General features: G+C 61.3%; 54 protein-coding genes and 1 pseudogene (2 of these 55 only partly in view). 36 read left to right on the top strand and 19 right to left on the bottom strand.

Going from position 1 to position 55,477, the window contains the following annotated elements:
* The 3 genes in view from FGE05_RS04290 to FGE05_RS04280 are tightly spaced (at most 2 nt apart) and all read left to right on the top strand, a layout consistent with a single transcriptional unit that may run on beyond the window.
* Positions 1 to 631: the 3' portion of a cupin domain-containing protein gene (locus FGE05_RS04290; RefSeq protein WP_139641838.1), read on the top strand. Its footprint begins 38 nt before the window's first position; 631 of the gene's 669 nt are visible here — the last part of the coding sequence; the start codon falls outside the window, past its left edge; the stop codon is at positions 629 to 631.
* A 2-nt stretch (positions 632 to 633) separates the two neighbouring features.
* Positions 634 to 1,782 (top strand): FAD-dependent oxidoreductase, encoded by a 1,149-nt coding sequence (locus FGE05_RS04285; protein WP_139641836.1) that lies wholly within the window; start codon positions 634 to 636, stop codon positions 1,780 to 1,782.
* On the top strand, positions 1,779 to 2,558 hold the full coding sequence (locus FGE05_RS04280) for a helix-turn-helix domain-containing protein (protein ID WP_139641834.1): 780 nt from the start codon (positions 1,779 to 1,781) through the stop codon (positions 2,556 to 2,558). The genes FGE05_RS04285 and FGE05_RS04280 overlap by 4 nt, the downstream gene beginning before the upstream one ends.
* A 75-nt stretch (positions 2,559 to 2,633) precedes the next feature.
* Here the strand turns inward: FGE05_RS04280 and FGE05_RS04275 are convergent, their stop codons facing one another.
* Positions 2,634 to 3,668, bottom strand: coding sequence for an alcohol dehydrogenase (locus tag FGE05_RS04275; RefSeq protein WP_139641832.1), 1,035 nt, complete (start codon positions 3,666 to 3,668; stop codon positions 2,634 to 2,636).
* A gap of 209 nt (positions 3,669 to 3,877) precedes the next feature.
* Here FGE05_RS04275 and FGE05_RS04270 point away from each other — a divergent pair, with 209 nt between their 5' ends.
* Positions 3,878 to 4,804 carry an AEC family transporter gene (locus tag FGE05_RS04270; RefSeq protein WP_139641830.1) on the top strand — a complete coding sequence of 309 codons (927 nt, stop codon included), beginning with the start codon at positions 3,878 to 3,880 and terminating at the stop codon, positions 4,802 to 4,804.
* Positions 4,805 to 4,814: 10 nt separating this feature from the next.
* On the opposite strand, the gene FGE05_RS04265 is transcribed toward FGE05_RS04270, so the two are convergent.
* A complete protein-coding gene (locus FGE05_RS04265; protein ID WP_176562975.1) occupies positions 4,815 to 7,178 on the bottom strand; it encodes a DNA polymerase II in 2,364 nt (787 codons plus the stop codon).
* 219 nt (positions 7,179 to 7,397) lie between these two features.
* Here FGE05_RS04265 and FGE05_RS04260 point away from each other — a divergent pair, with 219 nt between their 5' ends.
* From FGE05_RS04260 to FGE05_RS04240, 5 genes are all read left to right on the top strand, one after another.
* Positions 7,398 to 7,838: a CBS domain-containing protein gene (locus FGE05_RS04260; protein ID WP_041020645.1), complete on the top strand. Its 441-nt coding sequence runs from the start codon at positions 7,398 to 7,400 to the stop codon at positions 7,836 to 7,838.
* 70 nt (positions 7,839 to 7,908) lie between these two features.
* Positions 7,909 to 8,505, top strand: a complete 597-nt coding sequence (locus FGE05_RS04255) for a paraquat-inducible protein A (protein ID WP_139641826.1) — start codon at positions 7,909 to 7,911, stop codon at positions 8,503 to 8,505.
* Between the two features lie 11 nt (positions 8,506 to 8,516).
* Positions 8,517 to 9,164 carry a paraquat-inducible protein A gene (locus tag FGE05_RS04250; protein ID WP_139642495.1) on the top strand — a complete coding sequence of 216 codons (648 nt, stop codon included), beginning with the start codon at positions 8,517 to 8,519 and terminating at the stop codon, positions 9,162 to 9,164.
* The gene (locus FGE05_RS04245) at positions 9,145 to 10,794 is read left to right on the top strand and encodes an intermembrane transport protein PqiB (protein ID WP_139641824.1); all 1,650 of its coding nucleotides are present in this window, start codon (positions 9,145 to 9,147) and stop codon (positions 10,792 to 10,794) included. The genes FGE05_RS04250 and FGE05_RS04245 overlap by 20 nt, the downstream gene beginning before the upstream one ends.
* Positions 10,795 to 10,811: 17 nt before the next feature.
* Positions 10,812 to 11,348 (top strand): membrane integrity-associated transporter subunit PqiC, encoded by a 537-nt coding sequence (locus tag FGE05_RS04240; RefSeq protein WP_139641822.1) that lies wholly within the window; start codon positions 10,812 to 10,814, stop codon positions 11,346 to 11,348.
* 14 nt (positions 11,349 to 11,362) lie between these two features.
* Here FGE05_RS04240 and FGE05_RS04235 read toward each other — a convergent pair whose 3' ends face one another.
* Positions 11,363 to 11,992, bottom strand: a complete 630-nt coding sequence (locus FGE05_RS04235) for a glutathione S-transferase family protein (RefSeq protein ID WP_139641821.1) — start codon at positions 11,990 to 11,992, stop codon at positions 11,363 to 11,365.
* Positions 11,993 to 12,186: 194 nt separating this feature from the next.
* On the opposite strand from FGE05_RS04235, the gene FGE05_RS30025 reads away from it, so the two are divergent.
* A complete protein-coding gene (locus FGE05_RS30025) occupies positions 12,187 to 12,621 on the top strand; it encodes a phage infection protein (RefSeq protein WP_139641819.1) in 435 nt (144 codons plus the stop codon).
* Positions 12,622 to 12,738: 117 nt separating this feature from the next.
* Here the strand turns inward: FGE05_RS30025 and FGE05_RS04225 are convergent, their stop codons facing one another.
* The 3 genes and pseudogenes from FGE05_RS04225 to FGE05_RS04215 all read right to left on the bottom strand — a co-directional run bounded on the left by FGE05_RS04225 (position 12,739) and on the right by FGE05_RS04215 (position 16,033).
* Positions 12,739 to 13,833 carry a DUF1615 domain-containing protein gene (locus FGE05_RS04225; protein ID WP_139641817.1) on the bottom strand — a complete coding sequence of 365 codons (1,095 nt, stop codon included), beginning with the start codon at positions 13,831 to 13,833 and terminating at the stop codon, positions 12,739 to 12,741.
* Between the two features lie 352 nt (positions 13,834 to 14,185).
* Positions 14,186 to 15,161 (bottom strand): annotated as a pseudogene (gene hemB / locus FGE05_RS04220) (porphobilinogen synthase).
* A gap of 173 nt (positions 15,162 to 15,334) precedes the next feature.
* Positions 15,335 to 16,033, bottom strand: coding sequence for a glutathione binding-like protein (locus tag FGE05_RS04215; protein WP_139641815.1), 699 nt, complete (start codon positions 16,031 to 16,033; stop codon positions 15,335 to 15,337).
* Positions 16,034 to 16,357: 324 nt separating this feature from the next.
* Between FGE05_RS04215 and FGE05_RS04210 the strand changes: the two genes are divergently transcribed.
* Both FGE05_RS04210 and FGE05_RS04205 read left to right on the top strand, forming a co-directional pair.
* Positions 16,358 to 17,032, top strand: coding sequence for a histidine phosphatase family protein (locus tag FGE05_RS04210; protein WP_139641813.1), 675 nt, complete (start codon positions 16,358 to 16,360; stop codon positions 17,030 to 17,032).
* A gap of 205 nt (positions 17,033 to 17,237) precedes the next feature.
* A complete protein-coding gene (locus tag FGE05_RS04205) occupies positions 17,238 to 18,290 on the top strand; it encodes a permease (RefSeq protein ID WP_139641812.1) in 1,053 nt (350 codons plus the stop codon).
* Positions 18,291 to 18,439: 149 nt separating this feature from the next.
* Here FGE05_RS04205 and mnmH read toward each other — a convergent pair whose 3' ends face one another.
* Both mnmH and selD read right to left on the bottom strand, forming a co-directional pair.
* Positions 18,440 to 19,543: a tRNA 2-selenouridine(34) synthase MnmH gene (gene mnmH / locus FGE05_RS04200; protein ID WP_139641810.1), complete on the bottom strand. Its 1,104-nt coding sequence runs from the start codon at positions 19,541 to 19,543 to the stop codon at positions 18,440 to 18,442.
* Positions 19,543 to 20,577, bottom strand: coding sequence for a selenide, water dikinase SelD (gene selD / locus FGE05_RS04195; protein ID WP_139641808.1), 1,035 nt, complete (start codon positions 20,575 to 20,577; stop codon positions 19,543 to 19,545). The genes mnmH and selD overlap by 1 nt, the downstream gene beginning before the upstream one ends.
* 193 nt (positions 20,578 to 20,770) lie before the next feature.
* Between selD and FGE05_RS04190 the strand changes: the two genes are divergently transcribed.
* From FGE05_RS04190 to FGE05_RS04180, 3 genes are all read left to right on the top strand, one after another.
* Positions 20,771 to 21,721 carry a nucleoside-specific channel-forming protein Tsx gene (locus tag FGE05_RS04190; RefSeq protein WP_139641806.1) on the top strand — a complete coding sequence of 317 codons (951 nt, stop codon included), beginning with the start codon at positions 20,771 to 20,773 and terminating at the stop codon, positions 21,719 to 21,721.
* An 80-nt stretch (positions 21,722 to 21,801) separates the two neighbouring features.
* Positions 21,802 to 22,086 carry a hypothetical protein gene (locus tag FGE05_RS04185; RefSeq protein WP_139641804.1) on the top strand — a complete coding sequence of 95 codons (285 nt, stop codon included), beginning with the start codon at positions 21,802 to 21,804 and terminating at the stop codon, positions 22,084 to 22,086.
* A gap of 90 nt (positions 22,087 to 22,176) precedes the next feature.
* Complete coding sequence (locus tag FGE05_RS04180) at positions 22,177 to 22,764, top strand: hypothetical protein (protein ID WP_139641802.1); 588 nt, start codon at positions 22,177 to 22,179, stop codon at positions 22,762 to 22,764.
* A gap of 307 nt (positions 22,765 to 23,071) precedes the next feature.
* Here the strand turns inward: FGE05_RS04180 and FGE05_RS04170 are convergent, their stop codons facing one another.
* From FGE05_RS04170 to FGE05_RS04155, 4 genes are all read right to left on the bottom strand, one after another.
* Entirely contained in the window at positions 23,072 to 23,788 is a 717-nt protein-coding gene (locus FGE05_RS04170) for an alpha/beta hydrolase (protein ID WP_139641798.1), read from the bottom strand.
* Positions 23,789 to 23,851: 63 nt separating this feature from the next.
* A complete protein-coding gene (locus tag FGE05_RS04165; protein ID WP_139641796.1) occupies positions 23,852 to 24,964 on the bottom strand; it encodes a M14 family metallopeptidase in 1,113 nt (370 codons plus the stop codon).
* A gap of 101 nt (positions 24,965 to 25,065) precedes the next feature.
* Positions 25,066 to 25,845, bottom strand: a complete 780-nt coding sequence (locus FGE05_RS04160; protein WP_139641794.1) for an ABC transporter substrate-binding protein — start codon at positions 25,843 to 25,845, stop codon at positions 25,066 to 25,068.
* 238 nt (positions 25,846 to 26,083) lie between these two features.
* Positions 26,084 to 26,518: a rhodanese-like domain-containing protein gene (locus tag FGE05_RS04155; protein WP_139641792.1), complete on the bottom strand. Its 435-nt coding sequence runs from the start codon at positions 26,516 to 26,518 to the stop codon at positions 26,084 to 26,086.
* Positions 26,519 to 26,619: 101 nt separating this feature from the next.
* Here FGE05_RS04155 and ftrA point away from each other — a divergent pair, with 101 nt between their 5' ends.
* Positions 26,620 to 27,588: a transcriptional regulator FtrA gene (gene ftrA, locus FGE05_RS04150; protein ID WP_139641790.1), complete on the top strand. Its 969-nt coding sequence runs from the start codon at positions 26,620 to 26,622 to the stop codon at positions 27,586 to 27,588.
* A 104-nt stretch (positions 27,589 to 27,692) separates the two neighbouring features.
* Here the strand turns inward: ftrA and cobF are convergent, their stop codons facing one another.
* Together cobF and FGE05_RS04140 are read right to left on the bottom strand one after the other, a co-directional pair.
* Positions 27,693 to 28,448 carry a precorrin-6A synthase (deacetylating) gene (gene cobF, locus FGE05_RS04145; protein WP_139641789.1) on the bottom strand — a complete coding sequence of 252 codons (756 nt, stop codon included), beginning with the start codon at positions 28,446 to 28,448 and terminating at the stop codon, positions 27,693 to 27,695.
* Entirely contained in the window at positions 28,445 to 29,011 is a 567-nt protein-coding gene (locus FGE05_RS04140) for a histidine phosphatase family protein (RefSeq protein WP_139641787.1), read from the bottom strand. Before FGE05_RS04140 ends, cobF begins: the two co-directional genes overlap by 4 nt.
* A gap of 286 nt (positions 29,012 to 29,297) precedes the next feature.
* Between FGE05_RS04140 and FGE05_RS04135 the strand changes: the two genes are divergently transcribed.
* The 11 genes from FGE05_RS04135 to FGE05_RS04080 all read left to right on the top strand — a co-directional run bounded on the left by FGE05_RS04135 (position 29,298) and on the right by FGE05_RS04080 (position 39,397).
* Entirely contained in the window at positions 29,298 to 30,152 is an 855-nt protein-coding gene (locus tag FGE05_RS04135; RefSeq protein ID WP_139641785.1) for a MurR/RpiR family transcriptional regulator, read from the top strand.
* A 2-nt stretch (positions 30,153 to 30,154) separates the two neighbouring features.
* Entirely contained in the window at positions 30,155 to 30,799 is a 645-nt protein-coding gene (locus tag FGE05_RS04130) for an isochorismatase family cysteine hydrolase (RefSeq protein WP_139641783.1), read from the top strand.
* Positions 30,796 to 32,145: a glutamine synthetase family protein gene (locus tag FGE05_RS04125; RefSeq protein WP_139641781.1), complete on the top strand. Its 1,350-nt coding sequence runs from the start codon at positions 30,796 to 30,798 to the stop codon at positions 32,143 to 32,145. The genes FGE05_RS04130 and FGE05_RS04125 overlap by 4 nt, the downstream gene beginning before the upstream one ends.
* The gene (locus FGE05_RS04120) at positions 32,129 to 32,881 is read left to right on the top strand and encodes an N-formylglutamate amidohydrolase (protein ID WP_139641779.1); all 753 of its coding nucleotides are present in this window, start codon (positions 32,129 to 32,131) and stop codon (positions 32,879 to 32,881) included. Before FGE05_RS04125 ends, FGE05_RS04120 begins: the two co-directional genes overlap by 17 nt.
* A gap of 61 nt (positions 32,882 to 32,942) precedes the next feature.
* Positions 32,943 to 34,292 (top strand): APC family permease, encoded by a 1,350-nt coding sequence (locus FGE05_RS04115; protein ID WP_139641777.1) that lies wholly within the window; start codon positions 32,943 to 32,945, stop codon positions 34,290 to 34,292.
* Between the two features lie 126 nt (positions 34,293 to 34,418).
* Complete coding sequence (locus FGE05_RS04110) at positions 34,419 to 35,435, top strand: arginine N-succinyltransferase (RefSeq protein WP_139641776.1); 1,017 nt, start codon at positions 34,419 to 34,421, stop codon at positions 35,433 to 35,435.
* A gap of 49 nt (positions 35,436 to 35,484) precedes the next feature.
* The gene (gene astA / locus FGE05_RS04105) at positions 35,485 to 36,519 is read left to right on the top strand and encodes an arginine N-succinyltransferase (protein WP_139642492.1); all 1,035 of its coding nucleotides are present in this window, start codon (positions 35,485 to 35,487) and stop codon (positions 36,517 to 36,519) included.
* Between the two features lie 191 nt (positions 36,520 to 36,710).
* Entirely contained in the window at positions 36,711 to 37,484 is a 774-nt protein-coding gene (locus tag FGE05_RS04100) for a hypothetical protein (RefSeq protein ID WP_257225584.1), read from the top strand.
* The gene (locus FGE05_RS04095) at positions 37,481 to 38,140 is read left to right on the top strand and encodes a transposase (RefSeq protein WP_139641774.1); all 660 of its coding nucleotides are present in this window, start codon (positions 37,481 to 37,483) and stop codon (positions 38,138 to 38,140) included. The genes FGE05_RS04100 and FGE05_RS04095 overlap by 4 nt, the downstream gene beginning before the upstream one ends.
* A 19-nt stretch (positions 38,141 to 38,159) precedes the next feature.
* A complete protein-coding gene (locus FGE05_RS04090) occupies positions 38,160 to 38,342 on the top strand; it encodes a hypothetical protein (RefSeq protein WP_139641773.1) in 183 nt (60 codons plus the stop codon).
* 185 nt (positions 38,343 to 38,527) lie between these two features.
* On the top strand, positions 38,528 to 39,397 hold the full coding sequence (locus tag FGE05_RS04080; RefSeq protein WP_041022419.1) for an oxaloacetate decarboxylase: 870 nt from the start codon (positions 38,528 to 38,530) through the stop codon (positions 39,395 to 39,397).
* A 147-nt stretch (positions 39,398 to 39,544) separates the two neighbouring features.
* On the opposite strand, the gene FGE05_RS04075 is transcribed toward FGE05_RS04080, so the two are convergent.
* Complete coding sequence (locus tag FGE05_RS04075; RefSeq protein ID WP_139641769.1) at positions 39,545 to 40,774, bottom strand: acyl-CoA dehydrogenase; 1,230 nt, start codon at positions 40,772 to 40,774, stop codon at positions 39,545 to 39,547.
* 189 nt (positions 40,775 to 40,963) lie between these two features.
* Between FGE05_RS04075 and FGE05_RS04070 the strand changes: the two genes are divergently transcribed.
* The 3 genes from FGE05_RS04070 (at position 40,964) to FGE05_RS04060 (ending at position 43,518) form a co-directional block, all read left to right on the top strand.
* Entirely contained in the window at positions 40,964 to 41,893 is a 930-nt protein-coding gene (locus FGE05_RS04070) for a LysR family transcriptional regulator (RefSeq protein ID WP_139641767.1), read from the top strand.
* Between the two features lie 171 nt (positions 41,894 to 42,064).
* Positions 42,065 to 42,463: a MerR family DNA-binding transcriptional regulator gene (locus FGE05_RS04065; RefSeq protein WP_024779786.1), complete on the top strand. Its 399-nt coding sequence runs from the start codon at positions 42,065 to 42,067 to the stop codon at positions 42,461 to 42,463.
* Positions 42,464 to 42,618: 155 nt separating this feature from the next.
* Complete coding sequence (locus FGE05_RS04060) at positions 42,619 to 43,518, top strand: hydroxymethylglutaryl-CoA lyase (RefSeq protein ID WP_139641765.1); 900 nt, start codon at positions 42,619 to 42,621, stop codon at positions 43,516 to 43,518.
* A 650-nt stretch (positions 43,519 to 44,168) separates the two neighbouring features.
* Here the strand turns inward: FGE05_RS04060 and FGE05_RS04050 are convergent.
* Positions 44,169 to 45,860 (bottom strand): AMP-binding protein, encoded by a 1,692-nt coding sequence (locus FGE05_RS04050; RefSeq protein WP_139641763.1) that lies wholly within the window; start codon positions 45,858 to 45,860, stop codon positions 44,169 to 44,171.
* A gap of 299 nt (positions 45,861 to 46,159) precedes the next feature.
* Between FGE05_RS04050 and FGE05_RS04045 the strand changes: the two genes are divergently transcribed.
* From FGE05_RS04045 to FGE05_RS04030, 4 genes are read left to right on the top strand one after another with little or no spacing between them, the layout of a single operon-like run.
* The gene (locus tag FGE05_RS04045) at positions 46,160 to 47,323 is read left to right on the top strand and encodes an isovaleryl-CoA dehydrogenase (protein WP_139641761.1); all 1,164 of its coding nucleotides are present in this window, start codon (positions 46,160 to 46,162) and stop codon (positions 47,321 to 47,323) included.
* 11 nt (positions 47,324 to 47,334) lie between these two features.
* A complete protein-coding gene (locus tag FGE05_RS04040; RefSeq protein ID WP_139641759.1) occupies positions 47,335 to 48,942 on the top strand; it encodes a carboxyl transferase domain-containing protein in 1,608 nt (535 codons plus the stop codon).
* 13 nt (positions 48,943 to 48,955) lie between these two features.
* Positions 48,956 to 49,819, top strand: a complete 864-nt coding sequence (locus tag FGE05_RS04035; protein ID WP_139641757.1) for a gamma-carboxygeranoyl-CoA hydratase — start codon at positions 48,956 to 48,958, stop codon at positions 49,817 to 49,819.
* Positions 49,816 to 51,765, top strand: coding sequence for an acetyl/propionyl/methylcrotonyl-CoA carboxylase subunit alpha (locus FGE05_RS04030; protein WP_139641755.1), 1,950 nt, complete (start codon positions 49,816 to 49,818; stop codon positions 51,763 to 51,765). Before FGE05_RS04035 ends, FGE05_RS04030 begins: the two co-directional genes overlap by 4 nt.
* A gap of 29 nt (positions 51,766 to 51,794) precedes the next feature.
* Here the strand turns inward: FGE05_RS04030 and FGE05_RS04025 are convergent, their stop codons facing one another.
* Complete coding sequence (locus FGE05_RS04025; RefSeq protein WP_139641753.1) at positions 51,795 to 52,442, bottom strand: LexA family transcriptional regulator; 648 nt, start codon at positions 52,440 to 52,442, stop codon at positions 51,795 to 51,797.
* Positions 52,443 to 52,570: 128 nt separating this feature from the next.
* Between FGE05_RS04025 and FGE05_RS04020 the strand changes: the two genes are divergently transcribed.
* Entirely contained in the window at positions 52,571 to 52,909 is a 339-nt protein-coding gene (locus FGE05_RS04020; protein ID WP_139641751.1) for a DUF6124 family protein, read from the top strand.
* 484 nt (positions 52,910 to 53,393) lie between these two features.
* Positions 53,394 to 54,545 carry a carboxypeptidase family protein gene (locus tag FGE05_RS04015; protein ID WP_139641749.1) on the top strand — a complete coding sequence of 384 codons (1,152 nt, stop codon included), beginning with the start codon at positions 53,394 to 53,396 and terminating at the stop codon, positions 54,543 to 54,545.
* A gap of 83 nt (positions 54,546 to 54,628) precedes the next feature.
* On the opposite strand, the gene FGE05_RS04010 is transcribed toward FGE05_RS04015, so the two are convergent.
* Together FGE05_RS04010 and FGE05_RS04005 are read right to left on the bottom strand one after the other, a co-directional pair.
* Positions 54,629 to 55,168: a cytochrome b gene (locus tag FGE05_RS04010; protein WP_139641748.1), complete on the bottom strand. Its 540-nt coding sequence runs from the start codon at positions 55,166 to 55,168 to the stop codon at positions 54,629 to 54,631.
* Positions 55,165 to 55,477, bottom strand: the 3' end of a protein-coding gene (locus FGE05_RS04005) for a catalase family peroxidase (RefSeq protein WP_139641745.1). 782 nt of this gene lie beyond the right edge of the window; only the last 313 of its 1,095 coding nucleotides appear in the window; its start codon lies off the right edge, out of view; it ends in the stop codon at positions 55,165 to 55,167. The genes FGE05_RS04010 and FGE05_RS04005 overlap by 4 nt, the downstream gene beginning before the upstream one ends.

The raw sequence follows: 55,477 nt of genomic DNA, 5'->3' as shown, positions 1-55,477 counted from the left end.
TGCGTCCCGCGACTACCAATGGGTCGCCTCGCCGCAGAGTGGCGTCGAACGCGTCATGCTGGATCGGCTCGGGGGTGAAAAAGCCCGAGCGACCAGTATTGTGCGCTATGCACCACAGTCCATTTTTCCGCCACATCCCCATCCTGGGGGCGAGGAGATCCTGGTCCTGTCTGGGACCTTCTCCGAAGGTGACGAACACCACCCCGCAGGCACTTATCTACGCAACCCACCAGGATCGGCCCATCAGCCTTTCAGCCGCGAAGGTGCGATCATCTTCGTCAAGCTCTGGCAGATGAAACCTGACGAGCAAGATCCGGTGCGGATCGATACAAGCGATCCCCTGGCCTGGCAACAGCAGGACAGTCGGGAAATCTGTCCGCTGTTCTCGGCCAAGGACGAACAGGTCTGCCTGCTACGCCTGCGGCCCGAAGATCCCCTCTTCACCCAAGGCATCGACAGCGCTGAGGTGCTGGTGCTTTCGGGCCAGATCGAAACCGCAGGGCAATCCTTCGAGCGCGGCAGCTGGATGCGCTTGCCACCAGGTGCCTACCCGGACATTACCGCCGGCAACCAAGGTGCCACGGTGTACCTCAAGACCGGGCATCTGCTCGATATGCCCACGGAGGCTTAGGCATGCAAACAGCTCGAATTGCGATCGTCGGGGCCGGCTTGAGTGGCCTGTACGCCGCCTATGCACTGCAGCAAAAAGGCGTCACGGACTATGTGGTGCTTGAAGCCCGGGACGTCCTCGGGGGACGCATCGTCTCCGCTCCCACAACCTTCGCCACGGGTCCGGAACAACCCGGCACCCTGGACCGCTTCGACCTGGGCCCCTCGTGGTTCTGGCCTGGCTACCAACGGCAGCTGGATCGTCTCATCCAGACGCTGAAGTTGCGTCGTTACGAGCAGTACGAGATCGGCGACATGATGGTCGAGCGCTCACGTGACGCTGCGCCTGCGCGCATGCGCGGCTACGTGAATTCACCGCCTTCGATGCGTCTGGAGGGTGGCATGGGCGCCCTTGTCGAGGCCCTGTTCGACGCTCTGGACCCGGCGCGAGTCTTCACCGGACACACCGTGCGCAGCATGTGCCGCACAGCACAGGGCATTGAGCTGTCTAGCACCGACGCCTCAGGCCAGGTCACGACGTGGGGCGTGGAGCAGGTGCTCCTGGCCATGCCGCCGCGGCTGGTGCAGGCCACTGTTGAGTTTTCGCCGGCCCTGCCGCTGGAGCTCGCACGAAGCTGGGCAGCGACCGCTACATGGATGGCCCCCCATGCCAAGTATTTCGCCCTCTTCGATACGCCTTTCTGGCGTGAGCAAGGGCTTTCCGGTGAAGGTCGAAGCGGTGTCGGCCCTTTGGTGGAAATCCACGATGCCTCGATCCCACAAGGCAGCGCTGCGCTGTTCGGCTTCATTGGCGTGCCCGCAACATTTCGCAAGAACATGCCCGAAAGTGAATTGCGATCACTTTGCCGCGCTCAGTTGGTCCGGATGTTTGGACCTCAGACGGGCACTCCAAAAGCCGAGTTCCTGAAAGACTGGGCGGCGGAGCCCTTCACCGCCACCGCAGCTGATCTCACGGGTGCGAGCCAACATGCCGCGGCGCCCTCAGCCATGGCAGCCTCTGGGCCCTGGAGTGGATGCCTTGCCGGTATCGCCAGTGAATGGTCGCCGCAGTTTCCCGGCTATGTCGCCGGGGCAGTCGATGCGGCTGATCGGGGCGTACAGGCAGTGTCGCAGTCCATCACTCAAGGACCTTCTGCCCGAGATCGATCATGAAATGGGGCACCCTCGAAGCCCCTCATGGCCTCACACCCCCCGCGCCTTTGAAGGTACGTGCCCAGTCCATCCCTGCGCGCCACAGCTTCCCCGAGCACGCTCATGACTGGCACCAGATGGTCTACGCGATTTCCGGCGTGTTGACGGTCAATACACAGGCCGGCTCCTTCATGATCTCGCCGGAACAGGCCGCTTGGCTGCCAACCGGTCTCAGTCACCAGGTCGGCTCGATGTTCGGTGCGGAGTTTCGCAGCCTGTGGATCAGCGATCGCATTCCCTCCGAGCTGCCTGGCGACCGTCCCACGCTGTTCGACGTGTCGCCCCTGCTCAAGGCACTGATCATCGAAGCGGCACGGGTGGAAGATGAAGAAGACACCGAGGGCTACACCCGCCGCATCACGCAATTGATCCTCGACCAACTGCGTCGCACCACGCCTCTTTCCACCGCCCTGCCCTGGCCCCGTAACCAGGCATTGGCGACGCTGTGCGAAGCCCTTTATGCCGACCCGGCAGACCCGACGGAAATGGACACCTGGGCTCGGAGACTGGGCATGTCCGAGCGGACGCTGGCGCGGCACTTCGTCAGTGAAACAGGCATGAGCTTGCGGACCTGGCGAAGACGACTACGTCTGTTCAGGGCCATCGAACTGCTGGGCGACGGCCTGGACGTGACCCGTACGGCCCTGGAGCTGGGCTATGGTTCCACCTCCGCGTTCATCTACGCGTTTCGCCAGGAATTGGGCAGCAGTCCGCAGGCATATATGCGCGGGGAATAGGCAACGACGAAAGCCCGGGCAAATCACGTCGGTTTCCTCGACATTGCCCGGGAACAACCGCCCACCCATTGAGGCTCAGACGACGCCCGAATCCATCGTCAGCACCATGCGAAATTTCACCTCACCTGACTTCACCTTCTGGTAAGCCTCCCAGGCATTCTCCAGGGGTCGGGTTTCGATCATGGCGCGCACGTCGGTCATGACGCTGAAATCCAGGGTTTTCTCGGATTCGTAGGGAGTGCCGGTGATCGCACCTTGGACGCTGCGTTCGCCGCCCACCAGCGCACCGGGCATGATCGTCAGCGGCTGCTGCCCCACGCCCACCACCAGCAAACGTCCCTGTGGCGCGAGGGCAGGCATTAGCGAGGATACCGCGGCGCTGTCGGTGATGGTGGTCAGGATCACCTGGGCCCCACCCATCTCCTTGAGCCGAGCGACCGGATCCTCGACATGGGTATCGAGGTAGTGATGAGCGCCCAGCGCCAGGACATCTTGCGCAATGTCGGCGCCACGCCCGACGGCCACGACCTTGAAACCCATCCGCCGCGCGTACTGGATGGCCAGGTGACCGAGGCCGCCGATGCCCTGGATCGCCACCAGATCCCCCGCCTGGGCGCCAGACTTGCGCAGGGCATTGAACGTGGCGATGCCCGCGCACAGCAATGGCGCCGCTTCCACGGCATCCAACTGATCCGGGATCGCCACCAGCCCGGTGGCGCGTGCGGTCATCATCTCTGCGTAGCCGCCATCCCGGGAGCTGCCCACCATGGGCTGGTTGCTGCACAGGTTGAAGTGCCCGCGACGGCACTGCTCACAAGCGTTGCAATGCCCTCCCAAACGTCCGATGCCAACCCGCTGGCCCACCCGCCAACCACCTTGGACGCCCGCGCCGAGGGCCACGATCCGCCCCACCACTTCATGACCGGGCACGCGGGGCAATTGCAGACCGCCCTCCAGCCCTTCGATAGCCCCGGCGTCCGCCCCACAGACCCCGCAGGCCTGCACTTCGATCAATACATCACCCGTGCCCGGTTCGGGTATTTGCCGTTCGACCAGCTCCAGCAGGCCCGGCCGGGTAACCTGCATGGCCTTGTAGGTGTTCTTGGTCATTTTCTCTCGCCTCTGTGATCAAAACCTGAGTTCGAGTGTGTGCAGATGCCACTTGCCGGACAAAGCAGATTACTTTTAGCGCAGGGCAAGAAAAACTTTATGGGTGTGCAGGGAACGCCTTATCTGCTTTACCCTGTGGGACCGAGGGAAGTATCCCAGGCAGGCTGCACAGCCGCCGTTATTCCTCTGAACTGATTGGTGAATGCGAGATGACCCTGGCGTTGCTGCTTGCCCTCTTCCCCATTGCCTTGTTGATCGCATTGGGTGCCTGGCTCAGGCAATCGAACTTTCTGGCCGACAGCTTCTGGCCCCAGGCCGAGCGGCTGGGCTACTACGTGCTGCTGCCGTCGCTGTTTCTCCATGGCCTGGCGACCGCCCAGCTCGGTGATGTCCCGGTGGGCGGGATGATCCTGGCGCTGGTGATGTCGACCGTCACGGTTGCGGTCTTGCTGGTGGGGTCGCGAGGTCTTTTTGCGGGTAATGATGCGGCCTTCACCTCGGTCTTCCAGGGCGGCGTGCGCTTCAATAATTATGTGGGGGTATCTGCGGCCGCCGGACTGTTCGGTGCATCCGGTATTACCTTGGCAGCCGTGGCCAACGCGGCGATCGTGCCGACGGTCAATATTCTCTGCGTGCTGGTATTCGCCCGCTTCGGTCCTGGGGGACGATTGCCGCTCAAGCTCATCGCCAGGCAATTGGTAACGAACCCACTGATAATGGCGTGTCTGGCCGGCATCATCCTGCAAGGGACAGGGATCGGCATACCCCGAGGACCGGAAGCGGTATTCAAGGCGCTTGGCCAGGCGTCGTTGCCCCTCGGCCTGCTGTGTGTCGGGGCGGCCCTGGACCTGAAAACGGCGCGCAGCTGGTTGAAGCCGATCGGCCTGTCCTCGATCACCAAGTTCGTGATCATGCCGATCGTGACCTTGATCGCCTGCCGCATGATCGGCCTGCGGGGCGATGCGGCGATTGCCGTCCTGCTTTTCCAGTCCCTGCCGACGGCATCGTCGTCCTACATCATGGCCCGGCAGATGGGCGGTGATGCCCCGCTGATGGCCGGCATCATCGCGGGCCAGACGCTGCTCGCCGCGCTTGCCCTGCCGGTCGCCGTCATCACCCTTTCGTCATGGGTATGACGAGCCATCATCAGAACAAGCCCATCTGCCCGCCCACCAAGGTCAGGAAATCATCGCCCACGAACGGCAGGATCGCATCCGCCACCGGTTGCAGCTGCTTGCTCACGTAGTGGTCGTAGTCGATGGCGGCGCTGCGGGTTTCCAGCGGCTCGGGGCCGGCGACGGTGATGACGTAGCTGATCCAGCCACCATTCTGGTATTGCCGCGGGCGACCCTGGCGCTGGTTGAACTCGTCGGCAATCCGCGCCGCTCGCACGTGGGGCGGGACATTGCGCTCATAGTCATCCAGCGGTCGACGCAGGCGCTTGCGGTAGACCAGTCGCTCATCGAACGTCCCGGCCAGGGTCTGTTGGACGTAATCGCGCACGTAATCCTGGTAAGGCTTGCGATGGAAGATCCGCTCGTACAACTCCTGCTGGAATTGCCGGGCCAGCGGCGACCAGTCGGTGCGCACGGCCTCCAGCCCCTTGTAGACGATTTCATCGCTACCGTCGGCACGGGTCACCAGCCCGGCGTAGCGCTTCTTGCTGCCTTCCTCGGCACCACGAATCGTCGGCATCAAAAAACGCTTGAAGTGGGTTTCGAACTGCAGCTCCAACGCACTCTGCAACCCGAACGTCTCATGCACGTATTCGCGCCACCACTGGTTGACGTAAGCCACCAGCTCACGACCAATGCCGGCTGCCTCCTCCTGGCCATGGGCCCGGCGCAACCAGACGAAGGTGGAGTCCGTATCGCCATAGATCACCACATGGCCCCGAGCTTCGATCAACTGCCGGGTCTGCTGCATGATCTGGTGGCCGCGCAAGGTAATGGATGAGGCCAGCCTTGGATCGAAGAAGCGGCAACCGCTGGAACCGAGTACGCCGTAGAAGGCGTTCATGATGATCTTCAGGGCCTGGGACAGCGGCGCGTTGTGTTCGCGCTTGGCGGTTTCCCGGCCTTCGGCAACGCGTGCCACGATGGACGGCAGGCAATGGCGGGTGCGCGAGAACCGTGCGCCGCGAAAGCCCGGCACCGACTCGCGATCGTCCGGATGCCGCAGGCCTTCGATCAGACCCACCGGGTCGATGAGAAACGTGCGGATGATCGACGGATACAGGCTCTTGTAGTCCAGCACCAGGACCGATTCGTAGAGCCCGGGCTGGGAGTCCATGACAAAGCCGCCCGGGCTGGCCTGGGGCGGGCGCTGGCCAAGATTCGGTGCCACGAACCCCTGGCGGTGCATCAGCGGCATGTACAGGTGCGTGAAGGCCGCCACCGAACCGCCACTGCGGTCCGCCGGCAGGCCGGTAACACTGGCCCGCTCCAGCAGGAACTTGAGCAGCTCGGTCTTGGCGAAGATCCGCATCACCAGCTCGCAATCCTTGAGGTTGTAGCGGGCCAGGGCCGGCTTGTCCTCGGCGAACATGCGATTGATTTCGTCCATGCGCTGATAAGGGGTGCCGATGGCCTTGCCCTCCCCCAACAACGTCTGGGCGACGTTTTCCAGGCTGAACGAAGGGAAGCTCCAGGTGGCCGAGCGCAGGGACTCGATGCCATCGATGATCAGTCGTCCGGCCGCCGAGGCAAAGAAGTGGTTGTTGCGCGCACCGTGCTCGCGCCACTGCATCTCCTCCCCGCCTCGCCCCAGGCGCAACGGCACGGCCAGCCGCCGGGCATGCTCGTGCAGCACCCGCAGGTCGAACTGCACCAGGTTCCAGCCGATGATCGCGTCGGGGTCGAAACGGGCGAACCAGTCGTTGAGTTTCTTCAGCAGCAGCGTGCGGGATTCACAGTATTCGAGCTGGAAATCCACATCGCTGTCGTCGCCATTGGGCGGGCCGAGCATGTACACCTGGCGCTCGCCGCAGCCTTCCAGGGCAATGGAATACAGTTCACCCTGGGCCGTGGTCTCGATGTCCAGGGACACCAGGCGCAACGCCGGACGGTAATCGGGGGCCGGTTTCATCTGGGCATCCAGCAACAGGCCGTCGGTGCCCGGCGTACCGCTGAACCAGACCGGCGCGGTGATGAATCGCTCCATCAGGTAGCGCTCCGGCGGCCGGATATCGGCCTCGAACACGTCCACGCCCGCCCGCCGCAAGGTCGTGTCCAGGCGCATCAGTTGGGCGTGTTGGCGGCAATACAGGCCCAGCACCGGTCGATGCTCGAAATCCAGCAGGTCGAGGGGGCGCAATTCAATGTCCTTCTCCCCTTGCAGCAGGGCTTCGACCTGGCCACGCTGGAGCTGCGGCACGAACGCCACCGACGGCTGCACCGCCAGCCGCACACGCCGAGGCCCGGCGTCTGTCGCCAGCCAGAATTCGACTTCGGTGCCCGCTGGGGTGTCGCGCCAATGCCGGGTCAGGACGAAGCCCTGCTGTAAATCCACCGCTGTGACCTCGAATCTTGGGTAAGGGGTGATTCTACCCGCCATCTCTCAGGGAAACAGTGAACCTGAGTGGCGAGGGGATTTATCCCCTCGCCACAATGATAAATTCACCGCCGATGGCGTTTTTGGACGACTGGCCGCCGTTTTACCGCTTGCCCTGCGCCGCCGGGTCTACGATTCTTTAACAACACCTGCAAAAACACCCCCGAGGCCCTCCCAATGAAAACCGTCGCGCAGTTGCTCCGGATGAAGGACGAGAAGAACCAGCATGTGCACACCATCTCACCGGACGACATGGTGTTGCAGGCCTTGATGCGCATGGCCGAGAAAAACGTCGGCGCCTTGTTGGTGGTGAAGAACGATGAAGTGCTGGGGATCATCAGCGAGCGTGATTATGCGCGCAAGATGGTCTTGCACGGCCGCTCATCGGTGGGCACAAAAGTCAGCGACATCATGGTATCCCCCGTGATCACCATCGATCCGCACCAGACCGTCGAGACCTGCCTGAGCATCATGACCGAAAAGCACTTGCGGCATTTGCCGGTGGTGGACGACGGCAAACTCGTCGGCCTGCTGTCCATCGGTGACCTGGTCAAGGAAGCCATTGCCGAACAGGCGAACCTGATCCAACAACTGGAGCAGTACATTCGCGGCGAATGATCGACTCGCCAGGTTGCTCATTCCCAACCCACTTCTATATTGAAGGGGTTGTCCCTGCCCGAGCACCCCGATGGCCGACGCCGAGCGACTGATCATTTGCGAACATTGCGATGCGGTGTACGAGCCGGTGGAGCTCGTCCCGCATCAGAAAGCCTCGTGCGTGCGATGTGGCGCGGTGATCCAGCGCTATAACGGGCTGACCATCGAAAAACGCCTGGCCTTGAGCGTAACGGCGGCGGTGTTGTGGGCCTTCGCCAACGTCTACCCGGTGATGAGCATCCGCTTCCAGGGCCTGAACAACAGCGCCACGCTGTGGGATTCCATCGTGGCCTTGAGCCAGGGGCCGATTACCTTCATCGCCCTGGTGGCAGCGGTGGCAATCATCATCGCTCCACTCCTTCAACTGGCCCTGCTGCTCTGGGTGCTGGGGCATGCCTACGCCAACCGCCGTGCGCCGGGGTTCAACCTGTGCATGCGCAGCCTGGAAACGCTGCGACCATGGAGCATGCTGGAGGTCTGCCTGCTGGGCGCGCTGGTGGCGGTGATCAAACTCGCCGGGTTGCTGGACGTACTGCCGGGTATCGGCCTGTTCGCCCTGGCGGCCTTGAGCCTGCTGATGATCCGTATTGCCGGGCGCGATGTGCGCGACCTGTGGAGCAGCCTGTGAACGGCAAACCGCTGGATACCCCACCACTGGCCGGTGAGCTGGACCTGTGCCTGTGCCATGGCTGCGGCCTGGCCTGCGACATGACCGACGAGCCCACGACCTGCCCGCGTTGCGACGCCCTCCTGCACCGACGCAAACCCGATGCCCTCACCCGCACCTGGGCCTACATGCTGGCCGCGCTGGTGTTCTATATCCCGGCCAACCTGCTGCCGGTGATGAACACCCGGATGCTCGGGGACGGCGCCGACAGCACGATCATCAGCGGCGTGATCGAGTTCTGGCGCAGCGGTGCCTGGGACATCGCCCTGATCATCTTCATCGCCAGCATCGCCGTACCCGGCATCAAGTTCGTGGTCCTGACGCTGCTGCTGGTCACCGTGCAACGACGCAGCAGCTGGGCCCAGCTCCAGCGAGCGAAGCTGTACCGGCTGGTGGAAGTCATCGGCTATTGGTCGATGCTCGACGTGCTGGTGGTGGCCCTGGTGGCGGCGCTGGTGAAGTTCCAGGCACTGAGCGATATCGAACCGCGCCCGGGGATCCTGTTCTTCGGCCTCGTCGTGCTGTTCACCATGCTGTCGGCCATGAGTTTCGACCCACGGCTGATCTGGGACACCCCACCCCCCTCGGAGGAGGCCATGGATGAAATCGCAAGCCACTGACGGACAACAACCCGCGCCGGGGCGCGCCCACGTCACCAGCAGTCGCTGGTCGGTGTCGCTGGTGTGGATCGTGCCGATCATCGCGGTGCTGGTGGGCCTGTCGCTGGTAGTCCACAACTGGCTGCAGGAAGGCCCGACCATCACCATTACCTTCAAGACCGGCGAAGGCCTGACCGCCAACAAGACCGCGGTGAAATACCGCAACGTGGTGATCGGCCAGGTCACGGACGTGCAGTTGAGCGATGACCAGAAGAACGTCACCGCCACGGTCAAGCTGGCCAAGAACGCCGATACGTTCACCCACGAAGACTCGGTGTTCTGGGTGGTCCGGCCGCGCATCGGCGCCGGTGGCATTTCCGGGATCGACACGTTGCTGTCAGGGGACTTCATCGGGGCCGACGCCGGGCATTCGAAAGTACGCGCCAAGTCGTTCACCGGCCTCGAGGCACCGCCACCGATCACCTACGGCGAACCGGGCAAGCGCTTTACCCTGCACTCCCGCGACCTCGGTTCGCTGGACATCGGCTCACCGGTTTATCTGCGCAAGATTCCGGTGGGCCAAGTGGTCTCCTACGCCCTGGACGCGGACGGCAAGGGCGTCAATATCGAGGTCTTCATCAACGCACCGAACGACGCTTATGTCACCGAGAACACCCGGTTCTGGAACGTCAGCGGCGTGGACTTGAACGTCGGCGCCAATGGCTTCGCGGTCAGGACCGAATCGCTCTCGGCATTGCTGGTCGGCGGCATCGCGTTCAGGGCACCGGACTACAATCCCGACGACACGCCAGCAGCCGAAGACAAGAACTACGAACTGTTCGCCGACCAACAAAGCGCCCTGGCGCCACCCAGTGGCAAGGCGCAATACCTGGCCCTGCGTTTCGATCAGGCGCTGCGGGGGTTGAAGGTCGATGCACCGGTGGAATTCCTCGGCGTGGAAATCGGCAGGGTCGTGGCCATCAACCTGGATTTCGACGAGAAGCAACGCAGTTTCCCGGTCAATGTCGGCGTGGTGATCTACCCCCAGCGCCTGGGCAAAGCCCACGAGAAATTGCTCAAGGCGCTCAATCATGATCCAGAAGACGAGGCCGCCTCGGCCCGCCTGCTCGGCAGCTTCGTCGAACGTGGCCTGCGCGCCCAGGCCCGCAGCGGCAACTTGCTGACCGGGCAGTTGTACATCTCCCTGGACTTCTATCCCAAGGCCGAGAAAGTCGCTTTCGACCCCGCGGCCCGCCCCGTCCGAATCCCGACCATTCCTGGCAGCCTGCAGCAATTGCAGGAGCAACTGCAGTCGGTGATCGAGCGGATCAACAAGCTGCCGCTGGAAAGCATCGCCAGTAACCTGGATGGCAACCTCGTGGAATTGCGCAAAGGCCTGAAGCAATTCAACGGCAAGACCCTGCCAAGCGTGCAGAATACCTTGCAAGACGTCAGCAAGACCTTGCAGTCGGCCAACACCACGCTGGCCGAAGACTCGCCTCAGCGCGAGCAGTTGACCCAGACCCTCGACGATCTCGGTCGCATGTCGCGCTCGCTGCGAGAACTGTCCGACTACTTGAGCCGTCATCCCGAATCGCTGCTGCGCGGTCGTCCCAAGGATGCCCCGCTCACCTTCCCGGTGAAAGAATGATCAGAGGAGCACGCGCCATGCCGCCGATGCTGAAAGTCGCCCTCGTCGCCGTGGCGCTGCTGCTCGGCGCCTGTCGCAGCGATCCGATCCATTACCACACCTTGAGCCCGGTCCAGCCGACAGGCAAGCCACCCTCCGGCGTCGACATCCGGATCGAGCAGGTCAGCGTCCCGCCTCAGGTGGATCGCCCCCAGATGGTCATTCGCCAGGGCAACAGTGGATTGGCGATCCTGGAGACCGAATGGTGGGGCGCCAGCCTGGCGGATGAGCTGCGCAGCAGCCTGGAGGAACAACTGAGCAATCCCGGCGCGCCGAAGGCGTTACTACGGGTAGACGTACAACGTTTCGATTCGGTCCCCGGCCAGTACGCCCGCATGGACGTGCAATGGCGCTTGCGTAACCTCAGCGACGAAGCCCACGCCTTTACCTGCCGCAACCACCTGCAGACTCCTGCGGGAAGCACCCTCGACGAGCTGGTGCTGGCCCACCAGAATAACGTCCGGCAGTTCGTCGACCTCATCGCCCAGGCGGCCACTCGAAAGGCATGCCCATGACCTTTCGGACACGCCTACGCAGCCCAATGCAGTGACAGCACCGGGGCCACCCGCGGATGCTGGTCGATGCGCTCCAGCACTGCGTGAAATTCCGGTCGTGCACTGAGCATCGCCTCTCGCGTTCCGGCCCACTTGGTAATCACCGCTGCGAGAATATCCAGCGCTCCCGGCTCGGCACCGCTGAAGAACGGTTGCGCCGGAAACTGATCGGCAAACAACGTCCAATTGCGATACAAGCGATGCTTCGTGCCCGACACCAATTGCTGCCGGGTCGCCTCATCCGCCTCGGCCAGCCAGCGCTCCGGAAAATCGATGATACCGATGGGCGTGTAGCAATTGGCGACGATGTAAACCAGGCCCCGTATGGCTTGTGCACGCTGGACCGGGTCCTCGGGCAGCAACTTCGATTCCGGATAGGTCAGCCCGAGGTGGATCAGAATGGCGGCGGCTTCGGTCAGCACCGAACCGTCCGGCAACTGCAAGGTCGGCACCTGTTTCTGGGGATTCAACGCCTCGAGTGCCTTGGCCGCGTCATTGTCTTCGGTCGAATAGGCATCGACCCGGCGATAAGGCACACCACATAGGCACAGGGCAATCTCCACGGCCGAAGAACCGGATTGCCTGTAGCCGAATAACTGATACATAAGCCTGCCTCCAGGGAAGGTTCAGTCGATAGAACCCTTCGCACGCCCGATGTTCCACGCCGTGGACGACCTGCACATCGAGCAGTTATCACTGCCATCGATGGTCACCATCACTTCAATGAAGTTCTCATGATCACTGCCCGACGCAACAATGGCCCCACACAAACCCACTGCATCCCCCGGAGCACACCATCATGAAACGCCAAATCATCCTCAGCCTCGCTTTCTCGGTTCTGGCAGCCAACGCATTCGCCGCTTCTTCCCACCCGGTCGTTGCCGAAGGTGGTTCCGATCGACTGATTGAGAACCGCGTCGCTGAAGGTGGTTCGGATCGTTTGATCGAGAATCGCGTCGCTGAAGGTGGTTCGGATCGTTTGATCGAGAATCGCGTCGCTGAAGGTGGTTCGGATCGCTTGATCGAGAATCGCGTCGCTGAAGGTGGTTCGGATCGCTTGATCGAGAATCGCGTTGCTGAAGGTGGTTCGGATCGCTTGATCGAGAATCGCGTCGCTGAAGGTGGTTCGGATCGTTTGATCGAGAATCGCGTCGCTGAAGGTGGTTCGGATCGCTTGATCGAGAATCGCGTTGCTGAAGGTGGTTCGGATCACCTGACTCAGAATCGCGCATGACCTGCCGCCCTGCTCTGCCCGACAAAAGCCCGGTCTTATCCACCGGGCTTTTTTCATGGTCGCCGTTCGCCAGGCTCTGTGTGAAAAGCTTTGAGTATCAAGGCTTTCATACAGAGCCTAGCGTCCCGCCGACCGCGCCATGCACCGCTGATAGCGCTCGTCCACCCGCTTGGCAAACCATGCAGTGGTCAGCTTGCGGGTGATTTTCGGGCTCTTGAGTACGATCCCCGGCAACACCGCACGAGGTAACGGCTTACCCTCGGCCTTTTCAGCCAGTTCGAAGACGCGCTTGTAGAGTTTACTGTCCTCGAATGCCAGGCTGTCGCCCTGCTCCAACTGATCGCGAATGGTCGGGTTACGCATTCCCAACGATTTCCCAAGCGTGCGCACCGCCAGCTCGGTGCTGCCGGGCATGATGGAGTCATGCTGGATCAGGTCACCGTCGAGGGCGAGAGAAATGCCTGAGGCGCGACTCACGGCATGCTGGAACGCCGCGTTGCGGCTGGCGTACCAACCGGCATTGAAATCGGCGAAGCGATACAGCGGCTCGGTGTAGCTCACCGGATACCCCAGCAAATGCGCAATGCCGAAGTACATCCCACCGCGCCGGCTGAACACTTCCTGGCGAATCGACCCCTCCACCGTATAAGGATAATGTCGGGCATTGGCCTGGGCGAAGGCGATACTGACCTGCATCGGCCCGCCGGTGTGCACCGGGTTGAAACCGTCGAACAACGTTTTGCCCAACGGCACCATGCCAATGAAATCATCGAAAATGCCGCTCAGCTCCTTTTCGCTGCGCACCGCGGCGAGCCGGTCGCTGTAACTCTTGCCGTTGGATGAACGCACCTGGAGTGCGCCGCTGACCAATAGCCCGGGAATATGCAACTTCGCCGCACGGCGATCGATTTCCTGCCGGGCAATCTTGCCCAGTCCCGGCACCGTGGGGTCGGCCTGGAATGTCGACTCCTGCTCAGCGACAGCCAGTACCGAACAGATATTCTGCGTCGTAGGCGGGATCTGCTGCGCGGTTAACGCATCATAGATATCCGTGGCCCAGCCTTCGCGATCCGCGGTCTTGGCCGGCAACAACCGCACGATCTGCGCCTTGACCTCGGCGGGCTGGCGCTCGGGCTCCTGGACCTGACGACTGCCACAACCGGCCAGGACCAGCAGCGCCGGGAGAATGAACAACCATCGATTGAAAGGCATAGGGCTCCATCAGGTTTGTACTCCAGAGCACCATACGATCAAAAGCTGGGACAGGCTATATTCCGTCGTTTGCCACACGGATAAAACCGGCTCGGTAACCACCGGAAAACCCATGTGGGAGCCCGGCTTGCCCGCGAAGACGGTGGCACACACAACATCAATGCAAACTGACCCACCGCTATCGCGAGCAGGCTCGCTCCCACAAGGGATCTGCGGTAGATTCGATGTCTGTGAACACCCTGAAGCACTGTGGGAGCGGGCTTGCTCGCGATGACGGTGGCACACAAAACATCGATGCACGCTGACCCACCGCTATCGCGAGCAGGCTCGCTCCCACAGGGGAATGGTTGGATCAGATGCCGCTCAGTGCCAGGTCCATCGCAAAGTAGGTGAAGATCAAATCCGCTCCCGCCCGTTTGATCGCGCCAAGGCTTTCTCGCACCACTCGGGCTTCGTCAATGGCGCCGGCCTGGGCGGCGAATTTAATCATCGCGTATTCGCCACTGACCTGATACGCCGACAACGGCAGGTTCGACGCCTGGCGAATGTCACGGATGATATCGAGGTAGGCGCCGGCCGGCTTGACCATCAGCGCATCGGCGCCTTCCTGTTCATCGAGCAGGGATTCGCGCAACGCTTCGCGACGGTTCATCGGGTTCATCTGGGTAGCTCTTGCGGTCGCCCTTCAACGCGCTGCCGCCAGCCTCACGGAACGGGCCATAAAGCGCCGAGGCGAATTTAGTGGAATAGGCCATGATTGCCGTCTGGCTGAAGCCAGCTTCATCCAGCGCCTTGCGAATCGCCTGGACCTGCCCATCCATCGCCGCGGACGGAGCGATGACATCGGCACCGGCGCGGGCCGCTGCCACGGCTTGCCGGCCCAGGTTGAACAGGGTCAGGTCGTTGTCCACTTCATGCCCATGAAGCACGCCGCAATGACCATGATCGGTGTATTCACAGAAACACGTGTCGGACATCACAATCATTTCCGGCACAGCGTCCTTGCAGATCGCGGCCATGCGCGACACCAGGCCACGCTCGTTCCAGGTGTCGCTGCCGTCGCTGTCCAGATGATGGGACACGCCAAAGGTCATCACCGACTTGATGCCAGCACGGGCATATCGCTCGATCTCGCCAGCCAGTTTCGACTCAGGAATGCGCACCACGCCTGGCATGCTCTTGATCGGCACGAAGTCATCGATTTCTTCTTCGACGAAAATCGGCAGGACCAGGTCGTTCAACGTGAACTCGGTTTCCTGGAAAAGACTGCGCAGGCTGGCATTACGACGCAGGCGGCGTGGACGTGCTTCGGGGAACTGGCTGGACATGGAACTCCTGGGCAAATGGGGGGCAATCACAGGGGGCCAAAGCTTATGCCTTGGCCACCCCGGGTACAAACGACACCTGGAAAACAGTGTGTTACCGGCAGAGCAATAATCCGCTTACACGCTCAGCGAACCGTTGATACAAGTCAGTGCCCTTGAGCCGCACGCCGCTCTGCTCACTCGGGAATCTTCAAACCCCGGACCACGGCCGGCCGCGCCAGGAAGCGCTCCAGCACCCGCGTCACGTTGGGGAAGTTCTGGATCCCCACCAGATCGCCGGCCTCATAGAACCCGATCAAGTTGCGCACCCATGGGAACGTGGCAATGTCGGCAATGGTATAGCGCTCACCCATGATCCAGTCGCGCCCTTCCAGGCGCCCATCGAGTACCTTGAGCAAACGCCTGCTTTCCTCGACATAACGGTCGCGAGGACGCTTGTCCTCATAGTCCTTGCCAGCGAATTTATTGAAGAAACCCAGCTGCCCGAACATCGGCCCGATACCGCCCATCTGGAACATCAACCACTGAATCGTCTCGTAGCGCGCCGCCGATTCCTGGGCCAGCAGTTGACCGCTCTTGTCCGCCAGGTAAATCAGAATCGCCCCGGACTCGAACAACGCCAACGGCTGGTCCCCCGGACCATGGGGATCGAGAATCGCCGGGATCTTGTTGTTCGGGTTGAGTGAGAGGAATTCAGGGGAGAGCTGATCGTTGCTGCCAAAGTCCACTTTGTGGGGTTCGTAGGGCAGGCCGATCTCCTCCAGCATGATCGAGACTTTCACGCCGTTGGGGGTTGGCAGGGAGTAGAGCTGGAGCCACTCGGGGTATTGGGCGGGCCATTTCTGGGTGATGGGAAATTGGGTCAGATTGGGCATGGGAGCTCCATGGCGGAAGGGAAATGCTGGAGCATAATTCAGGATCGGGTGGATGGCATCAGGAAATGCCACCCTCCTGACGGTCACAGAATTCACGCAGGCCGTTATTAATTTCGCAACATCCTGTCGTTAATGTTCATGCCATCTCATGGAAGAGAGCCGTGGCAGGATCGAACCAAAGGGCTTCAGGAGACTCAGAGCAATGCCCCGAGGAATCGAAGCGGCGTAACGACAAGGAAAACATCCGAAGCCAAGGCTTCGCGGTGCCAGGGTTTGTCAGCCTGACTCGAAGCCTGACTCGAGACAGCCGAAGAACATAATCCGATGATCAACCCACTGAAGTTCACCCGACACCTCCAACGCCGTTCATGGCTGATCCTGCCGACGCTGCTCGTGATCTGCGGTCTGGTGTTGTCACTGGAGTCCAGCGTCAGTCGCGCCCAGCCAGTCGACGGCATCCAGACCCTGGTGTTCCTGCGCCACGCCGAAAAACCCGCCGGCGGCCTGGGCCAACTCAATTGCCAGGGTCTCAATCGCGCCATCGACCTGGCCACCCTGTTGCCACAAAAGTTCGGCAAGGCCGACTACGTATTCGCGGCCAACCCGACCCGCAACGTTGAGGAAGGCGAGCGGGATAACTCCTATAGCTATATTCGCCCGCTGATGACCATCAGCCCCAGCGCGATCAAACTCGGCTTGCCGGTCAATATCGAGTACTCGGCCAACGACACCAGCGCCCTGGCCGACGAATTGCTGCACGACAAGTACCACAACGCCACCATCTACACGGCCTGGTCCCACGGCTATCTGCCGGAACTGATCAACAAGGTGGCTGGCGAGGCCGTGGGCAAGAAGCAGACCATTGCCCAAGACTGGGAATCGGGGGATTTCGATTCGTTGTACGTACTGACCCTGACCTGGCACAACGGCAAGGCCAGCCTCACCAGCCAGAGCTACAAGCAGGGCTTGGATAACAGGCAGGAGACCTGTCCGACGTAAGCGGCAGGCATCGTAGGAGCTGGCGAAGCCGCGATCTTCTGATTTTGATCTTTCGCTTGAGGCTCAATTGTCAGTGGAGAGATCGCAGCCTCGTTGCACTCGACAGCTTCTACAGGACGGAGCCCGGCGCAAGCGCCCTCACCACAGCAAGCGTCCTCGCCACAGGGTATGATGCGTCTACATCCCTACTGCCCGGACCTTCTCCATGTCTTTATCTCCTGCCGCTCCCGTTCGGGGCTGGTCGTTCTGGTGGAAACCCGCCCTGTTCCTGCTGGTGGCTTGCGTCGGCCTGTACTACGTCAAATGGTCGCCCTACTACCTCAAGGCGTTTGTCGCCGCCGATAACCACAGCATCGGCGGTTCGATCCTCAACGATGCACAGACCACGCCGCTGATGGCCGCGCTGACCTACGCCAAGGTGTATTTCCTGGCGATCTGGAAAGCGGCGGTGCTGGCGGTGATCCTGGGCTCCCTGTTGCAGGTACTGATTCCCCGTGACTGGCTGTTGCGCCTGTTCGGCCAGGCCGGCTTTGCCTCGACTCTGCGCGGCGGGCTGTTCGCCCTGCCCGGCATGATGTGCTCATGCTGCGCGGCGCCGGTGGCGGCCGGCATGCGTCGGCAGAATGTCTCGGTGGGCGCGGCGCTGGCCTTCTGGATCGGCAATCCGGTGCTCAATCCCGCGACCCTGGTCTTCATGGGCTTCGTGCTGGGCTGGGGCTTCACCGCCCTGCGACTGGTGGCGGGCATTGTGCTGGTGTTCGGCGTGTCGATGGTGGCCCAGCGCATCGCCCGGCCCGACGTGTTACCCGAGGCGGCCGTCGAAGCCGTGACCGAGGCCAGCGCGGTCGATGCGCAGCCTTTCCTGGCGCGTTGGGGACGGACCTTGTGGCAATTGTTCTGGAGCACCATTCCTGTCTATGTGTTGGCTGTGCTGGTCCTGGGCGCGGCGCGGGTCTGGCTGTTTCCCCATGTCGATGGCGCCATGGCCGACAGCCTGGTCTGGCTGGTACCGCTGGCTGTTGTCGGCACGCTGTTCGTGATTCCCACCGCGGCGGAAATCCCTATCGTTCAAACGATGATGACCCTGGGCATGGGCACCGGACCGGCCGTGGCGTTGCTGATGACACTGCCGAGCATCAGCCTGCCGTCGCTGCTGATGCTGCGCAAGGATTTCGATGCCCGGGTGCTGGTGACCGTGGCGCTGTTGACCATGTTGGTCGGCATCGTCTGCGGGTTGATCGGAGCGGTGTTGCTTTAGGCTTCAAGATTTACTGATCCACCGCTATCGCGAGCAGGCTCGCTCCCACATGGGCCTGAGGTGATCGCAGAGGTGTCGTCCATTGCAAATTCCCTGTGGGAGCGAGCCTGCTCGCGATAGCGGCAACCCGTTCCCACGAGGTCCCGAGGTCATCCTGTCCGGGCGGCGCGCTCACGCAGATACTCGAGCACAGCCGCCTGCTCCCCCGCAAACTCGATCCGACTCCCCTTCTTTTCCCGCTGGAACACGTACATCGGGTCGTAATATTCACGCAGCAACCCGTCGATCCAGCCACGATGCAAGTCGACAGCCCCGCTATCGGCCTGCTCGGCCAAGGCGGCTTCCATGATTGCCATCAGGCGCCGATGACGGTCGCCCCCCAGGCGCTTGTGGATGTTGTTCAAACTCGCCAGCAACCGTTCGGAAAACAGCGAGAACCCTTCCTCGCCATATACGGCGACAAATTCGGCGCTCAGGTTGATGACGTAATCACGCAGAATCCGCTCGACCCGTCGCTCCACACTGTCTTCAAGCCAGACCATCGGGACCTGTTGCATGCGCTGGTACAACGGCAACGGTAAGGCGCAGCTGCCGACCATGCGGCTTTCATCTTCCAGCACGAAATGCTCGATACCGGCGGCGCGCTTCTTCAGCACATCCACGGCCAGGCGGTTCTCGAAATCGATGTTGGAAGGCTGCCCCGTGGCCCGCTTGCCGAAGCTGGAACCACGGTGATTGGCGTGACCTTCCAGGTCCAGTCCGTTGCCCAGCTGGATCAGCATCTCGGTCTTGCCGGTGCCGGTCATGCCGCCCAGCAAGACGAAATCACACTGGGCGACCGCCTGCTCGACAGTGTCCAGCAGGAACGTACGCATCGCCTTGTAGCCGCCACCAACCCTGGGGTATTCGATGCCGGCTTCGTCCTTGAGCCATTGCTGGACGATCTGCGAACGCAGGCCGCCTCGAAAGCAATACAGAACTCCGTCAGGATGGGCCCGGGCGAAGTCGCTCCAGGCCTGGATGCGGTGCGCCTTGGTGTCGCCGGACACCAGCTGATGCCCCAGGACGATCGCCGCCTGCTGGCCCTGTTGCTTGTAGCAAGTACCGACCCGCTGCCGCTCGATGTCCGTCATCAGCGGCAGATTGACCACGCCGGGAAAGGCCCCCTTGAGAAACTCGACAGGCGCGCGAGTGTCCATCATCGGCCGGTCATTGAGGAAAATGTCGCGGTAATCGGTAATGTCGTTGCTCATCAAGACACCTCGACCGCGTTGGTCTGTCGCTCGACCAACTCGCCAATCGGCTCCAGCGCAAAGCCCAGCTCCGCGGCCACCTGAAGAAACTCGCCTTCGCCTTGCGCCGTCACGGCGATCAACAGGCCGCCGCTGGTCTGCGGGTCGCAAAGTACGCGCTTGTGCAGCTCCTGGACACGGCCGACCCTGCTGGCGTAACTGTCGTAGTTACGTAGCGTACCGCCTGGTACGCAACCCAGGTCCAGGTAGTATTCGACGCCCGGCAGGCGCGGCACCGCATCGTAGCGGATGCGTGCGGTCAACTGACTGCCATCGGCCATTTCCACCAGATGCCCGAGCAGACCGAAACCGGTGACGTCGGTCATGGCCGTCACGCCATCGAGCTTGCCGAAGCGGCTGCCGGGCTTGTTGAGGGTGCACATCCAATCCCGGGCCAGGCCAACGTCGGCGGCGCGCAATTTGCCCTTCTTCTCCGCCGTGGTAAGGATGCCAATGCCCAGGGGTTTGGTCAGGTAGAGGCGGCAACCGGCAGTGGCGGTGTCATTGCGCTTCATGTGGCGCTTTTGCACCAGTCCAGTGACAGCCAGGCCGAAAATCGGCTCAGGCGCATCGATCGAATGCCCGCCAGCCAAGGGTATACCAGCCTCGTCGCACACTGAACGCCCGCCACGGATCACTTCCCGTGCGATTTCCGGGGCCAGCACATTGACTGGCCAGCCGAGAATCGCAATGGCCATCAGCGGATCACCGCCCATGGCATAAATGTCGCTGATGGCATTGGTGGCGGCGATGCGGCCGAAATCGAAAGGATCATCGACAATTGGCATGAAGAAGTCAGTGGTCGACACCACCCCGCGCTCTTCGTCGATGGCGTACACCGCGGCATCGTCCCGGGAGGCGTTGCCGACCCACAACTTGGGATCGAGGTTCTGCGCACCGCTGCCGGCCAGGATCACTTCCAGCACTTGCGGCGAAATCTTGCAGCCGCAACCGGCGCCGTGGCTGTACTGGGTCAGGCGAATGGGCTCGCTCATGGGCATACCTCCTATCAGTCAAGGTGAGCGATTCTAGCAGCAACGTCGATGCTCCAGTGCTCATGCCGCAATGGTCAGGGAAAACTGGTACGGGATGTGCAAACGTTTGCGAGCCCCATCAAGGCCTTCTGATCGGGCCATTTTCCTTACATCCAGGAACACGGGCTTCGGCCCGCACGAACAAGGACTTTCCATGCATTTCATTTCCCGGCGTCGCGCCGTGCCCGGCGTATTCGCCGCCTCCCTGCTACTGACCACCGTTACCGGATTACTCAGCACTGCAACCCACGCCGCACCCGCCGAGGCGTCTGCCCAGGGCGAAGCCCTGAGCCCCGAAGCCACTGCGCCAAAAAAAGGCGCCTACCTGTCGGATTGGTACAATCAGAACCTGACGATCATCGGTAGCAAGGACATCAGCTTCGGCCCGCAACCGGTCGACGATGTCTACCTGGAGTATGAATATTTCGGCCGCAAGGGGCCGTTCGAACTGTACGGCTACGTCGACATTCCGAAAATTTTCGACATCGGCAACAGCCACGACAAAGGCGCATGGGACCACGGCTCGCCGCTGTTCATGGAGCACGAACCGCGCATTTCCATCGACTACCTGGCAGGCCGCAGCCTGGCCATCGGGCCTTTCAAGGAATGGTATGTGGCGTTCGACTGGATCTACGACCACGGCAGCAACAGCGCCAATCGCGGTAACACCTTGTACAGCGGACTGGGCACCGACATCGACACCCATTCCAGGGTCAACCTGTCGGCCAACTTCTACGGTCGGTATCAATGGGAAAACTACGGTGCCAGTAATGAATATTCCTGGGATAGCTACCGCGCCCAACTCAAGTACATCGTGCCGATCAGCCGGTTCAGCAACGGTGCATCCCTGACTTACATCGGCTTCACCAACTTCGATTTCGGTTCGGATCTGCACAAGGACAATCCGGCGCGCACCGCCAACGCCACGGTTGCCACCAACGTATTGCTGTACTCCTTCACCCACCTGCGCTTCACCCTGGTGGGCCGTTACTTCCACAACGGCGGCAACTGGGAAGACGGCAGTGAGCTGAACTTCGGCGATGGCAACTTCCGCGCCCGCTCCGATGGCTGGGGGTACTATGCTGGGGTAGGTTATCAATTCTGATCGGGGGCATTGGCGATGGAATTTTCGTTCATCGCGAGAATCACTTGAACATCAACCGCGTGCTCAACAGGAGACTGCCGATGCCCCTTTCCCCCGCCGCTGCCGACAGCACCCACCTGGATTACGGCCTCGACACGCTGTTCGGTCGGGAAACCAAAAGCGTCGACTGTCAGTTCGATGTCAAACGCCTCGATGACGGTGAGCCGCCATGGTTCGCGCTGCACATCCGGCCACCGCTGCCGGAGGATCTGGAGAAGGCCCAGATCGTGGTGTTCACTGCCGAGGGGCGGCGGATCAGTGGGATCGTCCGGCGCGCCGAGCGCCTGGCCGATGACAGCCTGCAGCTGGATGTCGAGCCTGACTGACGCGTCTGGAAGCCTTCGCAGCACTGGAGTCCGGCGCGATGCCCGTGGGATGATCGGTTTCCAAACACGCCCTCCACGCCGAGAGTTTCAATGTCATTGCTGAGAAAACACACTGCTGCACTGTTGCTGACAGCCGTTGCCAGTCTGGTTGTCGTGCCTGCCTATTCGGCCCCGGCTAAAGCCGCCGGCGATATGCCGGCTCAGAAAGTATCGATGCTGGGTGGCAAATTTGTCTTTACCTTGCCCAAGGGTTTCACCGCGACCGCCCTGCCTGCCGGCGATGCCGCCCAGGGCACGGCAGGGGCGACGGGGACCATGTACAGCAATGCCACCAGCAGAACCGTGGTGATCACGGCTGAAAACACCATCGTCAATGGTGCGAAGGTGAAGGATGACGATGCTGCGTTTCTCGACACGACCATGGCCGGCTTCGCCGCCCAGCGAAGCAAAGCCTTGCCGGATGCCAAGATCCTCAGCGAAAAAAGCCTGGCCCTCAAAGGCAGTGGCCTGGGCCTGCGTCAACTCGACACCAGCGCCACCCAGGGCGGCGGGCCGACCCTCGACACCACATTGCTGGGGGCCTCCGGCACACGCATGGCCGTGGTGCAGATCATCTCCCGGGCCAGTGACAAGAACGGTCATGAAGCGTTGGTGAAACAGATCGCCAGCGGCAAGTGATGGCCTGGGCGCGGAGTGCCTGAGGGACCGCGTTGCTTCATTCGCGAGCGAGCCCGTTCCCACAGGGGGGCTTCGGTGTGACATGAATCCTGCGAAGGCCCTGAACCCAGGAGTGGGAGCGGGCTTGCTCGCGAAGGCGGTGGGTCTGCCTGCCTTGATGTTGGATGTGCCGACGTCATCGCGAGCAGGCTCGCTCCCACAGGGTTTTGCGGTGGGCATAAATCGCGTGAACGCCCGGGAGCAAATGTGGGAGCGAGCCCGCTCGCGATAGCGTCAGCCCATGCAACAGAGGTTCAACCTGAAACCGCTAGGGATTGAGCCGCTCCAACCAGGCCCGCAGGTCCTGCACTTCCAAGGCACTGATGGTATGCCCGACACCCGGATAGGCATGAAACTCCGGCTCCAGGGCCAAGGTCTTCAGGAACGTGTCGGCTTCGGTGCCATCGTGGTAGGGGATGATCGGGTCTGCCGTGCCGTGGCCGATGAACACCGCCAGCGACCGCCGCGATTCGTCGGGGATCAGCTCGGCTTGCAGCACGGACAGAACCCGCCCGCCCATCGCCGCGATACCACCGACGGCTTCGGGGTGTCGCAGGGCGACTTCGTAGCTCATCATCGCGCCCTGGCTAAAGCCCACCAGATAGACCTGGCTGGCATCCGTCGGGTATTTGGCCCGGGCCTTTTCGATGAAATCCAGCAGCATTTGGCCGCTGGCCTTCAAGTCCGAGGTGTCGCCGTCATAGGCGCCCTCGCCCCGCTTCGCAAACCACTGGTAATGACCTGTCTCCATGGTCTTCGGCGCCCGCACCGAGAGGTAGTTGTAGTGTTGGGGCAGCTCGTCCCTGAGCTCGAACAGATCCTGTTCGTTGCTGCCGGAACCATGCAGGAATATCACCAGCGGCCGGTCCCTGGCCTGCTCGTCGGCCTGGGCCAGATAACTGAGTGGCAAGTCCGTGTGCAGCGAGGGCTGGGCCTGCAACCCGGACGAGACCAGCAACAGGAACAGGGCGAACGCTTTGAACATTGATCTTCCTCCATCATTCGATAGCCCATGGCAAGGGCCGTACGGTGAGGTAGACAGCACTTTTCAGTCGTTGGTCAATTTCCCGGTGCGTATCGGCTCACGTCCCGCCACTTTCGCCTGCCAGATCCCGGGCTGGGTATAACGCCCACGGTCCAGGGCGAACAGCAGGCCGCTGGTGCCAGCCCGTACCGTGGTAACCCGATCATCCAACGGGTCGACCACTTCGAACAAGGGGTCGCCCCGCTCCACCCATTCACCCGCCTCGCGCAGGAAACTCACCACGCCATGGTGCGGCGCGAACAGGTACTCGGTGCCCTCGAAAGGAAATCCTTCACAGCATTGGGCTGGCACCGACGGCCAATCGCCGCCGATAAAACCCTGCTCGGCGAGAAACCCGAGGATGGCCTCGCAATTGGCCTGGGCCTGATGCACCCGCGTGTCGCCCATGCTCCCCAGTTCCAGGGTGGTCGCCAGGTTGGCCGGCGGGATCGCCGCCTCGGGAAAAGCCCTGGCCAGGCGCAACCAGGGGGTAGAGCAGGATTCGTCGAACGAACTGCCGCCGGAGTCCTCGCACAGCAACGCCACGCCGGCTTTCAACCGTGCAGCCAGGGAGCGCCACTGCGGCCATTGTTGCGGCAAGGCGTACAGATGAATGGCTGCCTCGAAATCGCAGTGCAGGTCGAGGGTGATATCGGCATCGCAGGCATGGCGCAGCAGGAGACGATGCAGGGCTTCGAGCTGCGAAGGGGGTGCCGGCAAATCGTCCAGGACCTGGAGCATGGTCTGGCGGATCAAGGTGATATTGGCCGCCGGATCGTCACCCAATCGGTCGCCGACACGTTGCGCCACCGGGGCGCTGAGTTCCACGAAGGAGCGGTTGAAGTTCTTGCCGCTGCCCAACTCGAAACGCCCCATGTGGGCGCTTTGCAGATGTTGATCCAGGCCGATGGGGTTGGCCACCGGCACCAGCTCGATCACGCCCTTGAGCAAACCCTGGGCCTCAAGCGCGTTGAGCCGTTGCTTCAGCTCCCAAGCCGTGCGCATGCCGGGCAACTCATCGGCGTGCAGGCTGGCCTGGATGTAAACCTTGCGTGGGCCATGGCCATAACGAAACACACTGAGCCGACGTTCGGTGCCGAGGTGGCTCCATGGCAGGGTATGGTCGATGCGTTGCATGAAATCTCCAGATACGAAAGCGCTCATCGCGCAGGGTAAAACAATCGCCCATGAAAAAGGTGGCCGACCGCGTCAACGGTGGGCCACCTTGGTTTCAACGATCAATGCCCGTAGATGTCGAAGGCGAAGTACTTGTCCTGCACTTTCTTGTACGTGCCGTTGGCACGGATTTCGGTGATGGCGGCGTTGAATTTCTCTGCCAGGGCCTGATCACCCTTGCGCACGGCAATGCCGGCACCGCCGCCGAAGTACTTCGGATCGTCGTAGGTTGGGCCAACAAATGCGAAGCCTTTGCCCGCATCGGTTTTCAGGAAGCCATCGTCGAGGTTGACCGAATCGGCCAGCATGGCATCGAGACGACCGGCGACCATGTCCAGGTTGGCTTCCTGCTGGGAGCCGTAGCGCACCAGGTTGATGCCCGCCGGCACCAGCACTTCGGTGGCGAAACGATCATGGGTACTGGCCCGCAGCACACCGACCTTCTTGCCCTTGAGTTCGGTCAATGGGTCCTTGATCCCGGAACCTTCCTTCATCACGAAGCGTGCCGGGGTGTGGTAGTACTTGATGGTGAAGTCGACGTTTTTCTTGCGGTCGTCGGTGATGGTCATGGACGACAGGATCGCGTCGATTTTCTTCACCTTCAACGCCGGGATCAGGCCATCGAACTCCTGCTCGACCCAGACACACTTGACCTTCATCTGCTCACACAACGCATCACCGATATCGACATCGAAACCGGCCAGTTTGCCGTCAGGGGTCTTCATCGAGAAAGGTGGGTAACCGGCTTCGATCCCGAGGCGCAGCGGCTGGGCGTCAGCGGCCATGGCCGACAAGGACAATACGGACAGTGCCAGGGCACCGAACATTGCTAGCTTCTTCATTTTTGCTCCTGAGTGCGCAGGTTTTTTATTGGCAGATCGTAGGCAGCGTTCGGTTGGCAAAAACCGAAGTGGCCGGGAGTCTAGAGGGGCACTCAGAGGGGAGATTGTGTTGAGGCGACAAATAGTTATAAAAATAACCAGGTGTGTCCGATGTCCTTGAAGTTTGCGAAAAACCTGACAAGACAAACTGCTGTGGCGAGGGAGCAAGTCCCTTGCCACAGCAGATCGCTGCAAAAACTCAGCAGTCGCAGCTGACCGCCGTGTCCGCCACCCGCTCCACCAGGCCGGTCAGGCGAAAACCCTCGTCGAGCCAGCCCATGACACCGCCGATCATTTCCTTGACCGGATAGCCCAGGGTCGCCAGGCGGACCGCCGCCTTGTTCGCGCCGTTGCAGTGCGGCCCCGCGCAATAAACCACGAACAGCGTGTTTGTTGGATAAGCGGCCAGCGTCTGGGCGGTGAGCGAACGCGTCGGGATATTGATCGCGCCTGGCACATGACCGCGCTCATAGGCCAGGGCCCCGCGGACATCCACCAGCACAAAATCGACCTCGCCGGCCTGTTGGCTGGCATGAACGTCGGAACAATCTGTTTCGAACATCAGACGACGGCTGAAATGCTGCAAGGCAATGTCAGACGGAGCAGCAGGCACTTCGCTAACCGGGCTGGGCATCGTGGATACTCCAAGGGGGATGGGGGCGTAAGGAGACTTTATCCGCCCTATGCTAACCGCTAAAGTGGCGCACAAGACACTCAGTGGGAATTTTCCGCCAAATGCAGCCCTCCCCCGGCCTGGTCGCCGTCCTCGTCTATGACGGCTTGTGCACATTCGAATTCGGCGTTGCCGTCGAGATTTTCGGACTGGCCCGACCCGAATTCGATTTCCCTTGGTATGAACACCGGATCGTCGCCGTCGATGACGGCCCGTTGCGCGCCATGGGCGGCTTCCAGGTGCTGGCCGACGGTGGCATGGAGCTGCTGGATACGGCCCGGACCATCGTGATCCCCGGCTGGCGCAGTCGCAGCGAGCCACCGTCCGAGGACTTGCTGGAAACACTGCGCAAAGCCCATGCCCGAGGTGCGCGCCTGCTGTCGATCTGCTCCGGGGCATTCGTGTTGGCGGCCGCCGGGCTGTTGGACGGTCTGGGGGCCACGACCCACTGGCGCTACACCGATGAATTGGCCGAAAACTTTCCGGCCATCCTGGTAGATCCGGACGTGCTGTACGTGGATTCGGGCCAGGTCATCACCTCGGCCGGCAGTGCAGCCGGCATCGATGCCTGTCTGCATCTGGTGGCGCGAGACTTCGGCGCCCAGGTCGCCAACACCGTGGCGCGCCGACTGGTGATGCCGACGCAACGCACCGGCGGCCAGGCGCAGTTCATTCCGTCGCCGGTCAGCCGCACCCCGCGTAGCGATCTGTCCGGAGTCATGCAGTGGGCCCGTGAACACCTGCATGAGCCCCTCGGCGTGCGCGAACTCGCCAGCCAGGCGGCCATGAGCGAACGGACGTTCCTGCGCCGCTTTACCCAGGCCTGCGGGCTGTCGCCCAAGGCCTGGCTGCAGCACGAGCGCCTGGCCCGCGCCCGCGAATTGCTGGAAAGCACCCAGGACAAAACCGACAACATAGCGCAGCTGTGCGGCTACCGCTCGGTGGAAAGCTTTCGCGTGGCGTTCCGCAGCGTGGTGGGGCTGGCGCCGTCGGTGTATCGGGAGCGGTTTGGGCGGGATGAAGCCAGATGATCAGCGATCAAAACTGGCGAGCACCGTTGTGAAGAGGGGATTTATCTGTGGCGAGGGGATAAATCCCCTCGCCACAAAATTGATGCAGCGGCGCCATTCGGATATCAACGCTTGCGCAGTAAATAGGTGTCCATGATCCACCCATTCGCCAACCGCGCCGCCTTGCGGGTACGCTCGATGTCATCGACCACATCCCCCAACCGACCGGCGATGAGCAGCTCATCCGGCGTCCCCAGGTAGGCGCCCCAATAAATATGCGTATCGGGATCGCTCACCTGGCGGTACGCATCCTCGGCATCGAGCATCACCACCACACTCGCCGCATCCCCCACCTGGCCCGCCGCCAGCCGCCGCCCGGTGGTGATCTCCAACGCGCCGCCAATGCTGCTCAACGGTACTTTGTGTTGCGCCGCGAGGGCCTGGACGCTGGTGATACCCGGAATCACCTCGAACTCGAAAATGCAGCGCCCCGTCTCAAGAAGGGTCTGCAGGATGCGGACGGTGCTGTCGTACAACGACGGATCGCCCCATACCAGGAAGCCGCCGCACTGCCCGTCGGACAGTTCTTCATTGATCCATCTTTCGAAGGTCGCCTGCTTCGCACGGTTCAGCTCTTCGACACTGCCGGTGTAGTCCGGATCGCCGCGGTGGCGCTCGGGACTGCTGGCTTCAACGAAACGATAGGGACGATCAACGATGTAGCGCGCGCAGATGTCACGCCGCAGGTCCAGCAGTGTGTGCTTGGCGGGGCCCTTGTCCATGAGAAAAACCACATCCACCCGATTCAGGGCCTTCACCGCTTGCATCGTCAGGTAATCCGGATCACCGGCGCCGATGCCGATGACTGAAAGCTTCTTCATGCCCGCAACTCCTGGGTGCGCAAGCGCCACACCCCGTTGAAACGCAACTCAAGGGAAGACAACGGTTCGACGTCGATCCGGTTGAAGGCGGCTGCCGGGCATTGCAACACGTTCATCAGGGCCGCCCGGATCACGAACGGATGAGTGATGGCCAGCAAGTGCCCCGGTTCATTTTCCAAGCTTGCCAACCAGTCCCCGACACGGCGGCACAGCCGGTCGATGGACTCACCGCCATGGGGAATCGCATGAGGATCATCGAGCCAGGCTTGCAGGTGTTCCGGTTCGGCCTGGAGCAACGCCTCGATGGATAACCCGCGCCACCGTCCCAGATCACAATCGGCCAGGGCCTGGACCACCCGGAATTCGTCGCCAAACAATGCCGCGGTCTGGCGGGTGCGCAGCTCAGGCCCGCACAGGACGTGCCCGACGTTTCGATACCCGTGACCAGCCTCCGGGCGCCTGGCGAGCCAGTCTGCGTCCAGTGATTCGTCCAGCGCGAAACGCGCCTGTTTCTGGGCGACGGTTCGGGCATGGCTGATCAAGGTCAGACGAGTGGCTTGCACGCGGGACGCTCACACTAACGGGGGTGGATACTGGGATATTTTCGTGTAGGCACCTTATATGAAATCAAATATCCGAGACAAAAAGTCGTTATGTCTGACACGGAAAAAAGCATTGGCTGACATACCACGCCATCCAAGCCTGGACCCCGCCCTACAGGACTTTCGCACCATTCTTGGGCATTTTAAACGAAACGTAAAAACCGCTGGACATGTAGTAGTCGCTACATAAATACTGTTTTCAGGAGTTATGAAAGATATTCAACACCCCATCCAGCAAGGAGCACGGATGCCGCCTCTCAGGGACCTTATTACCGATCCCGGCTTGATCTTGACGCCGTCGGAACGTAAGGTCGTACGTGCTCTGCTTGATCATTACCCGCGCAACGGCCTCGGTCCGATGTCGCGCCTGGCCGAACATGCCGGCGTCAGCGACCCGACCATCGTGCGGCTGGTCAAAAAACTTGGATTCGGCGGCTATGCCGAGTTCCAGGATGCGTTGCTGGTCGACATGGACCACCGACTGCGCTCTCCCCGCACGATGTTGCAGCCTCGGATCAAGTTGCAACAAGGTGACACCTGGAGCCAGTATCTGGTGGCCAGCCAGCGCAGCATCCTGGAAACCCAAGTCCTGACCCAGCCCGAAGACGTGCGCATTCTCGTGCAGTGGCTGCTCGACACCCGGCACCAGGTGCATTGCTTCGGCGGACGCTTCAGCAGCTTCCTCGCCCATTACCTGTTGAATCACCTGCGCCTGCTGCGGGCCGGCTGTTTTGCCCTGGAAGACAACGCCCAACTGCCGGATCGGCTGTTCGATGTGCAGCGCCAGGATGTGGTGCTGATTTTCGATTATCGTCGCTACCAGGCCCAGGCCCTTCGTGTTGCCAGCGCGGCCAAGGAACGCCATGCCCGAGTCGTGCTGTTCAGCGATATCTATGCCTCGCCATTGCGCGAACTGGCCGACCTGATTATCAGCGCGCCGGTGGAGTCAGTCTCAGCCTTCGATAGCCTGGTACCGGCACTGGCTCAGGTCGAAGCGCTGGTCGCCTGCCTGACGTTGCAATGCCCTGGCCTGGCCGAGCGCCTGGACGGTATCGATGCCTTGCGCACCGAGTTCAACACGCACTTGTTGGAGGAAAAATAAGGATGTTCTCGCTCCCTCACCGCTCCCCTCGGGATCTGCCGTTCACCCGCGACCACACGGCATTGCTGCTGGTCGACATGCAACGCGCCTGGCTGGAACCGCAGTTCGATGCGCACCTGGACACACCCGAGGCCGGCTATTTTATCCGCCGCGCCCGCCAGACTGTGATTCCCAACCAGCAACGGCTGCTCGACGGAGTGCGTGCAGCCCGGCAAAACGTGTTGCACACCCATATCGAAAGCCTCACCGCCGATGGCCGCGACCGCTCCCTGGACCACAAGCTGTCGGACATGCACTTGCCCAAGGGTAGCCCGCAGGCGCAGATCATCGCCGAGCTGGCGCCCCTGGAAAACGAGATCGTGCTGCCCAAGACCTCCTCGGGGGTCTTCAACTCCACCAATATCGACTACGTGCTGCGCAACCTGCAGGTCCGACACCTGATCGTCGCTGGCATCGTCACCGACCAATGCGTCGACATGGCCGTGCGCGACGCCGCCGACCGCGGTTATCTGGTCACCCTGGTGGAAGATGCCTGCGCCACGTACACCGAACAGCGTCACCTGGCCTGCCTGAACGCTATCAAGGGTTATTGCTGGATCAGCGACACCGACACCGTGCTCGGTCGCTTGCAGGAGATGCAACCATGAGCCGTCTCGAAGCCGCAACGCTCACTCCGCTGCCCGTCACCACGCTGGTGAGCACCGACCTGATCGGCGTGACCCGAGGGCGCTCGTTTCCCAGCGATGAACTGCCTCACTACGTCACTGCCGGTTGTGGCTGGGTACCGGCCAACAGCGCGCTGACGCCCCAGGACATCATTGCATCGACCAATCCCTGGGGGGCGTATGGCGACCTGCGGCTGGTGCCGGACCTGTCCAGCCGGGTCACCATCGGCAACGGTCCCGACGCCCAGGCCCCGGCGCTGGATTTCATCCATTGTGACGTGCGCGAGACTGACGGCCGGCCCTGGGGAGCTTGCCCACGCACGCTGTTGCATGACGAAGTGGAACGCTATCGCACCCAGTTGGGCTTGCAGGTCTTCGCCGCGTTCGAGCATGAGTTCAATCTCAAATCCCCCCAGCCCCAACCCGACCGCCTGGCCTTCAGCCTCCAGGCCCAGCGCCAGCAGGCCGGGTTCGCCGGGTGGCTGCTCAGTGCCCTGCGGGCCGGGGGCGTCGAACCAGAAATGTTCCTGCCCGAATACGGCAAGCATCAATATGAAATCACCTGTCGCCCGACCCTGGGCGTCGCCGCCGCCGATCGCGCGGTGAACGTGCGGGAAATCACCCGCGAGATCGCCCGGCAGATGGGCCTGGAGGCGAGCTTCGCGGCCAAGACGTCGGCAGAGGCCGTGTGCAACGGCGTACACCTGCACCTGAGCCTGCAGGACCTGGATGGCGATCCCGTGCTCCACGACAGCGCGAGCAGCAACGGCTTGTCCAGCCTCGGTCGACACTGGGCCGCCGGTGTGCTGCAGCATCTGCCGGCGCTGTGCGCGCTGACCGCGCCGACGCCGGTCTCCTACGAGCGCCTGCAACCCCATCATTGGAGCGCATCCTACGCTTGCCTGGGACAGCGCAACCGCGAAGCGGCGCTGCGCATCTGTCCGACCGTGAGCCTGGGGGGCAAGCCGCTGGCGAACCAGTACAACCTGGAATTCCGCGCCATGGACGCCACCGCGTCACCACACCTGGCGATGGCGGCCTTGCTGATCGCTGGACGACTGGGCATCGAGCAACGGCTGGCGCTCAATGCCGTCACCGATGAAATACCCGACGACTTGACTGAGGAAGAACGTCGAACTCGTGGCATTATCGCCCTGCCGACCACCCTGGCCCAGGCACTGGATTGCCTGCGTCACAGCGGAGCGTTGTTGGATGCCCTGCCCGGCCCGCTGGTCGAAACCTACTTCGCCTTGAAGGCTCAGGAACTGGCCTTGACCCAAGCGCTGTCACCTGCCGAGCGATGTGAGCACTATGCGCGAATCTATTGAGTGCGCCGAGTCGGGGCTTTACACCGAGCCGCCCTACCGGCTGATCCGGGAGAACGCCGAGCACCCATTGATATTGGTGTGCGAACACGCCAGCCGCTTCATCCCTGCCGCATTGAATGACCTGGGCCTGGACGAGACGGCGGCCAATGAACACATTGCCTGGGACATCGGTGCCCTGGCGCTGGCAGAACGTCTGTCCGAGACGCTCGGCGCAACCTTGCTGGCGGCCAACTATTCCCGCCTGCTGATCGACCTGAATCGCCCGCTCCACGTGCCGGACAGCGTCCCGCCCCAGAGCGAGATCTACCAGGTCCCGGGCAACCAGTCCCTGGACGAAGCCACTCGGCAGTATCGCCAGCAATGCCTGTTCCACCCGTTCCATGACCGGTTGCGGTCGCTGATCGACCAGCGCCTGGCCGACAACCGACCGACGCGAGTGGTGGGCATTCACAGTTTCACCCCCGTGTTCTACGGTCAGCCTCGCGCACTGGAAGCAGGCGTGCTGTTCGCCGAAGCCGCGGACTACGCCCAGCGCATTGTCGATGGGCTGAGCCGGCATTCGCTGCGGGTGGCAGGCAACCAGCCCTACCGGATCAACCCGTTGAGCGACATGACGGTCCCGGTCCACGGCGATGGTCGCGGCCTGGACTCGGTGTTGATCGAAGTGCGCAACGACCTGCTGCGCAGTCCCGAGGCGGTGCGCACCTGGAGCGCCTACCTGGCGCCGCTGCTGTGACGGGCAGCAACAAACGATAGAAAAAACAAAATCAATGATTGGCTGAAAAGGAGAACGGCTTGTGAGTATCGAGGCATTTGGCTACAAACAGGAATTGAAGCGCAGCCTGTCGCTCACGGACCTGGTGGTCTACGGGATGATCTTCATGATCCCCATCGCACCGTTTGGTGTGTATGGCTACGTGAACGCCGAGGCGCCGGGGATGGTCCCGCTGGCGTACATCATCGGCATGGTGGCGATGCTGTTCACCGCACTGAGCTACGGCAGCATGGCCCGGGCCTTCCCGGTGGCCGGTTCCGTCTATTCCTACGCCCAGAGAGGCCTCAACCCACACGTCGGCTTCATTGCCGGTTGGTTGATGCTGCTGGATTACCTGCTGATCCCGCCGCTGCTCTATGTCTACGCCGCCATGGCGCTGAATCACCTGTATCCGGACATTCCCAAGGTCGGTTTCATCCTCGCGTTCCTGGTGAGTGCGACCTTCGTCAACCTGCGGGGCATCACCTTCACAGCGCGGATGAACATCATTTTCCTGCTGGCCCAATTGGTGGTGCTGGGGATTTTCCTGTTCTACGCCTGGAATGCCCTGCACGGTGGGGCCGGTAACGGCCAGATGACCCTGGCGCCGCTGTACAGCCCGGAGCACTTCAACTTCGCCCTGCTGATGCAAGCCGTGTCGATCGCCGTATTGTCGTTCCTCGGGTTCGACGCCATCTCCACCCTGGCCGAAGAAATCAAAGGTGACCCGGGACGCAGCATCGGCAAGGCAGCACTGGTGACCTTGCTGGTGATGGGCGCGATTTTCGTGGTCCAGACCTGGATCGCCACGGACCTGGCGGCGGGCATGGGCTTCAAGTCCGCCGACACCGCCTTCTATGAAATCGCCGAACTGGCGGCCGGCAGTTGGCTGGCCACCCTGACCGCCGTCGCCACGGCGCTGGCGTGGGGCGTGGCGGTGGCGATCACCTCCCAGGCCGCGGTGTCGCGCCTGCTGTTCGGCATGGCTCGGGACGGCAAGCTGCCCAAGGTACTGGCCAAGGTCCATCCGAAGCACAACACGCCCTACATGAGCATCTATCTGGTGGCCGTGCTGTCATTGCTGATCTGCTACCTGTTCATCGACGCCGTTGACACCCTGACCTCCCTGGTCAACTTCGGCGCCTTGAGCGGCTTCATGCTGTTGCACATCACCGTGATCAACCACTACTGGCGCCGCCAACGGTCGGGCCAACTGATCCGTCACCTGATCTGCCCGCTGGTGGGTTTCGGCATCGTCGCGGCCATCATGTACAACATGGGCGTGGATGCACAGAAGCTGGGCCTGGTCTGGATTGCGGCGGGCCTGGTCTACCTGTGCGTGCTCAACAAGTTCGGCAGCCACACCGCCCTGCCCGACCCGGCAGGTCATTAAGATTCGGGGCTGGTCGCAGGGATCGGCCAGCCACGGCTGTAGTAGTAAGCGTTACAACGCGTGGACATCGACAGTGATCGTCAAGCCCGGTGCAGTCACCGGGCCCCTGGAACAGGAGTGCAATCCATGCTGGCCTTACGTCCAGTTCAGTTAAGCGATCTGCAACAACTGCAGCAGCTGGCCCGTGACAGCCTGGTGGGGGTCACCTCGCTTCCAGACGATACCGAGTGCCTGCGGGAAAAAATTCTCGATTCGTGTGCGTCCTTCGACACCGACGTGCAGAGCCCGGGCGGGGAAAATTACTTTTTCGTGCTGCAAGACCTGGCGTCCGGGCGCCTGGTGGGTTGTTCGGAAATTCTCGCCAGCACCGGGTGCAACGAACCGTTCTACAGCCTGCGCAACCGACCATTTTCCAGCGCCTCCCGGGAGCTGAACATCCGCCACGGCGTGCCGGCCCTGTCGCTGTGCCAGGACCTCAATGGCCAGACGCTGCTGCGCGGCTTCCACATCGACGCCGAACGGGTGCGCACGCCGGAGTCCGAGCTGCTGTCCCGAGCCCGGCTGCTGTTCATCGCCGCTCACCCGCCACGCTTCGCTGATTCGGTCATCACGCAACTCGTCGGTTTCAGCAGCGAAGACGGCCAATCGCCGTTCTGGGACGCCATCGGCCAGCATTTTTTCGACTTGCCTTACGCCGAAGCTGAACGCTTGTGCGGCCTGCAGAGCCGCAATTTCCTTGCCGAGCTGATGCCCCAGTACCCCATTTATGTCCCCATGCTGCCGCCTGCGGCCCAAGCCTGTATCGGCCAGGTGCACCCTGACGGCCAGGAAGCCTTCGACATCCTGGCGCGCGAGGGTTTTGAAACCAACAGCTACGTGGACCTCTTCGACGGTGGACCGACGCTGCACGCCCGCATCGCGAATATCCGCTCCATCGCCGAGAGTCGTATGGCTTCGGCCCGGCAGAGCCCGCAGATTGATGCCCGGGGTCGCTACCTGGTGAGCAACGACAACCTTGGAAACTACCGGGCGATCGTGGCTGAACTGGATGTCGGCACCGAGGACAGCATAGCCCTGACACCCGGGATGCTCGCCGCGCTGGACATCACCGACGGGCAACAAATCCGGGTGGTTGCCTTATGAACATCACGCAACGTCGTGTCCCAGGCCGACACAGTGAAGGAGCTGCATGATGATTGTCCGTCCGGTCGCCATCACCGACCTGCCTTCATTGCTGGACCTCGCCCGCTGCGCAGGCCCGGGATTCACCAGCCTGCCGGCCAATGAAGAACGCCTGGCCCATCGCATACGCTGGGCCCAGCGCACCTTTGCCGGACAAGTCGAGCGGGCCGACGCCGACTACCTGTTCGTACTCGAGGACGATGACCGGCAAGTGGTCGGGATCAGCGCCCTGACCGGCGCGGTCGGTCTGCGTGAGCCGTGGTACAACTATCGGGTCGGGGTCACGGTCAGCTCGGCGCCGAAGCTGGGCATCCAGCGGCAGATCCCCACCCTGTTCCTCAACAACGAGATGACCGGGCAATCGGAGATCTGCTCGTTGTTCCTGCATCCCGCCCAGCGCCAGGGTCATAACGGGCGGCTGCTGTCCTTGGCACGCCTGTTGTTCGTTGCAGAGTTCTCCCAGTTGTTCGGTGAAAAACTGATCGCCGAGTTACGCGGCCATGCCGACGAGCACGGTTGCTCGCCGTTCTGGGACAGCCTGGGACGTCACTTTTTCCAGAAAGACTTCAGCTACGCGGATCAGTTATCCGGCATGGGCAACAAATCGTTCATCGCCGAGTTGATGCCGCGCCAGCCGCTGTACACCTGCCTGCTCACCCAACAGGCCCAGGCCGTGATCGGCAAGGCCCACCCGAATACCGAGCCGGCCTTGAAGATTCTCGGCGCTGAAGGTTTCAGCCATAAGGGTTACATCGACATTTTCGATGGCGGCCCGGTGATCGAAGCGCCGGTCTCGAATATCCGCAGCATCCGCGACAGCCAGTCACTGGTCCTGGACGTCGGCTCGCCGGACGAACAAGCCCCCGTCTGGCTGATCCACAATCGGCGCCTGGAAAACTGCCGCGTCACCAGCGCCAGGGCCCATCAGAACGGTCACAGCCTGGTAATCGACCGTCTCACCGCCAAACGCCTGCAGGTGCAGCCAGGCGATACGGTGCGTGCCGTGCCGCTGCTCGCGCAAGGGCGACAGGCTGTGGCGGCGTAGCAAGTACACAAGAGTCACCTGCAGCTCCTGGATCAATAACGGCCGGTCGGCAGGGTTCGCCACCCTGCTCCTGGCAACTAGACCAAAGAGAATTAGTTGACTCGTAATACTTGTCGACAATTCCTTAGTTGCCGCTCCCCCCACACAAAACTCATACTTTCTCGCATCGACCCACTGCTGCGAAAACGCTCATGATCAAAGATCTAATTACCAAAAACTTTTCGCCCGAGCATATAGCAAAAAAAATAAAAACATTAGACATGACCGCGCAAGTCAACCAACTGATTAGCCACCTGAATAGTCAACCGTCGTTTGCCAAGGCACAGTCCCGGCGTGCGACCCTCATGAACATCTCCAATCCGCATACCGGAACCCTGCTGTTGCATTGCACTGACATCGGCAATATCAGCATCAGGACACCCACGCCCAACAGCGCTCTTTCGCCCCTCTATTCGGTGCCCGGCCAAAGCATTCTATTTGCGTTGGAGCAGCCGTTCGATGTGCAACTTTATGCGCGCCATGAGCATCAACTGCAACGACTAGACAGCGTTATCGTTGACCAGAAAACCCCGCTCATCCTTGACGGCAGTCGCACAGTATTCGACTACGCGCCAACAGAACGGAAAGCTGCCCAGTTAACAGGTCGAATCAACTTGCTGGACAGAAGTTCCGACATCAGCGTATTCGATCGCCTATCGCTGCAGAAAATAGCCTGGTTGCCTCACGACGAAAGCGCCGCCCGGTTCCTGGTGAGCCTGGAATTGCTCGAAACCCTCCGCGACCCCGGAGGAGCGAAGGTTGCCGAAGAACTGCTTTATCATTACCACCCGGCTGTGGCGTGGAAAGCCTTCCAGTTGCTTTATCAAGCTGACCCGCACAAGGCATTGAACTATGTCCCGCTGTTAAAAAAACTCAAGAACCCACGCCTGGACAATTTGCTTTCTCCCTTGGAGAAGGCGGCATGAACCTGGAAACATTTATCGCGCGCTTGAATACCTATGATTTGCAGCGCGACAAGGACTGCATCATTGACGACCTGCGTCAGTTGGCTTCAAACCGTTCTTTATTAAGCGAGCATCTTTATGCTTCGATCCAGCAGGATGGGTTCAGTACACGCAACAGTCTCTACAATGCCTATGCATTTGTACTGCACAGTAATGATCTATTCACCCTACGCCTCGGATTCTGGTCGCCGGTCAACCTGCATGATGAACATGAAACCTTTATCTATGACCTGAACCACAGTCATGACTTTGAAATGTATGTCGTCGGCTACAGTGGCGATGGCTACACGACAATCATCCGCGAAATACTGGACGACCTGCCATTGCAAGCAGGCAAGATTCCCCGACTGGGAAAACAACGCAGTGTCAAACTTTCGCCCGGCAAAGTTTTATATATGCCGGCCTTGAAGGAAATCCATAAACAGATCGCTCCCCAATCCATGTCCGCATCATTGAGTCTGCTTATTCATCCAGAACACTCGATCCGCGCTGACGAAGCCTGGTGTTTTGATGAGCATTACACGCCGCTTTACCCCGGTATCGCTGCGCAAGAGACAGCACTGTTCACACAGGTGCTGTCATTGCTCCCCCCTCGGCAGTCGTTTGCTGCCCAATAACCAAAAGAAGGAAGAAACCGTGAATAATCCAATGAACAATTGGGATGAAACCCCCATGTTGCGCGCCGCAGCCAATGTGGTCGATACCGCCATGCAGCTCACCAGCGAGATCCAATGCACCATTCCGGGGTTCCCAACGCGCTTCAACGTTGGAAACATCCATGAAATCAAGCAGATCTGGAGCGTGCCGACCCAGGACTGATCAGCCTCCGGAGGATCGATCCCTGCGGGCCGCAGACCTTCCAGGCCTGCGGCCTTTTTTCGATGCGCGGCAAACATGGCCCATGCGCATTCGTCATCATCTTTACGCTTGCCACGTGATAGCCTTTGGTTCTTTCGGCGTTGACATTTTTGCTCAAGCCCTTCCATTCCATTGGTGGAACTCATATGTCCAGGCTTTCCCATCAAGATTTACGTCGTAACTTCCGCCAACTCCTGGCTTCCCAGACCTGCTATCACACCGCATCGGTGTTTGACCCGATGTCGGCGCGCATTGCCGCCGACCTGGGTTTTGAAGTGGGGATCCTCGGAGGCTCGGTTGCGTCGTTGCAAGTATTGGGGGCACCGGACTTTGCGTTGATCACCCTCAGCGAGTTTGCCGAACAGGCCACCCGCATCGGCCGTGTGGCCCAGCTGCCGGTGATCGCCGATGCCGACCACGGCTATGGCAACGCCCTGAACGTGATGCGCACCATCATCGAACTCGAACGCGCCGGCGTGGCGGCTCTCACCATCGAAGACACCCTGCTGCCGGCCCAGTTCGGCCGCAAATCCACCGACCTGATCGGCGTGGCCGAAGGCGTCGGCAAGATACGCGCGGCGCTGGAAGCGCGGGTCGATCCGGAAATGGCGATCATCGCTCGCACCAACGCCGGGATCCTGCCAGTCCAGGAAATCATCAGCCGTACCCAGCAATACGAACGTGCCGGCGCGGACGGGATTTGCATGGTGGGCGTGCAGGACTTCGAGCACCTGGAGAAGATCAGTGAAAATCTGACGGTGCCGTTGATGCTCGTCACCTATGGCAATCCGCTGCTGCGCGACGACAAACGCCTGGCCGAACTGGGCGTGCGGGTGACTATCGACGGTCACGGCGCCTACTTCGCCGCGATCAAGGCCACCTACGACAGCCTGCGCGAACAACGGCAGATCTTCACCCAGGCCTCTGACCTCAGCGCCACCGAGCTGACCCACACCTACACCCAGCCCGAGGAATACATCCGTTGGGCCGAGGAGTACATGAGCGTCAAGGAATAACTGCGAAATGTGTGTTCACCACAGATCCTCTGTGGGAGCCGAGCTTGCTCGCGATGGCGGAGGGTCAGCCGACTGAAAGAGTGGCTGTGATACCGTCATCGCGAGCAAGCTCGGCTCCCACAGGGGCTTGTGGTGAATGCCAAGCCCTCAGCGCTCGCTACGCAACATCTCCTTGGGCACGTACTTGCCGATTTCAAACTTGCCGATGGCGGCGCGGTGCACTTCGTCCGGGCCGTCGGCCAGGCGCAGGGTGCGCTGCATGGCATACATGTAGGCCAGCGGGAAATCGTTGGACACCCCGGCACCGCCGTGGATCTGGATCGCCCGGTCGATGACCTTCAGGGCCACATTCGGCGCAACCACCTTGATCTGGGCGATTTCGCTTTTCGCGACCTTGTTGCCGACAGTGTCCATCATGTAGGCCGCTTTCAAGGTCAGCAGACGAGCCATGTCGATTTCCATCCGCGAGTCGGCGATCTTGTCGACGTTGCCCCCCAGGCGCGCCAGCGGTTTACCGAACGCGGTGCGACTGACGGCGCGCTTGCACATCAACTCCAGCGCCCGCTCGGCCATGCCGATGGAGCGCATGCAGTGATGGATACGGCCCGGGCCGAGGCGACCCTGAGCAATTTCAAAGCCGCGTCCTTCACCCAGCAAGACGTTTTCGTACGGCACCCGCACGTTATCGAACAACACTTCGGCGTGACCGTGGGGCGCATCGTCGTAACCGAATACCGGCAGCGGCCGCACGATCTTGACCCCGGGAGTGTCCACCGGCACCAGGATCATCGAATGCTGGGCATGGCGTGGCGCATCGGGATTGCTCAGCCCCATGAAGATCAGGATCTTGCAACGCGGGTCACAGGCCCCCGAGGTCCACCACTTCTTACCGTTGATCACCCATTGGTCACCCTCGCGCTCGGCGCGGGCGGCCATGTTGGTGGCATCCGAAGACGCCACGTCCGGTTCGGTCATGGCGAAGGCCGAGCGGATCTCGCCTCGCAGCAGCGGTTCCAACCAGCGTTGCTTCTGTTCTTCATTGGCGTAACGCACCAGTACTTCCATGTTGCCGGTGTCCGGCGCCGAGCAGTTGAACGGCTCCGGCCCCAACAACGAACGGCCCATGATCTCTGCCAGCGGTGCGTACTCAAGGTTGGTCAGGCCAGCCCCCAGTTCGGACTCGGGCAGGAAAAGATTCCACAGGCCTTCGGCTTTGGCCTTGGCCTTGAGCTCTTCCATGATGGCAGTGGGCTGCCAGCGATCACCTTCGGCCACTTGCCGTTCGAACACCGCTTCGGCCGGGTAGACGTAGGCATCCATGAACGCCGTGACGCGTTCACGCAATTCCTGAACCTTGGGGGAATAGGCAAAATCCATGGGCAGCACCTTCTGGGCAGAGGTTGATTTCAGATCATGAAATCGATGCTAGTTCAGCTACGAAAATTTACCTAACCTATTCTCGGCGTGTATTAACATTCATCACCGATATATGGTTCACTGATTCCATCGCCATCCGACACCTCACGACACGCCCGAGAAACCGTCTAAAAACAAGAGTGCAGCGCCATGAATCTGAGCAAGGTCGACCTCAATCTCTTCATCGTCTTCGATGCGATCTACACCGAAGCCAACCTGACCCGCGCCGGGCAGATCGTCGGTATCACTCAGCCGGCCGTGTCCAACGCCCTGGCGCGCTTGCGGGAAACCTTCAACGACCCGCTGTTCGTGCGCACCGCCCAGGGCATGGTGCCCACGCCCATGGCCCAGAACATCATCGGCCCGGTCCGCAATGCGCTGTCGCTGCTGCGGGTGTCGGTGCAGGAAAGCCGGATTTTCAACCCGCTGCAGGCCGTCAAGACCTACCGCATCAGCATGACCGACCTCACCGAAGGCGTGATCCTGCCGCCCCTGTTCCAGCGCCTGCGGCGCCTGGCGCCGACCGTGGCCATCGAGAGTTTTCTGTCCAAGCGCCGCGAAACCACCAAGGAACTGGCTGCCGGCCGGCTCGATTTCGCCGTCGACGCCCCGCTCAATACCGACCCGCAGGTGCGTCACGTCAAACTGATGGAAGACCGTTACGTATGTGCCATGCGCAAGGGCCATCCCTTGGCGGGCAAGGAAAAAATCAGCCTCGATGACTATCTCGCCCAGACCCACGTGCATATCTCCAGCCGCCGCAATGGGCTGGGCTATGTCGACCTGGCCCTGGGCAAGATGGGCATCCAGCGCAAGATCGCCCTGCGCTCACAGCATTACTTGATGGCCTCCCAGGTATTGCAGCAGACCGACATGGTCATGACCGTTCCCGAACGGTTTGCCCGTCGCCATGACCTGCATGCCTTCCAACTGCCGGTCAACGATGTACCGCCGGTGGAAACCCATCTCTATTGGCACGAAAGCACCGACCAGGACCCGGCCAACCGCTGGATGCGCGAGCAGATGATCGAGTTGTGCCAGCAGGTGACGGCCCATGAGAAAAAGCTTGAGAACGCGTAGGGGATCCATGGTGGGAGCGAGCCTGCTCGCGATGGCGGCAGATCAATCAACAACGAGGTTGGCCGATCCACCGCTATCGCGAGCAGGCTCGCTCCCACCGGTTTCATTGCTTGACGTGAACGTCAACCTGACATTAGCTTAGCGCCAGCCCCTATCGTTTCGAGCGCGTCCATGAGCAGTCAGACCTATAGCATCTCCGACCTCGCCCGGGAACTGGACATCACCACCCGGGCCATCCGTTTTTATGAAGAGCAAGGCCTGCTGAGCCCGGAGCGACGGGGTCAGGAGCGCATCTACTCACCGCGGGACAAAGTCAGCCTGAAATTGATCCTGCGGGGCAAGCGCATCGGTTTTTCCCTGGCCGAGTGCCGCGAGTTGATCGAACTCTACGACCCCTCCAGCGGTAACCAGAAACAACTGCACAGCATGCTGGCGAAAATCACCGAGCGCCGGGAGCAACTCGAACAGCAACTGCTGGACATCGAACAGATGAAGCTTGAGCTCGACACCGCCGAAGAACGCTGCATCCAGGCACTGGAGCAGACGCTCAAGGGTCAGGAAGCTGTATAGCTGTCCTACCCATTGTGGGAGCGAGCCTGCTCGCGATAGCGGTTTAACCGCCAACATCAATGTTGTTTGACATACCGCTATCGCGAGCAGGCTCGCTCCCACATTGGATCGCCGTCGCCCCCGGTATATTGGCAACCCATTAAAGGTCTATCCCCATGTCCCTTCCCTCCTTTGTACGCTTGATCGAAGTCGGCCCCCGCGACGGTCTGCAGAATGAAGCACAACCCATCAGCGTCGCCGACAAGGTGCACCTGGTGGATGCACTGAGTGCCGCCGGCCTGGGTTACATCGAAGTCGGCAGCTTTGTCTCGCCCAAGTGGGTCCCACAGATGGCCGGTTCCGCCGAGGTGTTCGCGCAGATCCAGCGCAAACCCGGCGTCACTTATGGCGCCCTGGCACCGAACCTGCGAGGGTTTGAGGACGCGCTGGCGGCCGGCGTGAAGGAAGTGGCGGTATTCGCCGCCGCGTCCGAAGCGTTCTCCCAGCGCAACATCAACTGTTCCATCAAGGAAAGCCTGGAGCGCTTCGCGCCGATCATGGAAGCCGCCAAGCGCAACGGGGTCAGTGTGCGCGGCTACGTTTCCTGCGTGCTGGGCTGCCCTTACGAAGGCGCCGTCAAACCCGAGCAAGTGGCCTGGGTCGCCCGCGAGCTATATGCAATGGGCTGTTACGAGGTGTCCCTGGGCGACACCATCGGCACAGGCACCGCTGGCGCCACGCGCAAGCTGTTCGAAGTGGTTTCGGCGGACGTTCCCCGGGACAAACTCGCCGGTCATTTCCATGACACCTACGGCCAGGCCTTAGCGAACCTGTATGCCAGCCTGCTCGAGGGCATCGCCGTGTTCGACAGCTCCATCGCCGGCCTCGGCGGTTGCCCCTATGCCAAGGGAGCCAGCGGTAACGTCGCCACCGAAGACGTGCTGTACCTGCTCAATGGCCTGGGCATTGAAACCGGCGTCGACCTGGACGCGCTGATCGCCGCGGGTCGACAGATCTGTGACGTACTCGGGCGCCCGACCGGTTCCCGCGTCGCCAAGGCACGCTATGCCCAATGAGGTGTTACCGCACCGGCTGTGAAACGAGTAACACGGAAACAATTTGTCAGATCCATTCCGTCACTTTATTCGACCAAAAAACACAAGATATTGATTTATAAAGGATTTTAAAAGTTGGCACGACACCTGCTATCTCTCTGGCATAACAAGAATAAAAAAAAGCGACAAACCCAATAAAAACAAGACGAAACGACTCTGACATAACAAAAACAACACGGCAGAGACGCAGCTAACAGATTTTTTTGGAGAAGATAGGCTTTTCAGGGTGCTCTCAGGAGCAACCCGCAACCGGGCAGAGAACAATAAGACTACCTTCAGGTAGGACCCGAATCGGTTGGATCGCAAGGCGAAAAAAGCAGATCAGCGCTCAAAAAAATACGTTTGCTCTTGATCCCGGATGGGGATCGCCCAAAACAGCGGTAAAGGGTCACGGCTACCAAAAACAACAACAGGCCGCCCCTCAATAATAAAAAAGAGCACGCGACGACAAAATTAAAGGGGAGCTTCGGCTCCCCTTTGTGCTGTCTGGTGATTGGCTTTTTTTTGTGGGAGCGAGCCTGCTCGCGATGAGGCCGTGTCAATCGACATCCCTATCAACTGACAGACCGCTATCGCGAGCAGGCTCGCTCCCACAGGTGTTGTGGCGAGTCTTATCGATCGCGCAGTTCTTCGATGCTGATCTCACGCATGCGGAATTTCTGGATCTTGCCGGTCACCGTCATCGGGAACTCCTCGACGAACTTGAAGTAACGTGGCGTCTTGAAGTGGGCGATGCGCGTCTTGCACCAGGCCTGCAACTCCTGTTCGGTCACGCTGTGCCCGGGATGGAACTTGATCCAGGCCACGATCTCTTCGCCGTAGCGCGAACAAGGGATGCCGATCACCTGCACATCGGCCACCGCAGGATGAGTGAAGAAGAACTCTTCCAACTCACGCGGGTAAATATTCTCGCCACCCCGGATGATCATGTCCTTGTTACGTCCGACAATGCGGACGTAACCCTGCTCGTCCATGGTCGCCAGGTCACCGGTGCGCATCCAGCCATCCCCGTCGATGGCCTCGGCGGTGCCCTTGGGGTTGTTCCAGTAACCGAGCATCACGCTGTAGCCACGGGTACACAGCTCGCCGATGGTGCCACGGGGGACGATGTCGCCGGCCTCGTCGATAATTTTGCTTTCCAGTTGCGGCTGAGTGCGGCCGACGGTGGTAACGCGCAACTCCAGTTCGTCTGAAGGACCGGTCTGCAACGACACCGGGCTGGTTTCCGTCATGCCATAGGCAATCTGCACCTCGCTCATGTGCATGTCGTTGATCACCCGCCGCATCACTTCGATCGGGCAGGTCGAGCCGGCCATGATCCCGGTGCGCAGGCTGGACAAGTCGAACCCACGTCGCTGCGGTTGATCCAGCATGGCGATGAACATGGTCGGCACACCGTATAGCGCGGTGGCTTTTTCCTCGGCCACGGTGCTCAGGGTCAGCAAGGGGTCAAAGGCGTCGTTGGGGTAGATCATGGTACTGCCGTGGGTCAGGCAGCCCAGGTTCCCCATGACCATGCCGAAGCAATGGTAGAGCGGCACCGGGATCACTAGCCGGTCATTGGCGCTGAGCTCCAGGCTTTCGCCCACCATATAGCCGTTGTTGAGAATGTTGCGGTGGCTGAGGGTCGCGCCCTTGGGAAATCCGGTGGTGCCTGAGGTGTACTGGATGTTCACCGGTTGCTCGACATGCAGGCTGGTCGCGCGCTCGGCCAGCTCTTCAGGCGAAACCGCCGTGCCCAGGTCTGCCAGTTGCGACCAGGGTAGAAACCCTGACGGTGGCTGGGGATCGAGACTGATCACACCCCGCAGGTCCGGCAAGCGTTCGCAGTTCAACTGGCCGATCGACTGTTCCGCCAGCTCCGGCACGAGGGTTTGCAGCATGGCGTGATAGTCCGAAGTCTTGAACGCCCCGGCGCACACCAACCACTGGCACCCGGACTGCTTGAGCACGTATTCCAGCTCGGAACTGCGGTAGGCCGGGTTGATGTTGACCAGGATCACACCGATCTTCGCGCTGGCGAACTGGCTGATGCACCACTGGGCGCAATTGGGGGCCCACACGCCGAGACGATCACCGGTTTTCAGGCCCAACGCCAGCAAGGCCCGGGCGTGCAGATCGACCGCTTCAGCCAGTTGCCGCCAGGTATAACGCAGCGCTTGATGGCGAACCACCAACGCCTCGTTATCGGGGTAACGGGCCACGGTCTGGTCAAAAGCCTGGCCGATGGTCTGCGTCAACAAGGCCTTGGCCTGGGAGCCGCGGGTGTAGCTGAGCTGCGAATGCGAACCGGGTTGATCCATGACGCCCCCTCTTGTCTTTATTAGTGGGTTGCTACGCTTGAACCTGTGAAGCCAAAGCCCGTGGGAGCCAAGCTTGCTCGCGATGAAGGCGCCTCGGTTCAACGCCGGAAAATGGCGTTATCGTTCATCGCGAGCAAGCTCGTCTCCCACAGGGTCACGCCGTCAGCCGCATCTACTCTGGACCAAGTTGACGTTAACGTAAAGGTGATTGACAGTCATTTATTGCAGGCTTACGTTAACGTAAAGGTGAGAGCACTCTTGTCCCTCTCCACACCCGATAAAAAAGCCAAAGGTGTCCCATGAGCTACCCATCCCTGAATTTTGCCCTCGGTGAAACCATCGACATGTTGCGCGACCAGGTGCAGGCCTTCGTCAAGGCCGAGCTGGCGCCTCGGGCGGCGCAGATCGATGTCGACAACCTGTTCCCCGCCGACATGTGGCGCAAGTTCGGCGACATGGGCCTGTTGGGTATCACCGTACCGGAAGAACACGGCGGCGCCGGCCTGGGCTACCTGGCCCACGTGGTGGCGATGGAGGAAATCAGCCGCGGTTCGGCCTCGGTCGCCCTCTCCTACGGCGCCCATTCCAACCTCTGCGTCAACCAGATCAACCGCAACGGCAACCACGAGCAGAAATCCAAATACCTGCCGAAGCTGATCAGCGGCGAACACATCGGCGCCCTCGCCATGAGCGAGCCGAACGCCGGCTCCGACGTGGTTTCCATGAAACTGCGGGCCGACAAGCGCGGCGATCATTACGTGCTCAACGGCAGCAAGACCTGGATCACCAATGGCCCCGACGCCAACACCTACGTGATCTACGCCAAGACCGACCTGGAAAAAGGCCCCCACGGCATCACCGCATTCATCGTCGAGCGTGACTGGAAAGGCTTCAGCCGTAGCAACAAGTTCGACAAGCTCGGCATGCGCGGCTCCAACACCTGCGAGTTGTTCTTCGACGACGTCGAAGTGCCGGAAGAGAACATCCTCGGTGTGCTCAACGGCGGCGTCAGGGTCCTGATGAGTGGCCTGGACTACGAACGGGTGGTGTTGTCCGGCGGTCCCACCGGGATCATGCAGGCGTGCATGGACCTGATCGTGCCCTACATCCACGATCGCAAGCAGTTCGGCCAGAGCATCGGCGAATTCCAACTGATCCAGGGCAAGGTGGCCGACATGTACACCCAGCTCAACGCCAGCCGCGCCTATCTGTATGCGGTGGCCCAGGCCTGCGAGCGCGGCGAAACCGCCCGCAAGGATGCCGCCGGGGTGATCCTCTACACCGCCGAGCGCGCCACGCAAATGGCCTTGGATGCCATCCAGATCCTGGGCGGCAATGGTTACATCAACGAATTTCCGGCCGGGCGTCTGCTACGTGACGCCAAGTTGTACGAAATTGGTGCCGGCACCAGTGAGATCCGTCGGATGCTGATCGGTCGCGAACTGTTCAACGAAACCCGCTAACGGAGCTGACCATGGCCACGCTGCACACCCAGCTCAACCCACGTTCGCCGGAGTTCATCGCCAACCGTGACGCCATGCTCGAACAGGTCGGCGCCTTGCGCACCCTACTCGCGCAAGTCCAGCAGGGCGGCGGACCCAAGGCCCAGGAGCGGCACACCTCACGGGGCAAGTTGCTGCCTCGGGAGCGCATCAACCGGTTGCTGGACCCCGGTTCGCCCTTCCTGGAAATCAGCCCGCTGGCGGCCTACGAGGTTTACGGCGAAGACGTCCCTGCCGCGGGGGTGATCGCCGGCATCGGTCGCGTGGAAGGCGTCGAATGCATGATTGTCGCCAACGACGCGACGGTCAAAGGAGGCTCCTATTATCCGCTGACCGTGAAGAAACACCTGCGCGCCCAGACCATCGCTCAACAGAATCGCTTGCCTTGCATTTATCTGGTGGATTCCGGCGGTGCCAACCTGCCGCGCCAGGACGAAGTGTTTCCGGACCGGGAGCACTTCGGCCGGATCTTCTTCAACCAGGCCAACATGAGCGCCCAAGGCATCCCGCAACTGGCGGTGGTCATGGGTTCGTGCACGGCCGGCGGGGCGTACGTTCCGGCAATGGCTGATGAAGCGATCATGGTCCGCGAACAGGCGACCATCTTCCTGGCCGGCCCACCGTTGGTCAAAGCCGCCACCGGCGAGGTGGTCAGCGCCGAGGACCTGGGCGGCGCCGATGTGCATTGCAAGATTTCCGGCGTGGCCGACCACTACGCCGACACCGACGAACATGCACTGGCCCTGGCCCGCCGCAGCGTCGCCAACCTCAACTGGCGCAAGCTTGGCGACGTGCAGCCACGCACCCCGATCGCCCCACTGTATGCGAGCGACGAGCTGTATGGGGTGGTGCCGGCCGATGCCAAGCAGCCTTTCGATGTCCGGGAGGTGATTGCGCGGCTGGTGGACGGTTCGGTGTTCGATGAGTTCAAGGCATTGTTCGGCACCACACTGGTGTGCGGCTTTGCCCATCTGCACGGCTACCCCGTCGCGATCCTGGCGAACAACGGCATCCTGTTCGCCGAAGCTGCGCAAAAGGGTGCGCACTTCATCGAACTGGCCTGCCAGCGAGGCATCCCGTTGTTGTTCCTGCAGAACATCACCGGCTTCATGGTCGGGCAGAAATACGAGGCCGGCGGCATCGCCAAGCATGGTGCGAAACTGGTCACCGCGGTGGCCTGCGCCCGGGTGCCGAAATTCACGGTCATCATTGGCGGCAGCTTCGGCGCAGGTAACTACGGTATGTGTGGACGGGCCTACGACCCGCGTTTCCTGTGGATGTGGCCGAATGCGCGGATTGGCGTGATGGGCGCCGAACAGGCCGCCGGTGTGCTGGTGCAGGTCAAGCGCGAACAGGCCGAACGCAGCGGCCATCCGTTCAGCGCCGCCCAGGAAGCCGAGATCAAACAACCGATTCTCGATCAGTACGAAGAACAGGGTCACCCCTACTATTCCAGCGCGAGACTGTGGGACGACGGCGTCATCGACCCGGCCCAGACCCGCGATATCGTGGGCCTGGCCTTGTCCGCGTCACTGAACGCACCTATTGAACCGAGCCGCTTCGGCGTGTTCCGGATGTAACCGGGGAATGCCCATGGAACACTTCAACACCCTCGAATTGCTGACCGATCCCCGCGGCGTTGCCACTCTGTGGTTGAGCCGCGAGTCGAAGAACAATGCGTTCAACGCCGAAATGATCCGCGAGCTGATCCTCGCGCTGGACCAGGTCAGCAGCGATCAAAGCGTGCGCTTCCTGCTGATCCGCGGACGTGGCAAGCACTTCAGCGCCGGCGCCGACCTGGCCTGGATGCAACAGTCGGCCGAGCTCGACTACCACACCAACCTCGACGACGCCCGGGAACTGGCGGAGCTGATGTACAACCTCGCCAAGTTGAAGATTCCGACGCTGGCAGTCGTCCAAGGCGCGGCCTTTGGCGGCGCGCTGGGGTTGATCAGTGCCTGCGACATGGCCATTGGTGCCGATGACGCGCAGTTCTGCCTGTCGGAAGTGCGCATCGGCCTGGCGCCGGCGGTGATCAGTCCGTTCGTGGTGCAGGCCATTGGCGAACGGGCAGCCCGGCGTTACGCCCTCACCGCTGAACGTTTCGGCGGACAACGTGCGAAAGAGATCGGTTTGCTGTCGGAAAGTTACCCACCCGAGACGCTGAACGATCAAGTCGCGCAGTGGATCGATAACCTGTTGCTCAACAGCCCGGCGGCCATGCGCGCCAGCAAGGAACTGCTGCGCGAAGTCGGCAACGGCGCCCTGACCCCGGCATTGCGACGTTACACCGAGAATGCCATCGCCCGCATCCGCGTCAGCCCGGAGGGGCAGGAAGGCCTGCGCGCCTTTCTGCAAAAGCGGCCGCCGAACTGGCAGGCCGAGTCGCCCCCTGCCCCTTCGAAACCTGCCCCTTCGAAACCTGCCCCATCGAAACATAAGGAGCCCCGTCGATGAGCGCCCCAGTCCTCACCACCGTGCTGGTGGCCAATCGCGGTGAAATCGCCTGCCGCGTGATGCGTACCGCCAAGGCCATGGGCCTGACCACGGTTGCGGTGCACAGCGCCACCGACCGCGACGCCCGCCACAGCCGCGAAGCCGACATCCGGGTCGACCTGGGCGGCAGCAAGGCGGCCGATAGCTACCTGCAAATCGACAAGTTGATCGCTGCCGCCCAGGCCAGTGGCGCCCAGGCTATCCACCCTGGCTACGGTTTTCTTTCGGAGAATGCCGGGTTCGCCCGGGCCATCGAAAACGCCGGGCTGATTTTCCTCGGCCCGCCCGCCTCGGCCATTGACGCCATGGGCAGCAAATCCGCGGCCAAGGCCTTGATGGAAACCGCCGGCGTGCCCCTCGTGCCCGGTTACCATGGCGAAGCCCAGGATCTGGAGACGTTCCGCGCCGCCGCCGAGCGCATCGGTTATCCGGTGCTGCTCAAGGCCACCGCCGGGGGCGGCGGCAAGGGCATGAAAGTCGTCGAGGACGTCAGCCAACTGGCCGAAGCCCTGGCCTCGGCGCAGCGCGAGGCGCAATCGTCGTTCGGCGACTCGCGGATGCTGGTGGAAAAATACCTGCTCAAGCCACGTCACGTTGAGATTCAGGTGTTCGCCGACCAGCATGGCCATTGCCTGTACCTCAACGAGCGCGATTGTTCGATTCAGCGTCGTCACCAGAAAGTCGTGGAAGAAGCGCCAGCCCCAGGCCTGACCCCGGAACTGCGACGGGCAATGGGCGAGGCTGCCGTGCGCGCAGCCCAGGCGATTGGCTATGTCGGCGCCGGCACGGTGGAGTTCCTGCTGGATTCGCGGGGCGAGTTTTTCTTCATGGAAATGAACACCCGGTTGCAGGTCGAGCACCCGGTCACCGAAGCGATCACCGGGCTTGACCTGGTGGCCTGGCAGATTCGCGTTGCCCAGGGCGAGCCGCTGCCGATCACCCAGGAACAGGTCCCACTGTCCGGCCACGCCATCGAAGTACGGCTGTATGCCGAAGACCCGGCCAACGACTTCCTGCCGGCCACCGGGCGCCTGGCGCTGTATCGCGAATCGGCCGAAGGACCGGGGCGACGGGTCGACAGCGGCGTCGAAGAAGGCGATGAGATCTCGCCCTTCTACGACCCGATGCTCGGCAAGCTGATTGCCTGGGGCGAGGATCGTGAACAGGCGCGGTTGCGGCTGTTGAGCATGCTCGACGAGTTTGCCATCGGCGGTTTGAAAACCAACATCGGCTTCCTGCGTCGCATCATTGCCCACCCGGCCTTCGCCGCAGCTGAGCTGGACACCGGTTTTATCCCACGCTACCAGGCGCAGTTACTGCCAGCACCTGGTGAACTGGATGACGACTTCTGGTCCACAGCCGCCCAGGCTTTCGCCTTGGGTCTGACACCACGGATACGCCCCGACGACGCCGCTTCCCCCTGGTCCGATATCACCGGCCTGCGTTTGGGACTGCCAGGGGAAACCACGTTGCATTTGAGCTGTGAAGATCAGGATCGGGCGATGACGCTGGACGTCCAGGGCATAATCGCCGAGCTACGCGGCGAGCATCTGGTGGTCGGCCACAACGGCCTGCGTCGAAGCCACCGGGCCATCCGCCAGGGCGACAGCCTGTATCTGCAATGGCAAGGCGATCTGCGTCGCGTCGAGCTGTACGACCCGCTGGCCGCCGCCGAAGCCAGCCACAGCCACGAGGGCGGCCTGACCGCTCCCATGAATGGCAGCATCGTGCGGGTGCTGGTGAGCCCCGGCCAGGCAGTAGAGGCTGGCGCGCAACTGGTGGTCCTGGAAGCGATGAAAATGGAACACAGCATTCGTGCGCCCAAGGCCGGAGTGATCAAGGCACTGTATTGCCAGGAAGGGGAAATGGTCAGCGAGGGCAGCGCACTGGTGGCATTCGAGGAGTAGGTATCGGCCCCGTCCAAGGGCCGATCCGATTAGAACCTGATGGTGGCCTGTACGACCACACCGATGATGCGGCATTGCTCGGTGTACAGGCTTTTCGGGTAAGTCGGGTTGAGCGGGACCAGGTACTGCTGCCCGCTCTCCTCGATCAATTTACGGAAGGTTGCGTCGCTGCTGCCCGGCAACTGGGCAACCACCAGCTTGCCGGGCACCGCCTCGATGGCCGGGTCCACCAGGATCGACATGCCCTCGGGAATGCTCAACCCGGTCGGTGCGGTCATCGCATCGCCCATCACCACCAGCCAGAAGGCATCGCCTTGGGCGTGGTAATCCGTCAACTCATAACGCGCCTGGCTGTAGTGCTCAGGATCGACCTCGCGAACTTCGCCGACGTCGTGCCAATCACTCACCGGGTAGCGGAAGTACGGGTTGTACTTCTGCGCCAGGGTCATGCCCTCTTCGGTAGACGTATCCGGCTCGCGGATCACCATCGCCACTTCGAGGAACTCCATCCCCAATTCCTGCAGGACCCGGTTCATGTCTTCGACACTGGGTTGCCGGCGCTTGGTCAGCCAATGGCCGACACCGCCTTGTGACATGCCCAGACGCTCTGCGAGCACCACTTGCGTGACGCGCAGCTCCTTCATTTTGGCCTTGACCAACTCTATCCATTTATCCATGAGCGGCACGATACGTGGATGACTCCGACCATCAAAACACATATTGTAGTATTTAAATTGTCGTCACAATTACGATGCGTACTATTCTGGATTGAGGATTTCAGCCCACTACGGAGAACCTCGACACCATGGATACCTTCAATAAAGACGAGCCCAACAGCCCTTTCCACACCCCGTTCCCCTCGCTACAGGATTGCCCGGCCGCCCAACGGGCCCTGGACTATTACTTGAAACCGGGTGTTTCGGATGAACAGGAACACCGCTTCTTCGACGTGAACCGTAATATCAAGGGCGAAGAAGCTCTTGTCCATGCGTGCGATCTGCTGCGCTGTGCGGCAGCCACCGCCCACGAGTCCGCCAACCGGTTACAAGGTTCGAACCGTGACCTGGCATTTTCGGTGGTGCACATGATTGATCTGGCCAAGGTCATGCTGGACCGGTCCCTGGACGGCTACCCGGCTCGATAAGCAGCGGGGTCAGCGAGAACGGAGCCGCGGATACCGGCGTCAGGAAATATTTTCCAATGTGCGCAATAAAAACATTTGACTTGCAAATGATAATGATTATTATTGCATCAACTGATCGCGAGATCGGTCGATAGTCCAGAAGGCCTTAGGTCGGACTTCTGGAGTATCTCCTCATCAGGCTAATCACGGTTTTTGACCCGGCTCTTTGCCGGGTCTTTTTTTGCCGATTTTCCGGCTTATGGCTGCAGGCGAATAAAGTCCCTGACCGGGGTTACTGATTCCACGACGGTGATGATTTTCCATTTTTCAAAGCCCCGCCAGACCGGCCAAAACTATCGACAGGCAGCACTTGAGAATCAGGTGCGGACTCTCTAAGCTGCTTCTGCGTCCAGGGAGGACGCCCCCTGTTTTATGACGCAAATCGTCCCGATCTACCCTTCCTTGCGTGTAAAGTAACGGTCATGGAAATCCTCTCAAAGGAATCGTGACCGTGGCTAAATCGTCTTTTGATATCAGTGCCAATTTCGACAGCGGCAATATCCAGGTCGTGGACATCAGCAACCCGTTGCAATCTCTGCTGAAAATCCGTCCCGACACCCGCAGCGCCCACTTCCAGTGGTTCCACTTCAAGGCCAGTGGCCTGCACGTTGGCCAGGAACATTCCTTCCGCCTGCTCAACGCCAGTCAATCGACCTACAGCAAAGGATGGCCGGGTTACCAGGCCGTTGCTTCCTACGATCACGTCAACTGGTTCCGTGTACCCACCCAGTTCGAAGGCGACTCCCTGCGTTTTTACCTGGAAGCCGAACAGCCCCACGCCTGGTTTGCCTACTTTGAGCCCTACAGCCGTGGCCGTCATGACTGGCTGATCGAGCAGGCACAGCACAAGGCCGGAGCCGATCTGCTGGCCACCGGTAAAAGTGTCGAGGGACGTGATATCCAGTTGCTGCGTAAAGGCAGCGGTGCCGAAGGCCGGCGCAAGGTCTGGATCATCGCCCAGCAGCACCCCGGCGAGCACATGGCCGAATGGTTCATAGAGGGCGTGATCGAACGCCTGCAGGATCAGGACGACGCCCAACTGAACCGGTTGCTGGCCAAGGCCGATCTCTATCTGGTGCCGAACATGAACCCGGACGGTGCGTTCCATGGGCATCTGCGTACCAACGCCATGGGCCAGGACCTCAACCGTGCCTGGCAGGACGCCAGCCCGGAAATCAGCCCCGAGGTATTCTTCGTACAGCAGCAAATGGAAAAGTATGGCGTCGATCTGTTCCTCGACATCCACGGTGACGAGACCATCCCCCACGTCTTCACCGCCGGCAGCGAAGGCAACCCCGGCTACACGTCCCGCATTGCCAAGCTCGAAGAGCGCTTTCGCAGCCACCTCAAGCACCAGACCAAGGACTTCCAGACCACCCATGGCTACACCCGCGACGAACCGGGCCAGGCGAACATGACCTTGGCCTGCAACGCGGTCGGCCAGAAATACGACTGCCTCTCCCTGACCCTCGAAATGCCGTTCAAGGACCACGACGACCACCCGAACCCGCACACCGGCTGGTCCGGCAAGCGCTCGATGCAACTGGGCAAGGATGTGTTGAGCACTGTGGCGGATATGGTTGATGAGCTGCGCTGACGTCGTCTGATCCATTCAACCTGTGACGAGGGGATAAATCCCCTCGCCACAGGTTTTTCTTCGCCCATGACGCTATCGAGCACTCACGCTCGATCACGCCCGCGCAACATGCTGTCCAACACCTCATCCCGCCGCACCCAGCCGTGAAACAGCGCCGCCGCCAGATGCACCAGCACGGTCAGGAACAGCAGGTAGGCCAAGTACCCGTGGGCCTTGCGCAACCATGCGAACGTCTGGGCATTCGCCGGCAGAATCGAGGGCAGTTGCAGCGAGCTGCTGAGCATCACCGGGTCCCCCGCCGCAGAAATCATGCCCCAGCCCAACAGTGGCAAGATCAACATCAAGGCGTACAACAGGACATGGGAGGCCTTCGCCGCCAGCACCTGCCAGCCCGGCAGATCCCTCGGTAATGCCGGTGGGCGCGTGGTAAAGCGCACCGCCAGGCGCACGATCACCAGTAGCAGAATTGCGATGCCCAGAGGCTTGTGCAACCGGAGCAGCCACTCATGACGCTCGGACACCGAGGCCACCATGCCCGCGCCAATGAACAACATGGCGATGATCATCAACGCCATCAACCAGTGGAGCAACCGGGCCAAGGGTGCGAAGTGACGGGGGCTCATGGGCGGGACTCCTGGGTGGCGGGCAGCTGGCTCACTTCGCTGGTACGCCGCAGATAGGAACTGGCATACGCGGCGGAACGCGCGGCCAGCAGCGGGTCTTCGGAACCTTCGATACCGCTGGGCAGGATCAGCGGGTCATAGTTGATGTCACGGCACTCGCCGTTGTCCTGCGCCTGGGTACTCTCCAGCACCAGCGTGCCGGCATTGAGCACCTTGCGATCCGTGGGCCAAGGCTTGCTGGCGTCATTCACCGGATCGCCAGGATTGGCCAGGGTGATGTCCAACCGCCAACGCAACGGCCCGGCGGCG

The sequence above is a fragment of the Pseudomonas sp. ICMP22404 genome, assembly GCF_006227205.1.
In the GTDB taxonomy this organism is placed as follows: domain Bacteria; phylum Pseudomonadota; class Gammaproteobacteria; order Pseudomonadales; family Pseudomonadaceae; genus Aquipseudomonas.
The sequence above is the reverse complement of the archived record's forward strand: the minus strand, read 5'-3'. Positions and strand labels throughout refer to the sequence as shown.

What these genes read in the sequence shown, in the direction of transcription:
- FGE05_RS04095 (WP_139641774.1), top strand. Translation starts at nt 37,481, where the DNA reads ATGAACCTGGAAACATTTATCGCGCGCTTGAATACCTATGATTTGCAG.
- FGE05_RS04215 (WP_139641815.1), bottom strand. Translation starts at nt 16,033, where the DNA reads ATGCCCAATCTGACCCAATTTCCCATCACCCAGAAATGGCCCGCCCAA.
- selD (WP_139641808.1), bottom strand. Translation starts at nt 20,577, where the DNA reads ATGAGCGAGCCCATTCGCCTGACCCAGTACAGCCACGGCGCCGGTTGC.
- FGE05_RS04020 (WP_139641751.1), top strand. Translation starts at nt 52,571, where the DNA reads ATGGATACCTTCAATAAAGACGAGCCCAACAGCCCTTTCCACACCCCG.
- FGE05_RS04110 (WP_139641776.1), top strand. Translation starts at nt 34,419, where the DNA reads ATGCTGGCCTTACGTCCAGTTCAGTTAAGCGATCTGCAACAACTGCAG.
- ftrA (WP_139641790.1), top strand. Translation starts at nt 26,620, where the DNA reads ATGCAGCCCTCCCCCGGCCTGGTCGCCGTCCTCGTCTATGACGGCTTG.
- FGE05_RS30025 (WP_139641819.1), top strand. Translation starts at nt 12,187, where the DNA reads ATGAAACGCCAAATCATCCTCAGCCTCGCTTTCTCGGTTCTGGCAGCC.
- FGE05_RS04050 (WP_139641763.1), bottom strand. Translation starts at nt 45,860, where the DNA reads ATGGATCAACCCGGTTCGCATTCGCAGCTCAGCTACACCCGCGGCTCC.
- FGE05_RS04025 (WP_139641753.1), bottom strand. Translation starts at nt 52,442, where the DNA reads ATGGATAAATGGATAGAGTTGGTCAAGGCCAAAATGAAGGAGCTGCGC.
- cobF (WP_139641789.1), bottom strand. Translation starts at nt 28,448, where the DNA reads ATGAAGAAGCTTTCAGTCATCGGCATCGGCGCCGGTGATCCGGATTAC.
- FGE05_RS04205 (WP_139641812.1), top strand. Translation starts at nt 17,238, where the DNA reads ATGTCTTTATCTCCTGCCGCTCCCGTTCGGGGCTGGTCGTTCTGGTGG.
- FGE05_RS04255 (WP_139641826.1), top strand. Translation starts at nt 7,909, where the DNA reads ATGGCCGACGCCGAGCGACTGATCATTTGCGAACATTGCGATGCGGTG.
- FGE05_RS04225 (WP_139641817.1), bottom strand. Translation starts at nt 13,833, where the DNA reads ATGCCTTTCAATCGATGGTTGTTCATTCTCCCGGCGCTGCTGGTCCTG.
- FGE05_RS04245 (WP_139641824.1), top strand. Translation starts at nt 9,145, where the DNA reads ATGAAATCGCAAGCCACTGACGGACAACAACCCGCGCCGGGGCGCGCC.
- FGE05_RS04190 (WP_139641806.1), top strand. Translation starts at nt 20,771, where the DNA reads ATGCATTTCATTTCCCGGCGTCGCGCCGTGCCCGGCGTATTCGCCGCC.
- FGE05_RS04170 (WP_139641798.1), bottom strand. Translation starts at nt 23,788, where the DNA reads ATGTTCAAAGCGTTCGCCCTGTTCCTGTTGCTGGTCTCGTCCGGGTTG.
- FGE05_RS04100 (WP_257225584.1), top strand. Translation starts at nt 36,711, where the DNA reads ATGATCAAAGATCTAATTACCAAAAACTTTTCGCCCGAGCATATAGCA.
- FGE05_RS04035 (WP_139641757.1), top strand. Translation starts at nt 48,956, where the DNA reads ATGGAACACTTCAACACCCTCGAATTGCTGACCGATCCCCGCGGCGTT.
- FGE05_RS04135 (WP_139641785.1), top strand. Translation starts at nt 29,298, where the DNA reads ATGCCGCCTCTCAGGGACCTTATTACCGATCCCGGCTTGATCTTGACG.
- FGE05_RS04060 (WP_139641765.1), top strand. Translation starts at nt 42,619, where the DNA reads ATGTCCCTTCCCTCCTTTGTACGCTTGATCGAAGTCGGCCCCCGCGAC.
- FGE05_RS04120 (WP_139641779.1), top strand. Translation starts at nt 32,129, where the DNA reads ATGCGCGAATCTATTGAGTGCGCCGAGTCGGGGCTTTACACCGAGCCG.
- FGE05_RS04160 (WP_139641794.1), bottom strand. Translation starts at nt 25,845, where the DNA reads ATGAAGAAGCTAGCAATGTTCGGTGCCCTGGCACTGTCCGTATTGTCC.
- FGE05_RS04125 (WP_139641781.1), top strand. Translation starts at nt 30,796, where the DNA reads ATGAGCCGTCTCGAAGCCGCAACGCTCACTCCGCTGCCCGTCACCACG.
- FGE05_RS04065 (WP_024779786.1), top strand. Translation starts at nt 42,065, where the DNA reads ATGAGCAGTCAGACCTATAGCATCTCCGACCTCGCCCGGGAACTGGAC.
- FGE05_RS04045 (WP_139641761.1), top strand. Translation starts at nt 46,160, where the DNA reads ATGAGCTACCCATCCCTGAATTTTGCCCTCGGTGAAACCATCGACATG.
- FGE05_RS04275 (WP_139641832.1), bottom strand. Translation starts at nt 3,668, where the DNA reads ATGACCAAGAACACCTACAAGGCCATGCAGGTTACCCGGCCGGGCCTG.
- FGE05_RS04280 (WP_139641834.1), top strand. Translation starts at nt 1,779, where the DNA reads ATGAAATGGGGCACCCTCGAAGCCCCTCATGGCCTCACACCCCCCGCG.
- FGE05_RS04070 (WP_139641767.1), top strand. Translation starts at nt 40,964, where the DNA reads ATGAATCTGAGCAAGGTCGACCTCAATCTCTTCATCGTCTTCGATGCG.
- FGE05_RS04080 (WP_041022419.1), top strand. Translation starts at nt 38,528, where the DNA reads ATGTCCAGGCTTTCCCATCAAGATTTACGTCGTAACTTCCGCCAACTC.
- FGE05_RS04010 (WP_139641748.1), bottom strand. Translation starts at nt 55,168, where the DNA reads ATGAGCCCCCGTCACTTCGCACCCTTGGCCCGGTTGCTCCACTGGTTG.
- FGE05_RS04260 (WP_041020645.1), top strand. Translation starts at nt 7,398, where the DNA reads ATGAAAACCGTCGCGCAGTTGCTCCGGATGAAGGACGAGAAGAACCAG.
- FGE05_RS04270 (WP_139641830.1), top strand. Translation starts at nt 3,878, where the DNA reads ATGACCCTGGCGTTGCTGCTTGCCCTCTTCCCCATTGCCTTGTTGATC.
- FGE05_RS04210 (WP_139641813.1), top strand. Translation starts at nt 16,358, where the DNA reads ATGATCAACCCACTGAAGTTCACCCGACACCTCCAACGCCGTTCATGG.
- FGE05_RS04165 (WP_139641796.1), bottom strand. Translation starts at nt 24,964, where the DNA reads ATGCAACGCATCGACCATACCCTGCCATGGAGCCACCTCGGCACCGAA.
- FGE05_RS04185 (WP_139641804.1), top strand. Translation starts at nt 21,802, where the DNA reads ATGCCCCTTTCCCCCGCCGCTGCCGACAGCACCCACCTGGATTACGGC.
- astA (WP_139642492.1), top strand. Translation starts at nt 35,485, where the DNA reads ATGATTGTCCGTCCGGTCGCCATCACCGACCTGCCTTCATTGCTGGAC.
- FGE05_RS04040 (WP_139641759.1), top strand. Translation starts at nt 47,335, where the DNA reads ATGGCCACGCTGCACACCCAGCTCAACCCACGTTCGCCGGAGTTCATC.
- mnmH (WP_139641810.1), bottom strand. Translation starts at nt 19,543, where the DNA reads ATGAGCAACGACATTACCGATTACCGCGACATTTTCCTCAATGACCGG.
- FGE05_RS04130 (WP_139641783.1), top strand. Translation starts at nt 30,155, where the DNA reads ATGTTCTCGCTCCCTCACCGCTCCCCTCGGGATCTGCCGTTCACCCGC.
- FGE05_RS04285 (WP_139641836.1), top strand. Translation starts at nt 634, where the DNA reads ATGCAAACAGCTCGAATTGCGATCGTCGGGGCCGGCTTGAGTGGCCTG.
- FGE05_RS04030 (WP_139641755.1), top strand. Translation starts at nt 49,816, where the DNA reads ATGAGCGCCCCAGTCCTCACCACCGTGCTGGTGGCCAATCGCGGTGAA.
- FGE05_RS04155 (WP_139641792.1), bottom strand. Translation starts at nt 26,518, where the DNA reads ATGCCCAGCCCGGTTAGCGAAGTGCCTGCTGCTCCGTCTGACATTGCC.
- FGE05_RS04240 (WP_139641822.1), top strand. Translation starts at nt 10,812, where the DNA reads ATGCCGCCGATGCTGAAAGTCGCCCTCGTCGCCGTGGCGCTGCTGCTC.
- FGE05_RS04075 (WP_139641769.1), bottom strand. Translation starts at nt 40,774, where the DNA reads ATGGATTTTGCCTATTCCCCCAAGGTTCAGGAATTGCGTGAACGCGTC.
- FGE05_RS04235 (WP_139641821.1), bottom strand. Translation starts at nt 11,992, where the DNA reads ATGTATCAGTTATTCGGCTACAGGCAATCCGGTTCTTCGGCCGTGGAG.
- FGE05_RS04180 (WP_139641802.1), top strand. Translation starts at nt 22,177, where the DNA reads ATGTCATTGCTGAGAAAACACACTGCTGCACTGTTGCTGACAGCCGTT.